This window comes from Acidithiobacillus sp. IBUN Pt1247-S3 (assembly GCF_041146875.1).
Classification (GTDB): Bacteria; Pseudomonadota; Gammaproteobacteria; order Acidithiobacillales; family Acidithiobacillaceae; genus Igneacidithiobacillus.
The window spans coordinates 1-56,230 of sequence record NZ_JBFRXP010000009.1; the positions used below are offsets into that span (position 1 = coordinate 1).

General features: G+C 57.3%; 57 protein-coding genes, 2 tRNA genes and 3 pseudogenes (1 of these 62 cut by a window edge). 33 read left to right on the plus strand and 29 right to left on the minus strand.

Annotated features, from left to right (window positions below):
* Positions 1-543: pseudogene (locus AB4090_RS07795) on the minus strand (IS1380 family transposase); the annotation flags it as partial.
* Positions 544-692: 149 nt separating this feature from the next.
* Entirely contained in the window at positions 693-1,487 is a 795-nt protein-coding gene (locus AB4090_RS07800; RefSeq protein ID WP_369573312.1) for a hypothetical protein, read from the minus strand.
* A 1,410-nt stretch (positions 1,488-2,897) separates the two neighbouring features.
* Here AB4090_RS07800 and AB4090_RS07805 point away from each other — a divergent pair.
* From AB4090_RS07805 to AB4090_RS07830, 6 genes are all read left to right on the plus strand, one after another.
* Positions 2,898-3,080, plus strand: a complete 183-nt coding sequence (locus AB4090_RS07805) for a hypothetical protein (RefSeq protein ID WP_369573313.1) — start codon at positions 2,898-2,900, stop codon at positions 3,078-3,080.
* A gap of 329 nt (positions 3,081-3,409) precedes the next feature.
* On the plus strand, positions 3,410-3,628 hold the full coding sequence (locus AB4090_RS07810) for a hypothetical protein (RefSeq protein WP_369573314.1): 219 nt from the start codon (positions 3,410-3,412) through the stop codon (positions 3,626-3,628).
* Positions 3,629-3,788: 160 nt separating this feature from the next.
* A complete protein-coding gene (locus AB4090_RS07815) occupies positions 3,789-6,575 on the plus strand; it encodes a class I SAM-dependent DNA methyltransferase (RefSeq protein ID WP_369573315.1) in 2,787 nt (928 codons plus the stop codon).
* Positions 6,572-7,405 carry a hypothetical protein gene (locus tag AB4090_RS07820; RefSeq protein ID WP_369573316.1) on the plus strand — a complete coding sequence of 278 codons (834 nt, stop codon included), beginning with the start codon at positions 6,572-6,574 and terminating at the stop codon, positions 7,403-7,405. The genes AB4090_RS07815 and AB4090_RS07820 overlap by 4 nt, the downstream gene beginning before the upstream one ends.
* Positions 7,402-9,459: a DEAD/DEAH box helicase gene (locus AB4090_RS07825; protein WP_369573431.1), complete on the plus strand. Its 2,058-nt coding sequence runs from the start codon at positions 7,402-7,404 to the stop codon at positions 9,457-9,459. The genes AB4090_RS07820 and AB4090_RS07825 overlap by 4 nt, the downstream gene beginning before the upstream one ends.
* A complete protein-coding gene (locus AB4090_RS07830) occupies positions 9,452-10,669 on the plus strand; it encodes a GIY-YIG nuclease family protein (protein WP_369573317.1) in 1,218 nt (405 codons plus the stop codon). The genes AB4090_RS07825 and AB4090_RS07830 overlap by 8 nt, the downstream gene beginning before the upstream one ends.
* A 114-nt stretch (positions 10,670-10,783) precedes the next feature.
* Here AB4090_RS07830 and AB4090_RS07835 read toward each other — a convergent pair whose 3' ends face one another.
* The 6 genes from AB4090_RS07835 to AB4090_RS07860 all read right to left on the minus strand — a co-directional run bounded on the left by AB4090_RS07835 (position 10,784) and on the right by AB4090_RS07860 (position 14,534).
* Positions 10,784-11,083: an addiction module antidote protein gene (locus AB4090_RS07835; protein ID WP_369573318.1), complete on the minus strand. Its 300-nt coding sequence runs from the start codon at positions 11,081-11,083 to the stop codon at positions 10,784-10,786.
* 3 nt (positions 11,084-11,086) lie between these two features.
* On the minus strand, positions 11,087-11,392 hold the full coding sequence (locus AB4090_RS07840; RefSeq protein ID WP_369573319.1) for a type II toxin-antitoxin system RelE/ParE family toxin: 306 nt from the start codon (positions 11,390-11,392) through the stop codon (positions 11,087-11,089).
* A 112-nt stretch (positions 11,393-11,504) separates the two neighbouring features.
* Positions 11,505-12,839: a type II toxin-antitoxin system HipA family toxin gene (locus tag AB4090_RS07845; RefSeq protein WP_369573320.1), complete on the minus strand. Its 1,335-nt coding sequence runs from the start codon at positions 12,837-12,839 to the stop codon at positions 11,505-11,507.
* Positions 12,833-13,096, minus strand: a complete 264-nt coding sequence (locus tag AB4090_RS07850) for a helix-turn-helix domain-containing protein (protein ID WP_369573321.1) — start codon at positions 13,094-13,096, stop codon at positions 12,833-12,835. Before AB4090_RS07850 ends, AB4090_RS07845 begins: the two co-directional genes overlap by 7 nt.
* A 402-nt stretch (positions 13,097-13,498) precedes the next feature.
* Complete coding sequence (locus AB4090_RS07855; RefSeq protein ID WP_369573322.1) at positions 13,499-13,678, minus strand: hypothetical protein; 180 nt, start codon at positions 13,676-13,678, stop codon at positions 13,499-13,501.
* Between the two features lie 109 nt (positions 13,679-13,787).
* Positions 13,788-14,534: a hypothetical protein gene (locus tag AB4090_RS07860; RefSeq protein WP_369573323.1), complete on the minus strand. Its 747-nt coding sequence runs from the start codon at positions 14,532-14,534 to the stop codon at positions 13,788-13,790.
* Between the two features lie 205 nt (positions 14,535-14,739).
* On the opposite strand from AB4090_RS07860, the pseudogene AB4090_RS07865 reads away from it, so the two are divergent.
* Positions 14,740-14,887: pseudogene (locus AB4090_RS07865) on the plus strand (IS5/IS1182 family transposase); the annotation flags it as partial.
* 269 nt (positions 14,888-15,156) lie between these two features.
* Positions 15,157-15,588: pseudogene (locus AB4090_RS07870) on the plus strand (transposase); the annotation flags it as partial.
* 158 nt (positions 15,589-15,746) lie between these two features.
* Here the strand turns inward: AB4090_RS07870 and AB4090_RS07875 are convergent.
* From AB4090_RS07875 to AB4090_RS07885, 3 genes are all read right to left on the minus strand, one after another.
* The gene (locus AB4090_RS07875) at positions 15,747-16,253 is read right to left on the minus strand and encodes a type II toxin-antitoxin system YhaV family toxin (protein ID WP_369573324.1); all 507 of its coding nucleotides are present in this window, start codon (positions 16,251-16,253) and stop codon (positions 15,747-15,749) included.
* Positions 16,250-16,579, minus strand: coding sequence for a type II toxin-antitoxin system PrlF family antitoxin (locus tag AB4090_RS07880; protein WP_369573325.1), 330 nt, complete (start codon positions 16,577-16,579; stop codon positions 16,250-16,252). Before AB4090_RS07880 ends, AB4090_RS07875 begins: the two co-directional genes overlap by 4 nt.
* A 357-nt stretch (positions 16,580-16,936) precedes the next feature.
* On the minus strand, positions 16,937-17,080 hold the full coding sequence (locus tag AB4090_RS07885) for a hypothetical protein (protein ID WP_369573326.1): 144 nt from the start codon (positions 17,078-17,080) through the stop codon (positions 16,937-16,939).
* 1,093 nt (positions 17,081-18,173) lie between these two features.
* Here AB4090_RS07885 and AB4090_RS07890 point away from each other — a divergent pair.
* The 4 genes from AB4090_RS07890 to cydC all read left to right on the plus strand — a co-directional run bounded on the left by AB4090_RS07890 (position 18,174) and on the right by cydC (position 23,402).
* Positions 18,174-18,623, plus strand: a complete 450-nt coding sequence (locus AB4090_RS07890) for a hypothetical protein (protein WP_369573327.1) — start codon at positions 18,174-18,176, stop codon at positions 18,621-18,623.
* Positions 18,624-18,713: 90 nt separating this feature from the next.
* Positions 18,714-19,829 carry an FIST C-terminal domain-containing protein gene (locus AB4090_RS07895; RefSeq protein WP_369573328.1) on the plus strand — a complete coding sequence of 372 codons (1,116 nt, stop codon included), beginning with the start codon at positions 18,714-18,716 and terminating at the stop codon, positions 19,827-19,829.
* 59 nt (positions 19,830-19,888) lie between these two features.
* Positions 19,889-21,646 carry a thiol reductant ABC exporter subunit CydD gene (cydD, locus tag AB4090_RS07900; RefSeq protein WP_369573329.1) on the plus strand — a complete coding sequence of 586 codons (1,758 nt, stop codon included), beginning with the start codon at positions 19,889-19,891 and terminating at the stop codon, positions 21,644-21,646.
* Positions 21,636-23,402, plus strand: coding sequence for a thiol reductant ABC exporter subunit CydC (gene cydC, locus AB4090_RS07905; protein WP_369573330.1), 1,767 nt, complete (start codon positions 21,636-21,638; stop codon positions 23,400-23,402). Before cydD ends, cydC begins: the two co-directional genes overlap by 11 nt.
* Position 23,403: 1 nt before the next feature.
* Here the strand turns inward: cydC and AB4090_RS07910 are convergent, their stop codons facing one another.
* The 3 genes from AB4090_RS07910 to nadB all read right to left on the minus strand — a co-directional run bounded on the left by AB4090_RS07910 (position 23,404) and on the right by nadB (position 26,708).
* Positions 23,404-23,751 (minus strand): hypothetical protein, encoded by a 348-nt coding sequence (locus AB4090_RS07910; protein WP_369573331.1) that lies wholly within the window; start codon positions 23,749-23,751, stop codon positions 23,404-23,406.
* 6 nt (positions 23,752-23,757) lie between these two features.
* A complete protein-coding gene (locus AB4090_RS07915; protein WP_369573332.1) occupies positions 23,758-24,672 on the minus strand; it encodes a folate-binding protein YgfZ in 915 nt (304 codons plus the stop codon).
* A gap of 410 nt (positions 24,673-25,082) precedes the next feature.
* The gene (gene nadB, locus AB4090_RS07920) at positions 25,083-26,708 is read right to left on the minus strand and encodes an L-aspartate oxidase (protein ID WP_369573333.1); all 1,626 of its coding nucleotides are present in this window, start codon (positions 26,706-26,708) and stop codon (positions 25,083-25,085) included.
* Between the two features lie 130 nt (positions 26,709-26,838).
* On the opposite strand from nadB, the gene rpoE reads away from it, so the two are divergent.
* The 13 genes from rpoE (at position 26,839) to AB4090_RS07985 (ending at position 36,727) form a co-directional block, all read left to right on the plus strand.
* Entirely contained in the window at positions 26,839-27,471 is a 633-nt protein-coding gene (gene rpoE / locus AB4090_RS07925; RefSeq protein ID WP_369573334.1) for an RNA polymerase sigma factor RpoE, read from the plus strand.
* A complete protein-coding gene (locus AB4090_RS07930) occupies positions 27,461-28,096 on the plus strand; it encodes a sigma-E factor negative regulatory protein (RefSeq protein ID WP_369573335.1) in 636 nt (211 codons plus the stop codon). Before rpoE ends, AB4090_RS07930 begins: the two co-directional genes overlap by 11 nt.
* A 139-nt stretch (positions 28,097-28,235) precedes the next feature.
* Positions 28,236-29,684, plus strand: coding sequence for a DegQ family serine endoprotease (locus tag AB4090_RS07935; RefSeq protein WP_369573336.1), 1,449 nt, complete (start codon positions 28,236-28,238; stop codon positions 29,682-29,684).
* A 63-nt stretch (positions 29,685-29,747) separates the two neighbouring features.
* A complete protein-coding gene (gene lepA / locus AB4090_RS07940) occupies positions 29,748-31,556 on the plus strand; it encodes a translation elongation factor 4 (protein WP_369573337.1) in 1,809 nt (602 codons plus the stop codon).
* 29 nt (positions 31,557-31,585) lie between these two features.
* Positions 31,586-32,380 (plus strand): signal peptidase I, encoded by a 795-nt coding sequence (lepB, locus tag AB4090_RS07945; RefSeq protein ID WP_369573338.1) that lies wholly within the window; start codon positions 31,586-31,588, stop codon positions 32,378-32,380.
* A gap of 76 nt (positions 32,381-32,456) precedes the next feature.
* Positions 32,457-32,816, plus strand: coding sequence for a DUF4845 domain-containing protein (locus AB4090_RS07950; RefSeq protein WP_369573339.1), 360 nt, complete (start codon positions 32,457-32,459; stop codon positions 32,814-32,816).
* Positions 32,817-32,881: 65 nt separating this feature from the next.
* Positions 32,882-32,956: transfer RNA gene (locus tag AB4090_RS07955), tRNA-Gly, on the plus strand.
* 36 nt (positions 32,957-32,992) lie between these two features.
* Positions 32,993-33,066, plus strand: a tRNA-Cys gene (locus AB4090_RS07960).
* Between the two features lie 78 nt (positions 33,067-33,144).
* The gene (thiS, locus tag AB4090_RS07965; RefSeq protein ID WP_369573340.1) at positions 33,145-33,357 is read left to right on the plus strand and encodes a sulfur carrier protein ThiS; all 213 of its coding nucleotides are present in this window, start codon (positions 33,145-33,147) and stop codon (positions 33,355-33,357) included.
* A gap of 41 nt (positions 33,358-33,398) precedes the next feature.
* The gene (locus tag AB4090_RS07970; protein WP_369573341.1) at positions 33,399-34,175 is read left to right on the plus strand and encodes a thiazole synthase; all 777 of its coding nucleotides are present in this window, start codon (positions 33,399-33,401) and stop codon (positions 34,173-34,175) included.
* Positions 34,172-34,750, plus strand: coding sequence for a hypothetical protein (locus tag AB4090_RS07975; RefSeq protein ID WP_369573342.1), 579 nt, complete (start codon positions 34,172-34,174; stop codon positions 34,748-34,750). Before AB4090_RS07970 ends, AB4090_RS07975 begins: the two co-directional genes overlap by 4 nt.
* 7 nt (positions 34,751-34,757) lie before the next feature.
* Positions 34,758-36,107, plus strand: coding sequence for a UDP-N-acetylmuramate:L-alanyl-gamma-D-glutamyl-meso-diaminopimelate ligase (gene mpl, locus AB4090_RS07980; protein ID WP_369573343.1), 1,350 nt, complete (start codon positions 34,758-34,760; stop codon positions 36,105-36,107).
* Positions 36,104-36,727, plus strand: coding sequence for a flavin prenyltransferase UbiX (locus AB4090_RS07985; RefSeq protein ID WP_369573344.1), 624 nt, complete (start codon positions 36,104-36,106; stop codon positions 36,725-36,727). The genes mpl and AB4090_RS07985 overlap by 4 nt, the downstream gene beginning before the upstream one ends.
* On the opposite strand, the gene AB4090_RS07990 is transcribed toward AB4090_RS07985, so the two are convergent.
* The 15 genes from AB4090_RS07990 to AB4090_RS08060 form a co-directional block, all read right to left on the minus strand.
* Entirely contained in the window at positions 36,724-37,515 is a 792-nt protein-coding gene (locus tag AB4090_RS07990) for an ABC transporter ATP-binding protein (RefSeq protein WP_369573345.1), read from the minus strand. The two genes, AB4090_RS07985 and AB4090_RS07990, sit on opposite strands and share 4 nt — an antisense overlap.
* Complete coding sequence (locus tag AB4090_RS07995) at positions 37,512-38,639, minus strand: MlaE family ABC transporter permease (protein WP_369573346.1); 1,128 nt, start codon at positions 38,637-38,639, stop codon at positions 37,512-37,514. Before AB4090_RS07995 ends, AB4090_RS07990 begins: the two co-directional genes overlap by 4 nt.
* Before the next feature lie 8 nt (positions 38,640-38,647).
* The gene (locus AB4090_RS08000) at positions 38,648-39,484 is read right to left on the minus strand and encodes an endonuclease/exonuclease/phosphatase family protein (protein WP_369573347.1); all 837 of its coding nucleotides are present in this window, start codon (positions 39,482-39,484) and stop codon (positions 38,648-38,650) included.
* Complete coding sequence (locus AB4090_RS08005; RefSeq protein WP_369573348.1) at positions 39,450-39,779, minus strand: hypothetical protein; 330 nt, start codon at positions 39,777-39,779, stop codon at positions 39,450-39,452. The genes AB4090_RS08000 and AB4090_RS08005 overlap by 35 nt, the downstream gene beginning before the upstream one ends.
* Positions 39,755-40,516, minus strand: a complete 762-nt coding sequence (locus tag AB4090_RS08010) for a ThiF family adenylyltransferase (RefSeq protein ID WP_369573349.1) — start codon at positions 40,514-40,516, stop codon at positions 39,755-39,757. The genes AB4090_RS08005 and AB4090_RS08010 overlap by 25 nt, the downstream gene beginning before the upstream one ends.
* Positions 40,506-40,946 (minus strand): hypothetical protein, encoded by a 441-nt coding sequence (locus tag AB4090_RS08015; protein WP_369573350.1) that lies wholly within the window; start codon positions 40,944-40,946, stop codon positions 40,506-40,508. Before AB4090_RS08015 ends, AB4090_RS08010 begins: the two co-directional genes overlap by 11 nt.
* Positions 40,947-41,319: 373 nt before the next feature.
* Positions 41,320-42,417, minus strand: coding sequence for a lipocalin-like domain-containing protein (locus AB4090_RS08020; protein WP_369573351.1), 1,098 nt, complete (start codon positions 42,415-42,417; stop codon positions 41,320-41,322).
* The gene (locus AB4090_RS08025; protein ID WP_369573352.1) at positions 42,410-44,905 is read right to left on the minus strand and encodes an FtsX-like permease family protein; all 2,496 of its coding nucleotides are present in this window, start codon (positions 44,903-44,905) and stop codon (positions 42,410-42,412) included. The genes AB4090_RS08020 and AB4090_RS08025 overlap by 8 nt, the downstream gene beginning before the upstream one ends.
* A 2-nt stretch (positions 44,906-44,907) precedes the next feature.
* The gene (locus AB4090_RS08030) at positions 44,908-45,570 is read right to left on the minus strand and encodes an ABC transporter ATP-binding protein (RefSeq protein WP_369573353.1); all 663 of its coding nucleotides are present in this window, start codon (positions 45,568-45,570) and stop codon (positions 44,908-44,910) included.
* Positions 45,571-45,644: 74 nt separating this feature from the next.
* Positions 45,645-45,941, minus strand: coding sequence for a type II toxin-antitoxin system PemK/MazF family toxin (locus tag AB4090_RS08035; protein ID WP_369573432.1), 297 nt, complete (start codon positions 45,939-45,941; stop codon positions 45,645-45,647).
* Between the two features lie 30 nt (positions 45,942-45,971).
* Positions 45,972-46,256 carry an AbrB/MazE/SpoVT family DNA-binding domain-containing protein gene (locus AB4090_RS08040; RefSeq protein ID WP_369573354.1) on the minus strand — a complete coding sequence of 95 codons (285 nt, stop codon included), beginning with the start codon at positions 46,254-46,256 and terminating at the stop codon, positions 45,972-45,974.
* An 81-nt stretch (positions 46,257-46,337) separates the two neighbouring features.
* The gene (gene groL / locus AB4090_RS08045) at positions 46,338-47,987 is read right to left on the minus strand and encodes a chaperonin GroEL (RefSeq protein WP_369573355.1); all 1,650 of its coding nucleotides are present in this window, start codon (positions 47,985-47,987) and stop codon (positions 46,338-46,340) included.
* Positions 47,988-48,037: 50 nt separating this feature from the next.
* Positions 48,038-48,328: a co-chaperone GroES gene (groES, locus tag AB4090_RS08050; protein WP_369573356.1), complete on the minus strand. Its 291-nt coding sequence runs from the start codon at positions 48,326-48,328 to the stop codon at positions 48,038-48,040.
* Between the two features lie 92 nt (positions 48,329-48,420).
* Positions 48,421-48,864 (minus strand): TA system VapC family ribonuclease toxin, encoded by a 444-nt coding sequence (locus AB4090_RS08055; protein ID WP_369573357.1) that lies wholly within the window; start codon positions 48,862-48,864, stop codon positions 48,421-48,423.
* Complete coding sequence (locus AB4090_RS08060) at positions 48,864-49,097, minus strand: CopG family transcriptional regulator (RefSeq protein ID WP_369573358.1); 234 nt, start codon at positions 49,095-49,097, stop codon at positions 48,864-48,866. The genes AB4090_RS08055 and AB4090_RS08060 overlap by 1 nt, the downstream gene beginning before the upstream one ends.
* A gap of 69 nt (positions 49,098-49,166) precedes the next feature.
* Between AB4090_RS08060 and AB4090_RS08065 the strand changes: the two genes are divergently transcribed.
* The 8 genes in view from AB4090_RS08065 to AB4090_RS08100 are tightly spaced (at most 33 nt apart) and all read left to right on the plus strand, a layout consistent with a single transcriptional unit that may run on beyond the window.
* Positions 49,167-49,469, plus strand: a complete 303-nt coding sequence (locus AB4090_RS08065; RefSeq protein ID WP_369573359.1) for a hypothetical protein — start codon at positions 49,167-49,169, stop codon at positions 49,467-49,469.
* Positions 49,469-50,245: a PilZ domain-containing protein gene (locus tag AB4090_RS08070; protein ID WP_369573360.1), complete on the plus strand. Its 777-nt coding sequence runs from the start codon at positions 49,469-49,471 to the stop codon at positions 50,243-50,245. Before AB4090_RS08065 ends, AB4090_RS08070 begins: the two co-directional genes overlap by 1 nt.
* A gap of 33 nt (positions 50,246-50,278) precedes the next feature.
* A complete protein-coding gene (locus AB4090_RS08075) occupies positions 50,279-51,532 on the plus strand; it encodes a type II secretion system F family protein (protein WP_369573361.1) in 1,254 nt (417 codons plus the stop codon).
* Positions 51,522-52,076 (plus strand): GspH/FimT family pseudopilin, encoded by a 555-nt coding sequence (locus AB4090_RS08080; RefSeq protein WP_369573362.1) that lies wholly within the window; start codon positions 51,522-51,524, stop codon positions 52,074-52,076. The genes AB4090_RS08075 and AB4090_RS08080 overlap by 11 nt, the downstream gene beginning before the upstream one ends.
* Entirely contained in the window at positions 52,073-52,489 is a 417-nt protein-coding gene (locus AB4090_RS08085; protein WP_369573363.1) for a prepilin-type N-terminal cleavage/methylation domain-containing protein, read from the plus strand. The genes AB4090_RS08080 and AB4090_RS08085 overlap by 4 nt, the downstream gene beginning before the upstream one ends.
* A gap of 1 nt (position 52,490) precedes the next feature.
* On the plus strand, positions 52,491-53,636 hold the full coding sequence (locus tag AB4090_RS08090; protein ID WP_369573364.1) for a PilW family protein: 1,146 nt from the start codon (positions 52,491-52,493) through the stop codon (positions 53,634-53,636).
* Between the two features lie 2 nt (positions 53,637-53,638).
* Positions 53,639-54,280, plus strand: coding sequence for a hypothetical protein (locus AB4090_RS08095; RefSeq protein ID WP_369573365.1), 642 nt, complete (start codon positions 53,639-53,641; stop codon positions 54,278-54,280).
* Positions 54,277-56,230, plus strand: the 5' portion of a protein-coding gene (locus tag AB4090_RS08100) for a type IV pilin biogenesis protein (protein WP_369573366.1). 1,451 nt of this gene lie beyond the right edge of the window; 1,954 of the gene's 3,405 nt are visible here — the first part of the coding sequence; it begins with the start codon at positions 54,277-54,279; its stop codon lies beyond the right edge, outside the window. The genes AB4090_RS08095 and AB4090_RS08100 overlap by 4 nt, the downstream gene beginning before the upstream one ends.

Genomic DNA, 56,230 nt, shown 5'->3' on the forward strand with positions numbered 1-56,230 from the left:
ATCGTCATGAATGACGACCCCGGCTTCCGCCAAATGACCGACCATGGGCATGTAGCCCCGCTCTCCCTTGTAGGTCCACTCGGCTGTGCGTTTTTCGGCAATGATTTGCGTGGCATCCATGTCCAGGGTGTGGGTGTGACGACCGAGTTTCCGTAATCGGCGCCCCACTACCCATTGGTTCACCCGGCCCAGACCATCAAGACCCGCTCCCGCCCCCGTCCGCCGCAACCAGTCCCCCGTCGCATCCGTACTGGGCAGATGTTCCAAGGAGAGCAGGCGCCGCAATACCGGGTCAGAGTGAATCATCCGCAAATCTTCCAGAGAGCGGCCGCCGCCGGTCAGCATCAAGACCAGGGGCAATGCCTGCTGGACTGCCGCGTAGGCATGACCACTGCCCGGCCGAGGCATCTCCCGCTCCACCCAGCGGGGAAACTGGATACCGTACAGATACTCCCCAAAGAGCGTCAGCCCTGCCTGCGCGGTCAGCGCCTCGTCAGTTGCCCCCAACTGGAACGGAAGCACGCTTTGTGCCATCTTTCTCATCGGCCCCTCCTGCAAGTTCACCTTCTGGGTGATGCTCTTCGACAAGCCTATTCTACCAGAAATGCTTGCAGATCGGGGCCTTATCTATCCATCCCCTCACCCTAATCGCGGAAATTGGGTGCCCTTCAGCCTGCCCTTCAGGCTGCCCTTCAGGGCAGTCCAGGGATTTCCTGTTTCTTCCGTTCCTGCACTCTCACCAGCACATCCAGGCGCAAGGGCTCTGGTCTATGGTAGACGAGTAGACGTTTATCGACGTAAGGGATCTCCTGGGGCCATCCTGTCCAGACCGTTTTGTGGGTGCGATTCCAGCAACTTCGTCCCAAGGTGTATAGCGCCCATTGTTGCCTTCGGATACCGTGGAATCCAGGCATCCGGCGGATGGCGGATACGAGCCGTTCCAGATCATCCGTGCGCTCTTTGCCGGTATTGGAGCCATGCGCACTGCTGTACTGGCGCATGGCCGCTTCCAACTTCTCGTAGTGGTCTTCCTGGATACACCAGGTCCAGTGTCGGCCGCCGCCGTGTTTCTTCTCTCGCTGCAGATGAACCAGCACATACTGTTCTCCCCAGGTGAGACGCTGACGGCGGTTACCCGTGTCCAGAAGTGTCTCTTCTTCCCAAACACGGCCGGTTCCGGGAGTGACCAGCAGCCACCAGCGTAACGGTGTCAGCGCCTGTTCATTTTCCGGATAGAAAATGAGCGTGGCGTTGGCCATTCCCCGTGCCTTGTTGCGCGAGCGGGTTGCAGCACTGGCCGTGATGGCGTAGCACCCGGTAAATTTCTCCGCCAGCCGCAGGGCCTTGTGGGTCGGTAGGGTGCCACCGGTCCAGTAACGGCTGCCGCGCTGGACGGTTTCCAGGAGCAAACGCATGGTCGCGGATTTGCTGCGCGGGATGCGCAGAGGAGAGGTACCGGCAGGGAGGGGCGTGGGTAGATCCAGCATGGACATCTTCCTATCTAAATGGCGACAGGAAATATAGGCACCCTTTTCGCAAGATCCGGGATGCCGGATGGTCCGCAGGGCGTGTGTACAGCGGAAGGCCAGGCCGCGGGCAAGCCCCGAAAGCACAATGTGCTTCCGGGGAACCTCCCCAGGTGCGCAGCACACTACTAGAGATTCCATAGCAAGGAAGGAAAGAAAGGCCGGAACTGCGGATAGCGTGCCTATACTTGGCAGGTCCCAACGGAAACGCTATCGAGACCCGGATGCCGCCACATCCTCTACTGCCGCCAGATTCAGGAGGGCAGGGGTGTGCGCCGACGCATCCTGAACTCCGATAACCATCCTTCAGGTGCCGGCCGCCAACCGTCACCTGCCGCATTGCCCGTAGCCGGATGCCCGTAATGGGGCTCGTCCGGTTGCAACGGGCGCTTCCAGGGCTCACCCCCCTGGATTCGACCCAATCCGAGGCTGCAAGGGCCTGAGATTGGGCGACACGGAAACGGGTCTCCGGGCAACCGGAATCACCCTGACCGCAGACGAAAGCGGGTAGCCAGTCCCGCTCCGGGGCGGCCCGTAAGGGTCGAACCGGTACCACAGCCGAAGGCGTCAGTACCACCCGTGAGGGGGTAAGCCATCCAGGAGAAATCTGGGGATGGCGGCACTCTGGGGCGCAAGCTTTGGAGGTCGGCGAATAGCTCAAGCGGCAAAAGCACCCAGGTCCCAAAAGGACAGGGCGGGTGCGAAGTGGAGATCAGGCAAGCCATTGCCAGGACCTGCAGTGTCCTGGTGGTCAAATCTGGAAACCATTACATGAGTACGCCCAGGGACTTTGGAATCTCTCCCGGGCGGAAACCGGAAGCGGGAGTCGTACGGCTAGTGTAATAGGTGAGGAGATGGCGTGTGTGATCGCAGTAGTCGCGGTCTAACGTGGGAACCAGTGCACGGCTCCGGGGTGGCACCTGGAGGGAGACCGGAACGCCGATAAAAGCGTTTGGCACTGGGGGAGCGTGGTTGAGTAGCTGGCCCTGCATGACAGGGATAACGGTCCGGGGATTTGACCGAAACCGGATTGGAAAGGAAGGAGACCCCTTCCCCAACGAAAGACGACAGGTAATGCACAGGATGGAAAAACCCGCCTGGCGGCGGGTATCGGAGACGGATCGGCTCCCTTGGCGGGGGGTGGATTCGCGGACAGCAACGACGGGTTGGCGCCCGTCCAGAGCAAGGAGGTAATTATTATTATTCGTCCGGGGTGGCTTCGACCACCCCGGATGTTTTGCGTTTTGAGGGTAAAAAATAGGGATAAATAAATTCTGTGATGGGTCCGCCCTTACAGCAGTCAATCCTCATCAAGCTTCAGCAAAGTGGAAATGTCCACATACTCGCGGAGGTTCACCGAATTCCTCACACATGAGTCAAGATTCTGAAACGAGAGCTGGATGGCCGCCCGTCAAGATTGAGCTATTTGGCGGCCCGAGAAGAGCCTGGACGCTCCGGACGCAAGAAGTGGTTCGCGACAAACTGCAAGCGGGGGCCGTCGAGGGACCGGCGTCGATGGTGTTGCAGCTCATCAAGGCCCCAGTGTTCCAATGACGCCTAATCGCAGCAGTTGCCGCCCAGGCTGCCGATCGCAAATGTCCGGGCTCAGCCTTGACCGGACATCCACTTCAGACCGGCCAATGATCGCTCTTGGCCGACAGCCCGCATATATTATCCTTCTCCATAGCAGCCATTCCCGCACTATCCAAACAATATGACTCCGATCAACAACCAAGGAGTCTGTAATGGAAACCATCAACAAGCGCAAAACCTTGGTATTGCGGGGTACTCGTGGAGTTTGAGTTCTTGTCAAGAACTTGGATTGTATCGGATTTTACTGTACATTGCAGTACATGCTCAACATACCTACTTAGAAGGGAGCAATGGCTACCGCCAAGACCACCACACTGACCTTTCGCATCGAGCCCGGCCTGAAAGAGGCTCTGCGCGCGGCGGCCGTTCGCGAGCACCGTTCCATCGCCAATATGGTGGAGGTGTTGATTCGGGATTATTGCGGGCGGAACGACATTTCCATCCCCGAGCAGGGTGCGCCAGCCGTCACAAGCAAGTCGGTAGCCGCCCGCCGTACCCGGAGCCGGTAACAGCAGGGCTGCCCATGACCGACGACAACAAGTCCCTCGCCGTCTCGCCCAGGCTCGCAAGTGCTTCAGCAGTTCATGCGGGAGTACGTAGCCGAGAACAGCGGCAGTGCCGAGCGTCCACACCGAAAGACCCCCGATGCGCCAGAGGGGGTAAATAGCGTTGAACGCCGTAGAAATCGAACAAGCCATCACAGACCTTGCGGAGCAGCCCTTTGACCCCGCGAACTTCCCCTATGCCTTCCTTGAAGCCTTCGGCAACAAGGAGGCGACGATCAAGCGCCTTCGCGCCGGGGCGTCGAACAAGTCCGACCTCGGCGGCGTTCTCCAGACCAGCAACATCCACATCCTGACCTGCGACGCGGGGCAGGTGCCGACGGCGCTCAAGGCGCTCAAGGACAGTCCCGCCACCGCCAGGGCCAAGGCGAAGTTCATCCTCGCCACGGACGGTGCGGACATCAAGGCGGAAGACCTGGCTAGCGGCGATCCGGTCGCCTGCGCCTTCAAGGACTTCCCCGATCACTTCGGCTTTTCCCTGCCGCTGGCGGGCATCAGTACCGTCCGGCAGATCAGCGAGAACGCCTTCGACATCCGGGCGACCAGCCGCCTCAATCGCCTCTATGTCGAACTGCTGAAGGACAACCCCGAATGGGGCACGGCCGAACGCCGCCACGACATGAACCACTTCATGGCGCGGCTGATTTTCTGCTTCTTCGCCGAGGACACCGACATCTTCATCGGCAAGGGCAAGTTCACCGAAACCGTCGCGCAGATGAGCGCAAAAGACTCGTCCAACATGCATGAAGTGATTAGCACGCTGTTCCTGGCGATGAACACGGAGAAGAAGGATCGGCCCAATGCGAAAATTCCACGTTGGGCAAACGACTTTCCCTATGTCAATGGCGGCTTGTTCTCCGGCAGCATGGACGTGCCGAAATTCAGCAAGATCGCCCGGTCCTACCTCCTGCACGTCGGCGGCCTCGACTGGACCAGGATCAACCCCGACATCTTCGGGTCAATGATCCAGGCCGTCGCCGAGGACGAGGAGCGCGGCGAGCTGGGGATGCACTACACGAGCGTCCCCAACATCCTCAAGGTGCTGAACCCGCTTTTTCTCGACGACCTGCGAGCAAAGCTGGAGGAAGCGGGCGACAACGCACGCATGCTGCTCAATCTGCGCAAGCGCATCGCTAGGATCCGGGTCTTTGACCCGGCCTGCGGTTCGGGCAATTTTCTGGTCATCGCTTATAAGGAAATGCGTGCCATCGAGGCCGAGATCAACCAGCGGCGCAGCGAACCGGATCGCGCATCAGAAATCCCGCTCACCAACTTTCGCGGCATCGAACTGCGCGACTTCCCGGCGGAGATTGCCCGCCTCGCGCTGGTCATTGCCGAGTATCAGAGTGATGTGCTGTATCGCGGGCAGCGGCTCGCGTTGGCCGAGTTTCTGCCCCTGCGCAATGAAAACTGGATCACCTGCGGAAACGCTCTTCGGCTGGACTGGTTGAGCATCTGCCCGTCGACCGGAACGGGCGTGAAGGTGCAGGCCGATGACTTGTTCGGCTCGCCGCTCGACCAAGCAGAGATCGACTTCGAGAATGAAGGCGGCGAGACGTACATTTGCGGTAATCCGCCTTACGTTGGAACCAAGCGACAGACTGAACTTCAGAAAGCCGATTTAGAGAGCGTGTTCAGCCCACTTACCTCGGGCTGGAAGGTCTTAGATTATGTTGCTGGTTGGTTTGTAAAGGCAGCGAACTATGGCAAACACACGCCCGCGGCCGTTGCATTTGTGTCGACGAACTCAGTGTGCCAAGGCCAACAAGCACCAGTACTCTGGCCGCTCATCTTTTCGACAGGGCACGAAATTCATTTCGCGCACGGGTCATTTAAGTGGGCCAATCTTGCAGCAAGTAACGCTGGCGTTACTGTCGTCATCATTGGAATATCGAAACTACCAGGGAAGTTCCGCCGATTGTTTGACGTAACGGAATCTGGAGTCGTGACGGAAAGGCAAATGGAGAACATCAATGCCTACCTTGCGCCCGCTTCAAATGTACTAATCGAGCCGCAAGCACGACCGCTTTCCGATATTCCCGAATTCGCTCGGGGCAACTCACCCACAGATGGCGGAAACTTACTGCTCAAGTCGGAGGCAGTGCGCGCGTTGGTTGCTGAGGATGGGCGTGCGAAGACCTATATCAAAACATTCTATGGTTCCGACGAGGTAATTGCGGGAGTGAGTCGCTTCTGTATATGGATTGAAGATTCCGAAGCGGGCGCCGCGCTTGGAATACCCGCAATTAGGCAGCGTGTTGCTGCTGTTCGATCGTTTCGCGAGAAGAGTCCGAAAGCATCGACGCGAAAGGCAGCAGCGTGGCCGCATCGATTTGATGAAAGAAAGCCGCTACCGGCCGCTCGGGTAATCATCGTTCCCGTTCGTAGCTCCGAGAACCGCCCCTATCTTCCGGTCGATGTTCTTCCTCACGGCACCGTGGTCGCTAATACTGCCTTTTCGATGGTTGATGGGCCACTGTGGGTGGTGGCAGTCGTTGCCTCGCGACTGCACCTTTCGTGGATCGCTTCCGTTTGCGGACGTTTGGAACTGCGGTTTTCGTATACCAACACGGTCGGCTGGAACACGTTCCCCGTCCCGAAGCTTACAGAGAAGAACAAGGAAGACCTGACGAGCTGCGCCGAGAGCATTCTGCTGGCGCGAGAGCATCACTTCCCAGCCACCATCGCGGACCTCTACGATCCCGACGCCATGCCCGCCGACCTGCGCGCGGCGCATGAGCGCAACGACGAAGTGCTGGAGCGCATCTACATCGGTCGGCGCTTCAAGAACGATACCGAACGGCTGGAAAAGCTGTTTGACCTCTATACCAAGATGACTGCTTCGGCTGCACCAGCCAAGGGCAAGAAGCGCAAAGCGGGAGCCCGCGCATGAGCACCCTTACCGAAGTCGACAAGCGCTATCTTGAGAAAATCCTCGGGATGGAAGGTGGCTACCTTCTCGATTACAACGATATGACTTTCGGCCAGTTCTTCAATGGCCATGGGGTCGATATTCACGGCACGAATTACCGGACCTATGGGACCTCCAAGGCCAGGAAAATGCGCGCGTTCTGGGAGAGCGAACCTGATGCCTTGGTTGGTAAGGTCTTGTCTGAAATGCTTGATGTGTACGAGGCTAACTGCAAGCTGAACAACAAAGAAATTGATACGGCTGTTCTTCAAGAATCACGGAAAAGCGCGGCCCGGCTTTTGGGAAGGTCGCAGCCCGCGCCATCTTCAAAAACCGGCGATGATTTCTTGAACCGTGAGTTCACGATACCCAACATTCAAAATCTTCCGATTAAAGCTTCGGCTGTACCAATTATTGAAAGCCGCCTTGCCGAAGCGCGGAAAGCACTAGGGGTAGGTGCACATCTTTCGGTGATCTTTCTTTGCGGAAGCGTGCTTGAGGCAGTTCTGCTTGGGGCCGCGCAGAAAGAGCCCGCCCGCTTCAATCAGGCAGCCGCCAGCCCAAAGGCCAATGATGGCAAGGTAAAGCATTTTCCAGATTGGAGCCTTGCCCAATTCATTGATGTCGCCTGCGAGCTTGACTTGCTCAAACCAGATGTGAAGAAATTCAGCCACGGTCTACGGGATTTTCGCAACTATATTCACCCCCATGAGCAGATGGTGTCACGCTTCACGCCGGACGAACATACGGCGAAGCTCTGCTTTCAGGTTCTAAAAGCAGCACTTGCAAGTGTTGCAGGGGAGCGAAAATAATGATCGAAACAAAATCCATCCCCTCCATCTCTGTCACCTACGCCCGCAACGGTGCATCGACCAAGGCCAATGTCCTTGGCATGCGGCCCATGCAGGAGCGGGCCTACGAGAAGCGCGGTGAGCAATACCTGCTGATCAAGTCACCCCCGGCGTCCGGCAAGAGCCGCGCCCTCATGTTCGTTGCGCTCGATAAGCTCAAGAACCAGGGCTTGAAACAGGCGATCATCGTCGTGCCGGAGAAGTCCATTGGGGCCAGCTTCAACGATGAGCCGCTATCCAACTTCGGTTTCTGGTCCGACTGGCATGTCGAGCCGAAGTGGAACCTCTGCAACGCGCCCGGTAATGACAACGGTGGCAAGGTCAAGTCGCTCGGTGCGTTCCTTGAAAGCGACGACCAGGTGCTGGTCTGCACGCACGCAACCTTCCGCTTCGCGGTCGATGCCTACGGCGTGGAGGCATTCGACGACCGGCTGATCGCGGTCGATGAGTTCCACCACGTTTCGGCCAGCCCCGATAACAAGCTCGGTCTGCACCTGGGGCAGTTCATCGCGCGGGGGCGGACGCACATCGTCGCCATGACCGGCTCTTACTTCCGGGGCGACGCCGAGGCCGTGCTGGCACCGTCGGACGAAGCCAAGTTCGAGACCGTCACCTACACCTACTACGAACAGCTCAACGGCTACGAGTACCTGAAGCAACTCGACATCGGCTACTTCTTCTACAGCGGGTCTTATGTTGATGACATGCTCAACGTCCTCGACCCCGGCGAGAAGACGATCATCCATATCCCCAACGTCAATTCACGCGAGAGCACGAAGGACAAGATGCGGGAGGTGGAACACATCATCGAGGCGCTGGGTGTGTGGGACGGCGTTGATCCCGCAACCGGCTTCCAGCTCGTCAAGCGGCCCGATGGCCGCGTGCTGCGAATCGCCGATCTTGTCGATGATGACGCTACCAAGCGCGACCGCGTGTCCGCCGCCCTCAAGGACCCGGCGCAGAAGAACAACCGCGACTACGTGGACATCATCATCGCGCTGGGCATGGCGAAGGAAGGCTTCGACTGGATATGGTGCGAGCACGCCCTAACCGTCGGCTATCGCGCCAGCTTGACCGAGATCGTGCAGATTATCGGTCGCGCTACCCGCGACGCGCCCGGCAAGACTTGCGCGAGGTTCACCAACCTGATCGCCGAGCCGGATGCCTCCGAGGAAGCCGTGACCGAGGCCGTCAACGACACCTTGAAGGCCATTGCCGCAAGCCTCCTGATGGAACAGGTCCTCGCCCCGCGCTTCGAATTCAAGCCCAAGAACGCGGACAGCGGCCCCACGCCGGGCTTCGATTACGGCGAGGGCGGCTATGACCCCGACAAATCCAACGTCGGCGTCAACCACCAGACCGGACAGGTGCAGATCGAGATCAGGGGCCTCGCCGAACCTAAGAGCAAGGAAGCGACGCGCATCTGCCAGGAAGACTTGAACGAGGTGATCGCCACCTTCATTCAGGACAAGACTGCCATTGAGCGCGGCTTGTTCGATGAAGAACTAGTGCCGGAGGAACTGACGCAGGTTCGTATGGGCAAGATCATCAAGGACAAGTACCCCGACCTTGACGCGGAAGATCAGGAAGCCGTGCGCCAGCACGCCATCGCCGCCCTCACGCTGACCCAGCAGGCGAAGCAGCTTGCGACGGGTGGCGAAACCGACGAGGCACCCCCCAACACCGCCCTGATCGACGGCGTGCGCCGCTTTGCGATGGACGTGCGCGAGTTGGATATCGACCTGATCGACCGCATCAACCCCTTCGGGGAAGCCTACGCCATCCTCGCCAAGACCATGAGCGAGGACAGCTTGAAGCAGGTTGCGGCGGCGATCTCCGCCAAACGCGCGAACCTGACGCCGGACGAAGCGAAGGAGCTTGCCGTCCGCGCCGTCCAGTTCAAGAAGGAGCGCGGACGTGTGCCCGCGCTCAATTCGCAGGATGCGTGGGAGCGACGCATGGCCGAAGGTGCCGCCGCGTTCATGCGCTATAGGAAGGAGGGTCGGTATGAGTGACCCCGACCTCGACGAACTGGCGGCGGAACTTTCCGAGTTCGCCGCGCCGGAAGCCAAGGGTGGACGCCCGCCGCGCGAGGAGCGCGTCATCGCCGGGTTCGAGGAAATCCAGCGGTTTGTCGAGAAGCACGGTCGCGCTCCGCAGCACAGGGAAGACCGCGATATTTTCGAGCGGCTGTACGCCGTGCGTCTTGACCGCCTGCGCGCGCTTCCCGACTGCCGCGCCGTGATTGAACCGCTGGACCATCAGGGCTTGCTTGCGGGTGCAACGAGAGTCGCCGAGCCCTCGCCCGACTACGACGTGGACCAACTGGCTGCCGAGCTGACGGGCGTGGGCGGCGCAGACGATATAACCGTCCTGCGCCATGTCCGCACTAGCGCCGACAAACGCGCCGCCGATGAGATTGCCGACCGCAAGCCATGTGAGGACTTCGAGAAGTTCAAGCCGCTGTTTGAGCGCGTACAGGCCGACCTCAAAACGGGCCTGCGCCAGGCACAGCCTATCCAGGCTGGCCGCCGCGCGATTGAGGCCGGAGACTTTTTTGTTCTCGATGGCATCACGCTCTACGTCGCCGAGGTTGGAGAGCCGCTGAAAACCACCGCCGGGGAAGTGGACCGCCGCTTGCGCCTCATCTTCTCCAACGGCACCGAGAGCAATCTGCTGCTGCGCTCGCTCCAGCGCGCGTTCTACAACGATCCAGCCGCGCGGCGGCTGGCCTCGCCCGAGAGCGGGCAACTCTCCTTCGGCGGCGAGCTTGAGGCCGATGATGTGAAAAGCGGCACGATCTACGTGCTGCGCTCCCTGTCCGATTATCCCTATGTCGCGCAGCACCGTGACATCATCCACAAGGTCGGTGTGACCGGCGGCAAGGTGGAGACACGTATCGCCAACGCCGAGAACGAAGCGACCTACCTACTGGCAAAAGTCGAGGTCGTCGCGACCTACCAGCTCGCGGGGATCAATCGCACTCGTATGGAGAACTTGTTCCACAGGCTTTTCGCGTCCGCGCGGTTGAACATCACCATTAACGACCGCTTCGGTCATCCCGTGCAGCCCGAGGAATGGTTTCTCGTTCCCTTATTCGTCATTGACGAGGCCGTAGAGCACATCAAGGACGGGACGATAACCAAGTATGTCTACGACCCCAAGGCGGCGCGGCTGGTTAAGACGGTTTCCGCGTCGCGCGCGGAGGATGAGAAGGCGGGCTAAATGCGCGTGGATTGAAACACTCTATAAATCGGGGGTGAACCCTCCGATAAGCCGTCTCTTTTTTTATCAAAACCAACCATCCTCGGACGAGGATGGACCGATTCCCGCAACTGTTCAGGCATGCCTCACATCGACATGCAGACGCATACCCAGGGCGCGGGCCACCTTGAGAATCGTGGCGAAGCTCGGATTCCCTTCGCCAGACAGGGCCTTGTACAGACTCTCCCGCCCCATGCCTGTGTCATGAGCCAGACGGGTCATACCGCGGGCGCGGGCGGTGGTGCCCAGCGCGCGGGCGAGAAAGGCCGCGTCATCGCCAGCTTCCTCAAAGCAGGCGTTGATGTAAGCGGCGATGTCCGCTTCGGTTTTCAGGTGTTCGGCGCTATCCCATGTGCGCAATTCCAGTTTTTCCATGGCTCACTCCTTCAATTGTCGGGCCAAATCCAATGCCAGGGCGATATCCGTTGCTTGGGTGGATTTATCGCCACCTGCCAGCAGTACGACGATTTCCATGCCGCAGCGCCTGAAATACACCCGGTACCCGGGTCCGTAATGAATGCGCATTTCCGAGACGCCGTTTCCTACCGGCTCACAGTCCCCAAAATTGTTCATCTCGGCGCGATCGATCCGCATCTGGATTCGCGCTTTGGCTTGGCAATCTCGCAGTCCGTCAAAGCATCGGTCGAATATCCGCGTGGTCTGGATGCTGTCCCTAGGTGCCACTGTATCCTAAATTATACGATCGTCCAAGCATCGAATGGCATCACTAATAGATCAGTAGTTCAATCCCCGTCCCCCCTGAAGGGGATGGGGATTACCACCCTGTAAGGATGTTTCAGCTTTTGGGCATCTTCTCAAGCCGATCGGCCTGGCGGCGCATACCGATGAAAATCGGATCGGACACAGATTTTGGAAAGTCTGAGGGCAAAAGCTTAGGCAGGTTTTCCAACACTGCTGGCACCTTGTCCAAAACATCCTGGATGACGTCCTCGAAGTCGAGGCCCAAAGCCTTGCGCTTTGCCGTGATATTCCAGTGCTGACGCCGGATTTCCGTCAACCGATAATGCAGACTCTTCTCGCCGCGCACACCCATGGCGAGCTTGAGTTTCCTCTCGTCGAACAATCTAGGGCCAGCGCCCGTATGGGGCCATGCCGACAAGATATCGTACAGAGGTGCGAGATCGAAAAGCCCGCCCTGCCTGAGAAGAATACTGAAGTTTTTCGCATGTCCATCCGGGGCGCCCAGGAGCCAAAAGATCAGTTGCGCCTTTAGGAAGTCGCGGCGATCTATTTCCGCACGGGAACTCCCGCGAAGAATATCCAGAATGGCGTCGATTCCGGGACCTCCATCGCTCTGGTACTTCTTCGACGCCGGAACACCCAGGGCCTGGCAAAAGTCTTCCTGTGGGATGCGTGCCAACCAAGTTCCTTGCCACAGTCGGTCAAAGCGAGTGACTACAAGCACCGTGTGCCGACCGAAATGTTCAATGTGCGAAGCGGCAACCGGGATACCAAACGCCTGGACGATGCGAGCGCAGAGCCATTCGTTCTCGACGGAGGTCGTCAGGTCAATACCGGCCGGAACTCTCCCCATGGGTAATTTGAGGATATGCGTGGTCGGTGTACTGCCACGCGGAAGGCACCACTGCCCCTCGTGTACCAGTAGCGCGATCTTGTCCTGGGCTCCCGCCAGCGAGATGCGAAAGTCCCCCTCCACTATGCGGTAAGGTACGCGGGCCACGGCTTGGTCCAGTAAGCGCTCGACGGCCTGCTCGTCCAGCGGATCGGCCAGTATTCTATGGATGTCCGTCGGGGCGTATCCGGCGGGAACCAGTTGGATGGCGCCGGCGCAATCACGGCCGATTTGCTCCAGCAGGTCAAAAGCGCGGTCGGCCCTTGCCCCGAACTGCTCCGCTATTCGCTGCCGGGTATTCGGGTTTTCCGGGAGAAGGTTGTCGAAGAACGATTCCACGATACCTCCCAGAAACGGAGTCGTCCCTTGTGCCAAGGGCAAGGACAGCGATATCGGGCGTGCTTGATCGTGTCGCAGCCAAGTCTGTGCATAAGAAAAAAGATGACTGGCCCGTGTCACCGACCATGTGCCTACCAGCACTCCGTTCATCCACAGGTCAAGGGCTTTGGTTTGGGAGGGGCGGCCCGGATTCACCATGGCGCCTTCTTCCTCGTATCCGCGATGGTGTCGCTCCCAGCGTTTAAGGTGCGCACCTGAAGCTGGGCTCCCAACGCCATGAGCACGGTCAAAAGCTGATCAAGAGAGACCCGGTCCGGATGCGCCTCGATGGAGGAAATGCGTTTTTGGGACAGGCCCATTTTCTCTCCCAGCCTTTTTTGCGTGAGGCCGCGCTCTAGCCGTAAGCGCTTCAACACAACAGAGAGATCAGTGATCGTCGTGATAGGTGTATCCATGCGCTTCGGAACTCGCGATCAAGAGTATAAAACGTATACTCGTAATAAGGAGTATATAGTATAAACTCGCAATTCGGAGTGTGCAAGCCCAACACGAGGACAGTGCCGGGATACTCGACGGGATGTCTGGGGCACACTTTTTACTCAGCTTCTCCAGATTTCTCTCAGTAAGCTAGGTTGGTGCAAGAAAATGTTCAGTCCGTTCTCGCTTCGCGGTATACCGGCACAACGAGACGGCACCCTGTGCAAGGCAGAACCATCCTCAAGGCGCGATTATACACATCTTACCCCAGGTTATCGTCGATGGATAATATCGGATAAGATTCCCATAACTCAGGGAGCCTGCCTGGCTGCGGGGCCTCGAAGTGGTTTTCCATGCCGCTATGGCGGGCCGTGCCTTTGTTAATGCAGGAACTTGAAAAGTGTCATGAGCGCTGCGAGAACGGCGGTCATGGTGCCCATCGCGCCTATCGTCCATTTGATCAGGCGCGTCTCCAGAGCGGCCAGGTCCGCCTTGGTGGCCATGGTGGCTTCTACCACCGTCAGCCTTTTGTCGATGTCTTCCATCACGCCTGTGTCCATCGGTGCTCCCGTTGTTTTTTTCAGACTATGGATCTTACAGGAAAACCGGCAAGCGCCCAAGGCGGCAAGTACCCCGACGCTTAATCACCTTGTTTATGCCATAAATTGGCTAACAGATAACTATAGGCGGACTATTTACCCGCGCCCAGGCTTCGTCCTGTTCTTCCTCTTCAGGGGTCCGATCCCGGATCAAGGGGCCTTCATCCCCCACGAGTTTCCACCAGTGACGCGGTTTCCAAATTCCCATCTGAAACAGAATAAGGCGCCCCATCTGGAACAAAACTGTCCAGGTGAAGAAACCCAACAGATAGGATGCAGCCCCCTGCCGGCCCATTTCTTCCATGACTACGGACTGATGAGTCCAGGCATAACCAAAAGCCGTGAACAGATTCACTGGAAAACCGGCCGGCGCACTGCCGTAGATCCCGAGCAACAGATCCCAGCCGGCGCTGACCAGTACGACCATAGTCAACACGTAGCACGCCCGTGCCCCCACGGCCAAGGTTCTCCAGCGGGGATGCCGGAAAATACTGAAAGGAACGGCCTCCCGGTACTCCTGACCATCTTTGGTCTTGAAACGAGGTCCGAACAGGGGCGGGGTCAGGAAAAAGATCACGAAAAATGTGAAGAAGACGAACGTAACCAAGCCGGCACCACCCATAACGGTGAGCGTAAGGTGCGTATCTGGGGAGAATATACCTAGCAGGAGGTGTACCGGCCCCGACGTTATCAACGGTAACTTACTGCGGCCAGCCATGTAAACCAGAAAAAACAGCCAGGCATACAGCAGCAGGAAACTACCCAGCATTCCCCAGAGGTACATGGCCCGGTCGCGGGGAGTTAGTTTATAGCTCATAAAACAAATTCTATTTCTATTCTGGCCAACTTTAGTTATTATACCACGTATGGGTAATTAACGCAATTAACTTGCCAGACTTTTCTGCTCCCGCTGCTGGAAATAGTTGCCGAATTCTACAACATTATTGGGCGCCTCGAAAAACCTTCCCATTTTGGCTATATATGATAAAATATAACCAGTTGAATATTATGGGGTATGCCGGATGAAACCACGAAAGAGCGCAATCAAAACCGACCTGTTTGCCGCGGATTTCCACCAGCAGAAACTGGATCAGTTGGGTGATCCATTGCTGCGCATCGCTTTCTGCATCGACTTTCCTGCCGGCGGCAGAGGTCGATCGTGTGGCCCCCGCTGCGAGCCTGGAGAGCGAAGCGGGGGCGAGTAGTCCCCAGTAGGCAACGCGGCGAACTGCATCCGCCGAAACGACCGCGAAGCTGGGAGTGCAGGCGCGTGCTGTGCCGCATGGTTGCCGACAAGTCATTCGGGAGACGAGTGCGCCGTCTGCGCCCCAACGAGGGCGTGACGGTGCGCCGGTGACCGGGACGGCTGGGGCCTATTATCTGGTCGGCAGCGCAAGGCCGATCGCGCAACGACGCGCGAAAAGGCCTGCTGAGCACGCCGACTCTCCTGTCGTCCGGCGAGTCCCCAGGGCGGTCGCCCTCCTTATCCCACGGAAACCATGGTGCGAATATTGGTGTTAAAGCGCCTCTACAATCTTTCAGACGAACAGATGGAGTACCAGCTTCTGGATCGCCGTAGCTATCAGCGTTTTTGCGGTCTGGTGGATGCTGCGCGTCTTCCGGATCGCACGACCATCTGGCATTTTGAGAACCGTATCGGTGTGGCCGGTGCCGAAGCGCTGTTCACCGCGGTGGAGCAGCAAATCCTGCAGCACGGCTATGTGGCACGGGGTGACCAGATCATTGATGCCACGCTGGTACCGGCACCCAAGCAACATTTTTCCAGAGACGACAAGGAACAGATCAAAGAAAATGCCACGCCTGCCGACTGGAGCCCAGCGAAACGCCGTCAGAAAGATCTGGATGCGACCTTCAGGGACAAATGGCCGAAATAGTGCCATTTTATCCGAAAGCACGGACATTTGTTCGGACACGGGGCGGAATCGAACCGTTCTCCGTCCATCTCCCTCACCTTCTTCTCCAAGACTGATGACCTCATGACAACTCTGTTCGCCACGGAAGCCAAGCCTTACGGTGCAATGCCAGCGGCAAATTGCTGCAAGCGTTGGCCCTCGGCCCGTGCTTCGGCGAGCAACCGGTTCCAGTCGTCTGGCGGATGGCCGCTTTCCAGCATCTTGCGGAACACCTTGTAGGCGTCGTCGCTGCTCTCGTAGGCACGCTTCGTGTCCTCATCGTTGACCCAAGCGAACACGATCACCTTGGTTTGAGCGTGGTAGCGGAAGAACAGTCGGTACTGCTGGAAGAACTTGGCCCGGAACCAGTGCTTGTGATCCTCGCCGAGGGTGTTGCCCTGCCGGTATTCCGGCCGCGCCGGGTCTTGCGGGATGACGTCGAACGCCAGCGCGGTCACCGCCGCCAATCGCTTGCTGGCGTTCTTCTTCACGTAGCCGACGTGGTCCTTTTGCTTGAACGCTTCGACCTGCTGGGCCAAAGCTTCAATCTGGGCAAGGAACAGCGGGTGAGCGAAAACCGTCCAGCCGTGAATGACCAAGGGCGCGGGCTTGTCCGCGCTCATTCATCGTCTGCCGACAGGGCGGCATCGAGATCGACATCGACGCCGCCGACCAGCGATTGGAGTCGCTGGACGAAGTCAGCATCCACGGCCTGCAGGCGTTCCGGGTGACTGGCGATGTCGCGGGCCAGGAAGCCCAGGAACTGGCCGAGCACCGGGTCGCCGCCTTCGGAGACTTCAGCACGGGTCAGCACCACCTCACCGCTGGGGCGGATGGTGTAGTGGATTTTGTCGCGCTTGCCGAGCCGAAGGGCGCGGCGCACGGTTTCCGGCACCGTGGTCTGGTAGCGGTCAGTCAGCGTGGATTCGACTTCGAGGGTGGCAGGCATGGTACTCTCCGGTCTAAGAGGGGAGGATGTGCTGCATGATAATGCATTTGCATTGCCATGTCAATGCAAATGCATTGTCTATGATTGTTGCCATCCTGTCCGGTGTTTCGGATGGGCGACTGGCTACCACTTTCCATATCGAATGCCGCGAGCCGGGGGTGTCCATACGATCAGGCGAATGTCTGTGAAAACGGCCGAATATGACAAAATTGGGACCGTGGCCTGAAGGACGGACTCTTGTTCAGGAATTGGTTGTGGGTTCGCTTCCGCAGTCCGCCACCACCAGGATGTCTCAGCCGTCCACGGCCTTCAGGGTTTTCTCCGAAAGTTCCATGGTATGCTATATCCTGTCGTCTTTTAGACCGACGTTGGCGATACTCCGGGTTCGGGCAGGCCCTCATGATGGGTGCGGGCTTCGGGATCGGAGGCGATCTCATCAACAGCATCTTCTGAGCGTGGTTTGACCATGGCGGCAGCGGTGTGGTGTGCATTGCTGCCCATCGCAGCCACCTTTGCGACACCGGAAGAGAATCAGACAACGGCATTATCGGACAAGAAGGGGTAATGATATGGATCCAGTTACGCTATTTGCCATAGTTCTGGTATCTGTGGCCGCTATTCTGGCGGGTGGTATCCGTTTCTCCCACTGGTGGTACGAGCAGGAGAAAAAGCCAAAAAAAAGAGCCGACCCCCCACACGGTCATTGATTACATCTGTCCCACGCATTGCGGGGGCTTTGTTAGTGCGTACTCAGCCGCAGACCGGTATGGTTTTCTCCGGAGAAAACCCCGGCTTGGACATACCCCACCTTCTGGGCGAGGGGAATGTCAAAGCACACTCATCCAACGGGAATGAGGCACGCTTACGCTGATGCGGTTCTTCTTGGGTAGGCTCAATTTTCAGATGCCTGGAGATGACCTAAATTGATTCCGAGGGCAATCATCAATAGCTCGGTAAGTCAGGTAAGCTGATTTATCGATGTTGAGCCTCTGTTCAGTTTAGGTTCACCATTATGGTGATTGATCGCATCGGCCAGATCTGATAGAGTTTGCCGAGTAATGAATGTTGTAACTAGGCATTGTAACTATCCCGGCTAAATGGTTTATCTCAACTCATTGATAGTTCAATAAAAGTATGCACGGAAGGCAGAATCCCACCCTCTCCGCCAATTTCTACTAATATCCTGAATACCAACAGCAGCATGGGGTTCAGGCGGTTGTATGGTACAAAAAGCCGGTACAAAACGGAGCGTGCGGGACGAGGAGAAGGTGATGCCCGCCCTGCCCAGAAACCGCTATAAGTCCACCCCCCACGGATTTCAATTCGGCATTGTGGTTTCTAATCTCTGTCCCCGTTGGTGGTCTCCTGACCGGAAAAGTTTGCCATCTGGCGATTACCCTCCAAGAAGAAGCCCGATCGGCCGTGGACGTTCTTGATGACTGATCCTATATACACAATTAGTGGACTTCACGCAGTCGCAGGTCGATGGGCAAAGGAACTACCCGGCAAAAGTAGACCACTCGATTCCGTGTATGATACGCTGCTTTGAAAGTTAATTAATAAAGAGTTTTTTATTATAAATGTGCGGGGCTATATGGTAAATAAACATGGGTTGCTGGTTCTGGATCTGCAAACCGGATTTTCCCATCATCCGGATTGTATTGAATCTATCAGAGATTTGGCACAAGAATACGAAGTTGTTGTGGCTACTCGTTTTTCCCCTCCTGCGGATAGTAAACATCGGCAGGCGAATAACTATGCCGCTGTGGATGGTGGTTCCGTTATTGATGTCGGGCATGACATTGTCATAGAAAAGACCGGTTACGGCCTGTCACCCTCGGATCTTTCTGTTTTGCGAGGATTTTCTGAAGTTACAGAATGGGGTCTCGCCGGAAGCCGAAGTGGGGCTTGCATATTGGCTTGCGCCTTTTCGTTGTGGGATGCGGGAATTCCATTCCATGTCGTGAGATCTCTATGCAACACGCAAAATAGCCATATGCGAGAAGCTATGAGCATCATACTACAGCAACAATTTGGTGTCTGATAACCTACCCCGTTTTGTGTCTGCAAGCTAGGCTTCGTACAATGCAGGGCATTCGGCAAATGACGCCGGCAAACGATCAGGACGCAACCGATGAGTACCCCTTTCCCTTTTGGCCATGCCGCAGCGGACCACTGGCGAGATGCACTGGAGCAAGCCCTGGCTGCTTGTGCCTGGGAGGGTTTCCCTAGCACTCTTGGCTTCCTCTATCTGAACGAAGCTTATGAGCCTGCGCTTGCGGAGATGATGGCGGCGCTGCAGGAGGCCACGGGGGTGCAGGATTGGGTGGGGTCGGTGGGTATTGGCGTTGCGGCTACCAATCACGAATATCTCGATACGCCCGCCCTGGCACTGCTGTTTACCGATCTACCAAAGAGCGAATATCGTCTTTTTGCCGGCATGGATGCCTACGAAAGTGAAGAGTTGCGTTTGGATGATGGACGTCAGGCGGCCTTGGCCATTGTCCACGCGGACGCCCACAGTCAGGATCTACCCGAGCAGGTGCGGCATTTGGCGGCGCGTTGTAGCAGCGGTTTTCTTATGGGGGGTGTGACCAGTAGCCGGGGGCAGGGAGCCCAGCTTGCCGGGCGTGTGTTACATGGTGGATTAAGCGGCGTGGCGTTTTCCGATCAAGTCATGATCCGCACGCGCCTGAGTCAGGGCTGCACGCCCATTGGGCCGGTGCACCGAATTCAGGAGGCGGAACGCAACATCGTCGCCACCCTGGATCGTCGTTCCGCCTTGGAAGTCCTCTATGATGAGGTGGGAGAGGTACTGGCACGGGATATCCGTCGTGCTGCAGGCTTCATCTTCGCCGCACTCCCGTTGGCCGGTTCGGATCAGGGGGATTACTTGGTGCGTAATCTCGTGGGGGTAGATGAGCAAAATGGTCTGGTAGCTATTGGCGATTATGTCGAGTCGGGCGCCGAACTGATGTTCTGCAAACGAGATGGGGACAGTGCGCACGCGGATCTGCAGCGGATGCTTGCCGATCTACAAAAATTAGCGGCTGGTCGCGCCATACGCGGTGCGATTTATGTCTCCTGCCTTGGACGGGGCGAGAGCCTCTTCGGTGCCAACTCCATAGAGCTGCGGCTGATCAGCAAGATCCTGGGCGACGTACCATTAGTGGGTTTCTTTGCCAATGGCGAGATCTATCATGATCGCATCTACGGCTATACCGGTGTCCTGACCCTGTTTTTGGAATAGTCCATCAGAAAATCCTCACACATGCTATACTGTGGGCCTTACGAACAAAGGCGGAGACCGTGGCAAAAGCGGAGCGCATTGATCAACGACTGATGAAGACTGGCAAGGGCGCGCGTGGTGCGCTCTATTTTGCCATTGGCTTGGGGTTACTGGCGGGTCTTTTAATTATCCTCCAGGCCTGGATATTGGCGCACATCGTCAACGACGTCTCTTTTCATGGCCTGGGTCTGGCGGCAGTTTCCGGGTTCCTGGGAGCATTGTTGGGGCTTTTCGTACTGCGCGCGGCCCTTTCCTGGGCGGCGGAGATTGTTGCCTTTCGCGCTAGCGCCAGTATCAAGACGCAACTGCGGCAAGAGTTGTTACAGCACCTGTTCCGCCGTGGCCCGGTGGCGCTAGCGGGTGAGCGGGCGGGGGACATCGCCAGCACCCTGATTGAAGGTATCGAGGCGCTTGAACCCTATTTCTCGCGCTACCTGCCGCAGATGGCCTTGGTGAGTTTAGTGCCCTTTGCCATCCTGGTTTTCGTCTTCCCCGTAGACTGGATTAGCGGCTTGATTCTGCTGATCAGTGGTCCCCTGATTCCTTTCTTTATGGTTTTGGTTGGCTATGCCGCAGAGGCCATAAACCAACGCCAGTGGCGCCAGATGCTACTGATGAGCGCCCATTTTCTGGATACCTTGCAGGGGCTTACCACCCTCAAAATCTTTGGGCGCGCCAAGGATGAGATCGAGATTGTCGCCCACATTTCCGAAAACTATCGCCGCAGCACCATGGCTGGTTTACGCGTGGCATTTTTGACTTCTGCGGTACTGGAATTTTTCGCAAGCCTCTCCATCGCGCTGGTCGCCGTCTCTCTAGGCGCGCGACTGTTACAGGTGCATGCCTCGGTAGATTTTTACGCGGCTTTCTTCGTATTGCTCCTGGCACCGGAGTTCTTCGCGCCGCTGCGTGGTCTTTCTACCCATTATCATGCGCGCATGAGTGCCATTGCCGCAGCCAAGCGCATTTTTGAAATTCTGGATGCCCCCATAGCGGCGCAGGCAGAGGGCGGACAAGCGCTGCCGGCGTCCTCTAGTGCGCTTGCTATCGAGATGAAAGAGCTGCATTTTCGCTATGGTCCGGAGGACGCGGAAGCCCTGGCGGGGTTCAACGCCAGCTTTCCTGCCGGTAGCTACACCGCCATTGTCGGCGCGAGTGGGGCCGGGAAGAGCACGGTGGCGAACGCCATTCTGGGCTTCATCCAGGCGGATAGCGGCGCGATACTGGTGGATGGACAGGATCTGCAAGGCATTAGTCGTAACGCCTGGCATGCCCAATTGGCATGGATTCCACAAAGCCCGCGCCTCTTTTACGGCAGCATTGCCGACAATCTACGCTTGGTGAAACCAGATGCGAGCGATCCCGAGCTACAGCAGGCCGCGCAAGACGCCCATGCCCTGGAGTTTATTGAGCGCCTGCCGCAATCCTGGGATACCCGTATTGGTGATCTGGGGCAAGGACTATCAGGAGGGCAAATCCAGCGCATTGCTCTGGCCCGCGCCTTTCTCAAGAATCCCCGCTTGTTGTTGATGGATGAGGCGACCGCCAACCTCGATATGGAGAGCGAGTCGCTCTTTCTCGATTCGTTAGAGAAACTTCGGCAAGGGCGGACGGTGATTGTCATTGCCCACCGCCTGGCCACGGCGCAGCGCGCCGAGCGCATCCTCGTCATTGATGCTGGACGGGTAGTGGAAACCGGCAATCATCAAGAACTGCTGGCATTGAATGGGGCCTATGCGCGTCTGGTGCAGGCCTATCGGGGGCAGCATGGCAAATAATCGCGATCTTTGGCGCCTGCTGCGTCTTTTTCTGCCCTACCGCTGGTGGATGCTGGGTGGTGCCCTGCTGAGTCTGCTGACCATCCTCGCCAACTTTGGTTTGATGACTCTTTCCGGCTGGTTTCTTGCCAGTGCTGCCTTGGCCGGTTTGGGTGGCTGGGCCACCCTCAACCAGTACAATTTCTTTCTGCCCGCAGCGGGGGTGCGCGCCTTTGCTACCACCCGGGTCATTTCGCGTTGGCTAGAACGCATCGTTACCCATGAGGCCACCTTTCGCCTTCTGTCCAAGCTGCGAGTCTGGTTCTACACCCGTATCGAGCCCCTGGCCCCGGCCGGGCTGCAGGGTTACCGGTCTGGCGATATCCTCTCGCGCCTTGTCGCCGACATCGACACCCTCAACAACTTCTATTTGCGGGTTTTTACGCCTTTTTTGGTGGCGGGGCTGGCGACCCTGCTCATGGCCGGATTTTTTGCCCTTTACACTTGGTCGGTTGGTCTAGCCCTATTGATTTTGCTGGCACTCACCGGCTTGTTATTGCCCCTCCTGAGTGAGCGCCTCGGTGCGCGAAGTAGCCAAGAGGTGACGCAGATTCAGGCGGAGATGCGCACCCAGGTAGTGGATGCCCTGCAGGGTATGGGCGAGATTCTTGCGGGTAACGCGGCGGAACGCGTGCAACAACGCTTCCTGCAGGAAAACGCCGCGCTCCTCGAGCGTCAGCGGCGGCTGGCTGGGGTAGCTGGTATTGGCACGGCCGGGATGAGCTTTATGGCCAACCTGACCCTCTGGATCATTTTGCTGCTGGCCATTCCCCTGGTAGCCGGGCACTCTCTGCCGCCCGCCGAATTGCCCATGTTTGCGCTGGGTACGCTTGCGGCCTTTGAGGCGGTATTAGCCTTGCCTCTCGCCTTTCAGGTATTGGGGCAGACCCGTGAGGCGGCGCGGCGCATCTTTGAAATTGCCGATCAGCAGCCGCTATTCGCGGATGCCCCAAACCCGCTGCCTGAACCAAGCAACTTCGATATGGAAATCAGTGGCCTGCATTTGCGCTATCCAGCGGCGCGGGACGAGGCGCTACGTGGCCTAGATTTGCAGGTACGCCAGGGTGAGCGCATCGCGATTCTCGGTTCTACGGGCGCGGGCAAAAGCAGTATCGCCAATCTGCTTTTGCGTTTTTATGATTACCAGGGCGGTTCGGCGCGCCTGGGAGGCAGAGAACTACGGGACTACCCCGGCGATCAATTGCGCCAATACTTTGCCTTGCTCTCGCAACGTAGCCATCTCTTTCACAGCACCATTCGCGATAACCTCCTCTTAGCCAAAGGCGACGCGGAGGAAGAGGAGCTCTGGGCGGCGTTGCGTCAGGCCCAGCTTGCGGACTTTGTCGAAGCGTTACCGCAGGGCCTGGACAATATTGTGGGCGAGGGTGGGGTTAATCTTTCCGGTGGGCAGGCGCGGCGCATTGCCATTGCCCGTACTGTGCTCAAGGATAGTCCGATCCTGATCCTGGATGAACCCAGCGAGGGTCTCGACGCGCTTACGGAAGCGAAATTTTTGCAGGATCTACGCAGTCTGATGAGTGGGCGCACGGTGATTTATATCACGCATCGCCTGCTCGGTTTGGAAGATATGGACTGCATCTACGTCATGGCCGACGGCCTGGTACAAGAGAGCGGTACCTATGCGGAGTTGGTCGCTAAGCCGCAGAGCCTCTTGCACCGTTTCGCGCAGTTTGGCGGTACGCTATTCGACTCGTAAACTAACCCCGCTGTCCGCCCAGTTCCGTACCCAGCATCTGGTGCAGAAGCTGATGCGCCGCCGCGGCATTCTGCTGACATTTGGGATTGCTCGGGTCGTTCACACAATGCAGGGTACTGCCAAGTAGTTGCATCGTTTTCTTCTGCATCTGCGTTTGTGCCTGCAGGTGTTGGGGGCTACTGGTCAGGCGCGACACGCCGTAGCCCAGGCCGGATGAGAGCACGCTGGCAACGATAAAGACCAGCAGCTTACGACTAAAGCCCGGTGGCATGCCATGATCATCGAGATAACGATGGCTATACCAGGCGAAGGGAAAGTAGCTGACAATGCCGGTAACGAGTCCCCACATCTCGAATTATTTCTCCTCTCGGGAGAGAGGAAGTGGATAGGGCAGGGTGCCAATTTGCAGCACTGGCCCCTCCTGCGCACCCAAATGCAGAGGCTCATGGTCATTGGCGGCGCGCAAAACCACCAAAGCGCTTGCCGTATTTCCTTCGCTTGCCGCATTGATGACCAAACCTACAGCTTGCTCACCCATGCTCGGCGCGAAGATTCCCAGTCCCGCCGCGAGCTCCTGGGCGCCCTGTAGTAAATAGCATTGGCGTTTTAGGACGCCGAGATAGTGGGAGCGAGCGACAATTTCCTGTCCGGGATAACAACCTTTCTTGAAATTGATGCCGCCGAGCACCTCCTGGTTCAATTCCTGGGGGATGATCTGCTCGCTTGTCGCGCGGGTGATGAAAGCCGTTCCGGCACGGATGGCCGCTGCCCACCAGTCATTGGCAGCACCTTTGCTGGCGCCTATCTGTGAAGCAACACGCGCCAAAGTGTCATTGTCTCGTACTAGGAGCAAAGCCGCTGGCTGCGGCCACGGGAGGCGCGCAACAATACCAGTGCTGGCGCTTTCTGCTCCTATGCGTGTCTGTAGTCCGTCAACATCCAGGTCCGTGCCCCAAATGCCCCAGAGTTGCTGCGTGCTGATCGCAATTTCCGCCTTCGCCATCAAACGAAATTTGCGTAGCCGTTGGCTGACCTCTTCCGCGAGATCGGCAGCCAAAAACAGGAAAAAGCCCGATTCTTCACGCTGCAAAAAGAAATTCGCAATCATTCGGCCCTTGGCGGTACTGTAGCTACTCCATTGCCCCTCACCCCTTGGCAATCGCACGACGTCGTTGGAGAATTGTCCCTGCAAAAATTTTTCCGCGTCGGGGCCATGGATGTGAATGGTCCCCATATTGTCGGTTAAGGGAGCGTAGTGGATGTCGGCCATGGGTATGGTCTCCAGAAAAAAGCTAGTGAAGGGCTGTCATGATAGCGCGGCTATGGCATTGGACCAATCTTTACCGGCTTTACGCCTTGGCTCGCGAAACTGGCAATGGTTGCTATACCTCATCCCCTGCCTGTTCGTGCTTCTTTGTAGCTTTCTGACCCTGTTGGTGGATTGGCGAGCCGCACTCCTGCTCTTTGCCGTTGCTGCTGCATGGGGATTGTGGCGTTGCCCCTGGTCGCGCAAGCGGCGAGCTTTCTTGCCACGTCTGCTATTGCATCATGGTGACGACCAGGTAGCCGTACGACTGCAAAACGGTGAACGCCGGGAAGGTATCGTCCTCGCCGGCGGGGTTTATGCGTACCGTCTTTTGCTGTTACGTCTAGCTCTGGGTACTGGCCAGGAAATGACGATCATGGCCGTTTTTCGCCCTGGGGAGCCGAATTGGCGGCACTGGCGTCTAACTGCCCGACGGCACTGGCTTGCGGCTGCGACCAGTCGCGCCTCTGCCGGAGATGCTGGGCTGGCTCCAGAAGATCGGGGAAGTCACGGTCATCATGGCAACCGCGCGACTCGTGACGCAGCAGAGCCCCTCGGGTAATGAGCAGCGCGCTGCGTAGCAGGCTTTGCCATTCCAGCTCCTGTCTGCTGCTAGGTAGATGTCCCACGGGCCGGGATGTTTCTTTTTCCCATGCCTGCAATTGTGCCAGCGCATCCGCCATGCCACCCTGATTGCGCAGGATGCCAACTTTTTCCCACATAAGACCTTGCAAGGCAGTGCGCCGTGCCGCGATCGTTTCGGCGGGAAAATTCAGTGTTGAACCCGGAACATCTGTCTCCGTCTGCGTGATCGGTGGCAGATTGACGCCGGCAAGATCTTGATAAACGGCATGGGCACTGACAATACACTCCAGCAGGGAATTGCTGGCCAAGCGATTGGCGCCGTGCAACCCGGTGCTAGCGACTTCGCCAATGGCATACAGTCCAGGCAGGCCAGTTTTCCCGGTCGCATCGACGGTAACTCCGCCACAACTGTAGTGCGCCGCTGGCACCACGGGTAAGGCTACTTTGCCTGGGTCGTAGCCGCGTGCGCGACAGTGCTGGGCGATGGTAGGAAAGTGCGCTTCGATAAGTTGCGCAGGCGCGTGACTGATATCCAGTTCTACGAAATCCAGATGATGTTCTTGCATTTCGTGAATAATGGCGCGGCTGACCACATCGCGTGGTGCCAGTTCGCCGCGCGTATCGTGCCGGCTCATAAACCGTTCCCCGTTGGGAAGGCGAAGTATGGCACCCTCGCCACGCAGGGCTTCAGTCAGCAAAAAGGCCGACTCGCCGGGGCTATACAGTGTCGTGGGATGGAACTGTACGAACTCGAGGTCGCAGATTGCGACGCCGGCTCGCCAGGCCAGGTCGATGCCGTCGCCGCTGGCGACATCCGGGTTGCTGGTATGGCGATAGACCTGTCCTAAGCCCCCAGTCGCCAGAATGACCGCGCGTGCCCGCAGGCTTTGCCATTGTCCGTCGGCGTGACGCAGCCAAGCGCCAGTCACCCGTGTATCGTCCTGCTGCAGGGCGCCGACCAGGGTGTTTGGCTGGAGTTGAATTCTGGCATCCGCCGCGGCGCGACGGAGCAAGGCGCGGGTGATGCTGCGTCCGGTGTGATCGGCGCGATGGAGGACGCGCCGCGCCTGGTGTCCGCCCTCGCGGGTGAGCTGCCAACGATCTCCTTGGCGATCGAAAATTACCCCCCAGTCCAGCAAGCGTTGGATAGCCCGAGGGGCTGCGCCAAGAATTTCCGTTACCTGATTCGGTTCGCAGAGGCCGGCCCCAGCACGCACGGTGTCGGCAACGTGCTGTGCCACGCTGTCATCGCTATCGGGCAGCACCGCAGCAATGCCGCCTTGCGCCCAATCACTTGCAGACAGTTCCAAGGAGCCCTTGCTGAGAACGGTAACCCGGCCAAGCTCGGCGAGTTCCAGGGCACAGGCAAGGCCTGCGCTACCTGCGCCGATAATGAGAAAATCTGTACTGAGCATGCTCGCGGGATGATAGTCTTCTTGCGCAAAGATTGGCCGCTCATGATACGATGACGGCTGCGCTGGTGAAAGGTGGCCTGCCTTTTACCGTGGCAAAGGCCAGCAGAATCATGAAAAAAGGAAACGCTGAATGAGCAAAACGTCAGGGCAGGCCGCCGATGCCAGTAAGGATGGTGGGGCCCAGGCAGATCTCCTCCTTGTACAACGCGTTCAAAAGGGTGAACGGCAAGCATTCGATTTGCTGGTGCGTAAATACCAACACAAAGTGGTGGCCCTGATTGGACGTTTTGTGCGCCAGCCCGAGGAGGCCGAAGACGTGGCGCAAGAGGCTTTTGTAAAGGCCTATCGCGCCCTGCACAATTTTCGTGGCGACAGTGCCTTTTACACGTGGCTCTATCGAATTGCCGTCAACACGGCGAAAAATCATCTGGTCGCCCAAGGGCGCAAAGTCAGTATTGCCGATGTGGATACCGAGGAAGCGGAACAATTTGATAGTGCCGACGGACTAAGAGAATACGATACCCCTGAAGGGTTGCTGCTGAGCAAGGAAATTGCGCAACACATCGATGCGGCGTTGAAGGCATTGCCGGCAGATTTGCGTGAGGCAGTGACCCTGCGGGAGTTGGAAGGTCTGAGCTACGATGAGATCGCTCAGGTGATGGATTGCCCGGTAGGAACGGTGCGTTCCCGAATTTTTCGGGCGCGTGAGGCGATTGCCAAAGTATTGGCGCCTTTGTTGGAGCAGAGTAGTCATGAACGATGAAACGAAATCGGCCTTGATGGCGTTCATGGATGGTGAACTGAGCACCTTTTCAGCACGGCGCATGGCAACTCGTCTGGAGCAGGAACCTGCCTTGCGCGATGCCTGGGAAACACAGTACCGCGTGTCTTTTCTGTTGCAGCAAGGGCGGATGGGCGCGGCATTGGCCAGTCCCGACTTTGCCGCACGCGTACAACAGGCCATTGCTGCCGAAACCCCCCAAGCCCCGCGCGTACGACGCAATGCAGCGCATAGGTGGGGTTGGTCCTCGGTGGCCGCAGTCAGTCTACTTACGGCTTCGCTCTTCGTCTTAACCCCCCCCTGGCAAGAGGATAGTCAGTCAAGTTCCGCGCCAACGGCTGCTGCGCCCGCAGCGGTAGCTAGCATCGCGGGCGAGCACTTCACCTTGCGCCCGGTGCGCTTTGCGGTACCCACAGGTCCGCTGGTGCGCGCCGACGTTACCATTCAGCGCGATATTCAGCGGATCTGGCGTCCTACGCCGGAGCGTTACCTCGGCTGGAGCCAAGAAGGAAATGTCAGTTTTTCACAATATCCGGCAACGGGCTTGCTTCCCGTAGCGTTTCGCTCCCAGGAAGGGATCTATCCTGGCGACGCTTATCAACGTTGACAAAACACCGGCTAGACAAGCCCTGCGCTCCTCGCTACCCTCTGTAGCACGTTGATCAATGGTGAGAAAATTGCCGTGGATCGCGCGCCAATCAATTTGTGATAAAAATCGGTCTGAGTGCCGAGCTACTGGAGGTTTTGTGCAAGGGAATCATCGGCGTTTACGGCGTTCAGTCAGTGCACTGTGTGTGGCCTTGGCCCTCACTGGGTTGGCGGTGACACCAACAGTGGCCTGGGCGGACTCGGCCAATCTTGTGGCGTTGCCAGATTTTACCCCCATCGTGAAGCACTTTGGCCCCGCCGTGGTGAATATCAGTACCACGGAAACCAAAGAAGCACAGCAGCCACAATCTCCTTTTCCGCCCAATTCTCCGCTCAATCAATTTTTTGCCCCTTTTGCCGGGCCGAGTGGGCCGGCACATAAGTATCAGGTGCAATCTCTGGGCTCTGGCTTTATCGTCAGTTCTGATGGCTACATCGTCACTGCTGCACACGTAGTACGTGGGGCACAGAAAATCATTGTCAGCCTTACTAATCATCAGCAGTACCAAGCGAAGCTGGTCGGTCTCTCCAATCGCATCGACGTAGCCTTGTTGAAAATCGATGCCAAAAACCTACCCACGGTGCAGATTGGTGATTCTGGTCGCCTGCAAGTGGGACAATGGGTACTCGCAGTGGGCGCGCCTTTCGGCTTTGAAAACAGCGTAACGCAGGGAGTGGTAAGCGCCACCTCGCGCCCATTGCCAGACGATCCCTACATTCCTTTCATCCAGACCGACGTACCCATTAACCCCGGCAACTCGGGTGGCCCTTTATTTAACATGAAGGGTCAGGTTGTCGGTATCAACGACCAGATCTATACCAATAGTGGCGGTTACATGGGGCTGTCTTTTTCCATTCCCATTACTGTTGCTATGGATGCCGTAAAGCAGCTCAAGATCCATCAGAAGGTGCATTTTGGCTGGCTGGGCGTAATGGTGCAGGACGTGAGTATGGACCTTGCCAAGTCTTTCCACATGAAAGAGCCCATGGGTGCCTTGGTTTCGCAAGTAGAGCCTGACGGGCCTGCCGCCAAGGCGGGCCTGAAGCCGGGCGATGTCATTGTCTCCTTCGATGGACAGCCGATATACAACTCGGCGCAACTGCCCCCTCTGGTTGGTGGGCTACCAGCAGGCTTCCAGGCCAAGGTCGGTATTATTCGTGATGGCAAGGCGATGACCCTGCCGGTGACGGTGGAAAGTCTGCCCAGCAATATGGAGGAGCAAGCGGGTGAGCCGCATGCTGCCCAAGCACCGGAACAAAAGGGTAGCGTCGCCCGCATGAAGATCCAGGTGGGGCCGCTAAGTGCTGCCGCCCGGCAGCAGCTGGATGTGTCCTCTGGCGTCTTGGTCTTGGGGGTAGCCAACGGGCCGGCGGCGCTGGCTGGGATTCGGCCCGGTGATGTTATCCTGCAAGTGGCGCAACAGCCGGTGAGCAGCGTCGGTCAATTGCAAAAGATGGTGGCGGGTCTGCCTGTCGGACAGCCGATCCCTGTGCTCATCCATCGTCGCGAGGGAAATTTTTACGTCGTCCTGTCCTTGCCCCGCTAAGTTGCGGGGCGTTCCAGGGGGTTGGCGATAAGCCTCCCCCTTTGTCTTTTGAGATATGGACGCATGAGCACAGAGCAAGAAAGAATTCGTAATTTTTCCATCATCGCCCATGTCGATCATGGCAAATCCACTCTGGCAGATCAGTTCATCCGTCTTTGCGGCGCCCTCAGCGAGCGCGAGATGGAGAGCCAAGTGTTGGATACTATGGATATCGAGCGTGAGCGCGGTATTACCATCAAGGCGCAGAGCGTGCGCCTACAGTACCGTGCCGATGACGGGCAGGACTACACCTTCCACCTGATCGACACCCCCGGCCACGTCGATTTTTCCTATGAAGTCAGTCGCTCTCTCGCTGCTTGTGAAGGGGCCTTGTTGGTAGTCGATGCCTCGCAGGGCGTGGAGGCGCAGAGCGTCGCCAATTGTTATACGGCCATGGAACATGATCTCGAGATTGTTCCGGTGCTCAACAAGATTGACCTGCCGGCCGCAGATCCTGACCGGGTACGGCGCGAGATCGAGGAAATTGTTGGTTTGCCTGCTGGCCAAGCGATCCTGGCGAGCGCCAAAGACGGGCGTGGCATTCGCGAAATCCTCGAGCAGGTGGTGCACGACATTCCCGCGCCCCGGGGCGATCCTGCTGCGCCGTTGCAGGCCCTGATCATTGATTCGTGGTTCGATAACTACGTCGGTACTGTGGTCTTGGTGCGGGTCATGAACGGTAGTCTGCGCAGTGGGCAACGGATTCGCACCATGGTGGGCGGCAAGGAATATCTCGTAGAAAAAACGGGAGTGTTTACGCCCAAATCTGTGCATGTGCCCTCCCTGGATACGGGTACCGTCGGTTTTGTCATCGCCGGTATTCGCAGCATCGAGGGCGCGCGGGTTGGCGACACCCTGACCGATGCCGCGCGGCCCGCCGCGGCGCCACTGCCGGGCTTCCGAGAAGTGCAGCCCCAGGTCTTTACCGGTCTGTATCCTATCGACTCGGCAGATTATGAGCGCTTTCGCGAGGCACTACAGAAGCTGCGTCTGAACGATGCTGCCTTGCAGTTTGAGCCGGAAACATCGCAGGCATTGGGCTTTGGCTTTCGCTGTGGCTTCCTGGGCCTGCTGCACATGGAGATCATTCAGGAGCGTCTGGAGCGGGAATACCAGCTCGATCTTTTGAGTACTGCCCCCACCGTTGTCTACGAAATCGAGACCACCGACGGCGAAGTAGTGCACCTGTCCAATCCTGCCGAATTGCCAGCGGTAAATCGCATTCGCGAGATTCGCGAGCCAATGATCCGTGCGAATATTTTGGTGCCGGAAACATACCTCGGCCAGGTCATTACCCTCTGTGAGGAACGGCGCGGCCGCCAAGCGAACCTGCAGTTTACCGGTGGGCAGGTGATGGTGACCTATGAGCTGCCCTTGAATGAGGTGGTGCTGGACTTTTTTGATCGACTGAAATCCGTTAGTCGCGGCTATGCCTCCATGGACTATGAATTTTCGCGTTTTCAGGTGGGTCCCTTGGTAAAGATGGATATTCTCATCAACGGGGAAAAGCTCGATGCCCTTTCTTGGATTGTGCATCGCGATTTTGCCGAGCGCCGCGGGCGGGAACTGGCAGGGCGTTTGAAGGATCTCATTCCCCGACAGATGTTTGAAGTGGCAATACAGGCGGCGATTGGTGCCAAGATCATTGCGCGCGAGACGGTCAAAGCCATGCGCAAGGATGTTTTGGCCAAATGCTATGGCGGTGATATCTCCCGTAAGCGCAAACTCCTCGAGAAACAAAAAGAGGGGAAAAAGCGTATGAAGCAAGTGGGACGGGTGGAAATCCCGCAAGAGGCCTTTTTGGCCATTTTACAGAGCGACAAGAGAAACTGAGCGCGTAACGACGGAACGAGGACAGCGGCATGGATTTTACTCTCGGATTATTTTTGGCGGTGCTGGCAACAGGCCTGATCTGGTTTATCGATCGCCTCCTACTGCGCCGTCGTCGTGCTGCTGACGAACGGGTGCCGGTGCTGGTGGATTATGCCCGCAGCTTTTTCCCGGTCTTATTGGTAGTGTTCCTGGTGCGCGCGTTTTTGGTCGAGCCTTTTCAGGTACCTTCTGGTTCCATGCTCCCAACCATTCGGGTGGGTGATTTTCTTTTGGTCAACAAATTTACCTGGGGTTTGCGCTTACCGCTGATTCACTCGGATTTGACGCAAGGAAATCCGGTGCAGGCGGGTGATATCATGGTCTTTCGTTACCCCAAAAACCCCCGTATCGATTACATCAAACGCGTGATCGGTTTGCCAGGTGACACGATCGAAGTCAAGGGGAACGACCTCTACATCAACGGTAAGCTGATTCCGCAAAAGTACATTGGTACCTTCAATTATCGCCCGGAAGGACAGGGCGAGAATGGCATGGTTATCCCCACCAAGGAATATGCACAGACCATTGGTGGCCACACCTTCCACATCATCGAGTTTGATACGCCAGAAGCACATATGGATTTCGGCCCCTACAAGGTGCCGCCGAATTGCTATTTCATGATGGGCGACGATCGCGATAATAGTGACGATAGCCGTTTTTGGGGCTGTGCTCCGCGCCGCAATATCGTTGGTAAGGCGATGTTCATCTGGTTTTCCTGGGACTCCGAAAACTGGTCGATTCGCTGGCACCAGATTGGCCGTGCCCTAGATGGTCCGAGCAATTGAGTCTTTTTCTTCTCGAGCTTGCAAAGTAAGCACTTCCGTCTAAGTATCTGCCGAGATGCACTTGAGAGAGATGGCGATGTCGCGCATACAGAGTCGAGAAGCCGGTTTAGGCTTGGTTGGGGTAATTTTCTGGATTGTGGTGTTGGCTATTGCCGTTGCTTTGGTAGTCAAGATCGGCCCCATTTACTACGATAACCTGTCGTTGCAAAACATTTTGCAGGACCAGGCACGGCATGCCAGTCCTTCGGAATCTGCAGGAGAGATCCTTTACAACCTGCAAGATCGCCTTAATGTCGCAATGATCAAGGTCAATCAGCAGGATATCCAAATTATCAAAAATGGCGATGCCCCGGTGAAGATTGTTGCCAACTACGATCGGGTTGTGCCGCTGGTCGGCAACATCAGCCTATTGATCCATTTCCGTACCCGCAGCTAGGGGTTCTGATCCCCAATCCGGTTGTTGACAGCGACACAAGCGGCAACGTAAGATGCGCCCACGTTGCGGGAATAGCTCAGTGGTAGAGCACAACCTTGCCAAGGTTGGGGTCGCGAGTTCGAGCCTCGTTTCCCGCTCCAAATCACAGGGGAAGGTTCCTTTCCCTTTTTCTTTATGGCTGGGTGGCAGAGTGGTTATGCAGCGGCCTGCAAAGCCGTGTACCTCGGTTCGATTCCGGGCCTAGCCTCCATAATTTCCCTCCTCTTGCGGACAAAAACCCTAGCTACGGGCATAATCGGGAGCTTGGCTGGTGCGGGAGGATATCGGAATGACGCAGAAAATCACGGTTCAGCTCAATGGCTCAGAATACACCCTGAACGCGGGAAGTAGCATCCTCACCGTACTCGAAATACTGGATTTGACCGGGCAGCGTGTAGCGGTGGAGCGCAATGGCAGCGTGGTGCCGCGTAGTCAGCATGGCGATACGCAGTTGGCCACAGGCGACCAACTCGAGGTCATCCGTGCCGTAGGCGGCGGATAGGGGTATAGTAGCTGCTGGTTTTCGTTCTGGGTTGAGATGTCATGGCAGACCTATTGCAAATCGGTAATCGCAGTTTTCACTCGCGCTTGCTGGTGGGTACTGGAAAATACAAGGATTTTCAGGAAACCCGCGCGGCCCTCGATGCTGCTGGCGTCGAGATTGTTACCGTCGCACTGCGGCGCGTGAATCTGGGCCAGCATGCCGGCGAGGAAAACCTGTTAGACCACCTTCCGGCCGATCATTTCACCATCCTGCCCAATACCGCTGGCTGTTATACCGCAGAAGATGCCGTGCGTACCTGCCGTCTGGCACGCGAGCTGGGCGACTGGACCCTGGTGAAGCTGGAGGTGTTGGGTGATCCGCAAACCCTTTTCCCCGACATGCGCCAGACCTTTCAGGCGGCCGAGACCCTGATCGCCGAAGGTTTTGAGGTGATGGTCTACAGCAATGACGACCCCGTCGCCTGCAAGGCCTTTGCCGAGATGGGTTGCGTTGCCGTAATGCCGCTGGCGGCGCCCATTGGCTCCGGCCTCGGCATTCGTAACCCCTACAATCTGCGCATTATTCTCGAACAAGCAACGGTACCAATTTTGGTCGATGCTGGCGTGGGTACCGCCTCGGATGTGGCGGTTGCCATGGAGCTAGGCTGCGATGGCGTGTTGCTCAACACCGCCATCGCCGGCGCCAAGGATCCCATCCTCATGGCCGAGGCCATGCGCCTTGGGGTGGAAGCGGGGCGCAAGGCGTTTCTTGCTGGACGGATGCCCCGCCGCCTCTACGCCAATGCCAGCAGCCCCTTGGAAGGAACCTTCTTTTGAGCCCGGAGGATGGCCTCGATTATGCGCGTCAGGCGCCCTTGGATCGCGAGTTTCTAGAGTCCATCGAGCGTCTGGTGATGGATCAGGTGCCGTTGGGTACGCCGCCGGCCTACGCTGATGACTGGGAAGAAACCGAACGTCTGATTGCGCGCCTGGCTGATCGCGGTGTTGCTACCCGTCTGGAGCATGTCTTCGATGAGCAGGGCATGCGCTGGCGGGTCTATCTGGATTGGCAGGACCCCATCAGCTTCGAATGGCAGATGGTGGAGGTCGACGAGAGCAACGCCGCCAGCGCCGTCACGCGTGCGGCCCTGGTCTGGTACTACCAGCAAGAAGTGAGTGCGGCCACTGCCCAGCCGCCAGACCCTTGGTCCTATTTTGAAGTGGTGGAACGCCTGAGCATGATCCGCGAGCTCTTCAATCGCTCCCTGGAGGAACACCCGGTGCTAGGCGCCGAGGTGGAACTGCAAAAGCGCTTTCGCGAAGCGCAGGAAAAAATCAACGCCCTCTATGAATTGGCTGGGCAGATCTTCGACCAGCGTCTCGACAGCCCCAAACCTGGCATGATGCATTAAGTCTTTCATGCGCATCCATATCCTTGGCATTTGTGGCACCTTCATGGCCAGCTTGGCCTTGCTCGCCCGAGCCGCTGGGCATGAGGTCTCGGGTGTCGACGCGCAGGCCTATCCACCCATGTCGGATCTGCTGGCGCGCGAAGGCATCGCGGTAGAGGAGGGCTATGATCGCGGTCTGCCCGATCCGCTGCCCGACTTGGTGGTCATCGGCAATGCCCTGTCGCGCGGAAATCCTCAAGTAGAATTGGTGCTACGTTTGGGGCTGCCGTATCACTCCGGCGCCGAGTGGCTGGCGCAGGAGATTCTGAGCGGGCGCTGGGTCTTGGCCGTGGCGGGTACCCATGGCAAAAGCAGCACCAGTGCCATGCTTACCTGGATTTTGGAGTATGCCGGACTAGAACCGGGCTTTCTCGTGGGTGCAGAGCTCAACAACTTCGCCAATTCGGCGCGCCTTACCGATAGCCCCTTTTTTGTCATCGAAGCGGATGAGTACGATACGGCCTTCTTTGATAAGCGTGCCAAGTTTGTCCACTACCATCCACGCACGCTCATTCTCAACAACCTCGAATACGATCATGCCGATATTTACCCTGATTTGGCGGCCATCGAAACCCAGTTTCATTATCTCATTCGTACTGTCCCCGATAACGGGCTGATATTGCGCCCGGCTTCGGACGCAGCTCTGGAACGCGTCTGGCAACGGGGGCACTGGACGCCGGAACTTCTTTTCGGCGATGAGGCCGGCTGGCATGTCCGCTTGGAGTCTGCAGATGCCAGTCAATTTAGCATCTGGAATGGGCAAGAACGCCAAGGCGAAGTCCAATGGCAGGCGATGGGCGAATTCAACGCACAAAATGCCCTCGCCGCCATTCTGGCTGCGCGTCATGCCGGCGTGCCGATGGCTAGCAGTTGTGCCGCACTCGCCGAATACCGTGGATTGCGGCGCCGACTGGAGCTGCGCGGAACCGTCCGTGATATCGCCGTCTATGATGATTTTGCCCACCATCCCACTGCCATTGCGAAAACGATTGCGGCCCTGCACAGCCGGGTTGGAGCGCAGACCCGCATCCTCGCGGTATTGGAACCGCGCTCCAACACCATGAAACTGGGTATCCACGAAAAAACCCTAGGGCCGAGCTTGGCCGAAGCGGACACGGCTTTTCTCTATGTGCCAGCGGACTTGGGCTGGAACCCGGAAAATGCCCTACCTGATGCGCAGGTATATCGGGATTTCGACGCGCTGATTGCCGCCGTGGTAGCGGAGGCGCGCCCCGGCGACCAAATTCTGGTGATGAGTAATGGCGGCTTTGGCGGTATTCATGGTCGCTTGCTGCAAGCCTTGGAGAAACGTGCATGAGTAATCGACGTCGTCTGGGCCTGGCCATTACTGGCGCTTCGGGAGCCGTATACGGCCTGCGCCTGCTACGCCACCTGCTGGCCAACGATGCAGAAATTCATTTGGTAGTTTCGGCGGCAGCACGGGTGGTATTTCGGGAAGAATTGGGTCTGCAGTTGCCCGGCCGTCCCGAAGATCTTGCCACTAGCCTGCGCGCGGAGGCTGGCGTGAGTAGTGGCGAGTTACACGTCTACGCGCAAGAAGACTGGTTTTCGCCTTTGGCGTCTGGCTCGCATGCGCCGGAGGCACTGGTAATTTGCCCCTGCTCCGGTGGAAGTCTGGCGGCGATTGCCCAGGGCATCTCCAACAATCTCATCGAGCGCGCCGCTGATGTCATGCTGAAAGAGGGAAAAAAGCTCATCCTCGTGCCGCGCGAGAGCCCGGTCTCTGCCATTCATCTGGAGAACATGCTCAAGCTGGCGCGCCTTGGGGTGTGCATCCTGCCCGCCAGCCCGGGCTTCTACCATCGCCCGCAAAGCATCGATGATTTGGTAGATTTTGTGGTTGCGCGCATTCTCGATCAACTCGCCATCGAGCGCAGTATTGGGCCGCGTTGGGGCAGTCCTGCGCCGGGTTCTTAGCGCGACGACAATTGAGCGTTTGGTAAATTCTGCAATAAACGCTCGCCGCGACTGCCGTGGAAGAAGTTGCGCACGTAAGGATCATCCACTTGCGCCACTTCCTGCAGGGGACCAATACTCAGTACCTTGCCACCAGACAGAACGCCGACGCGGTCGGCGGTAGCAGCAATGCTCTCCAGGTCGTGGCTGATCATGACCACGGTTAGGCCGATATCTGCCTGAATCTGTCGCAACAAGCGGTCAAAATCGGCAGCGGCGATGGGGTCGAGTCCGGAAGTGGGCTCATCCAGGAACAAAATCTCGGCGTCCAGGGCGAGGGCGCGGGCCAGGGCCACCCGTTTCACCATGCCGCCGGAGAGTTCGGCAGGTAACTTGTCTGCATCTTCCGGCTGCAAACCCACCATTTGCAACTTGAGTGCCACTAAGGCGCAAATATCTTCCTTGCGAAAACCGCCCCATTCGCGCAAGGGGAAGGCGATGTTTTCAAATACGGTCAGGGCACTGAACAACGCGCCTAGCTGAAACAATACCCCCCAGCGCTGCCGCAAAATACGCCCAGCCTTGCTATCTAGCCGGGCAAGAGACTGCCCAAAAATCTCAATTGTCCCCTCGGCTATAGGGTTGAGGCCAATGATGCTGCGCAAGAGAGTGGTCTTGCCGCTACCACTGCCGCCGACGATGGCGAGGATCTCCCCAGTATTCACTTCGAGATCTAAGTGGCGATGTATCCAGCGGCTGCCAAAGCGGGTACCGAGGTCCTGACAGCGGATGATCACTTCTCCGCTCATGATGGCGTTAATCCCACATTGGCGAAGATGACGGCGAGGATGGCGTCAATGACGATGACCAGAGTGATGGACAGAACCACGGAATTGGTAGTCTCGCGACTAAGGCTATTGGTGTCGGCCTTGACCCGCAGGCCGTGATAGCCGCTCACCCAAGCAATCAGGATGCCATAGAGTACACCTTTGATAATGCCTAGCCAGAAATTGAAGGGGGGCACCATGACGGGGAGCTCGCGCAGAAAAAAATCTGGGCCGATGTTGAGACTAAAATCAGAGATCAGCAACGCGCCAAAAAGTCCCATCAAGTCGGTCCAGATGACCAACAGCGGCATGACGATGGCCAGCGCAATGACCTTGGGCAGTACCAGCCGCTGCACTGGCGATACGCCAAAGGTTTGCAAGGCATCCAGCTCTTGGGTCACGCGCATCGCACCAATCTGTGCGGTAAATGCTGAGCCCGAGCGACCGGCAATGATGATGGCGGCAAGCATTGGGCCAAATTCGCGCAGGATGCTGATGCCGGCGATGCTGATGACATAGATATTGGCGCCGTAGCTGGCGAGGGTGGGTGCCGACTGATACGTGATAACGATGCCGATCAGAAAGCCGATCAGGGAGAGGATGGGTAGCGAGTCAGGCCCGGTTTTGACGATGGTTGCGGAAATTTCTTTCCAGGGAAAATGCGCCGGACGACCCAGGGCGTAGAAAAATTCCTGTAACAGATTGCCCCAAAGCAGAAAAAGTCCCCAAAGATCGTTAAGAATAGAAACGATGTACGCCCCGAGCCGATCGAGGAGGGCAAAGATGCCGAGCACGCGATGTTTGGGGTGTAGGGGTTGGGTCTGCGCCAGTCGTTCGAATAATGGGCGGTGCTGCTCGCGAATTTGTAGGTGTTCGGGAAAGCGACGCCCCCAACTGCGCCAAATCAGCAAGGCGCCGAGATTGTCGAGTTTTTCGATCTCGTCCAGATTCCAAGACTTTCCTGCACCCAGCCGGGCCAATTCGTGTTCGATTTTGGCGAGCCGTCGAGACATCTGCGTCAGGGTCCATAACCCCTGCAGATGCAGGGTATCACCCTCAACGCGCCAGCTCGCAGTAGTGGAGTTTTCTAGGCTGGCGCTACTCATGTCCTGGGCTATACTCGCAAATCATTGGGCTTTGGACAGTATGCCTGTTGCACCGCATTTTCCCAAGCATCATCCCGCCACTGCAAGCGCGCCATGAGGGGAAGGTGGTCGGAGCGTTGCTCGGCACAAGTCCAGACTTCGGCAAAGCGGAGTTCGTCACTGATCAGGATATGATCAAACCGCCACTGTGGTGACCAACTCGGGAAGGTGGCGGGTTGCGCGCTGGGGGACTGCAATCCGCCCGTATCACGTAAGCAGCGCAGCTCGTTGGAGTCCTGCCCGCAGTTCAGATCACCCAGCAGAATCGTCGGCATTTCGCTACGCAAAAAGGGCAGAAGCTGGCGCACTTGTCGCATTCGACCAGGCTTGGCCAGGGCCAGATGGGTGATCAACACCTGCACGGGACGCCCCTGGACTTCGATGGCCGCCCGTAGCAGCCCGCGCCCCTTCAGTGTGCCCTGAAAGGCATGGCGCTCCACCTCGATAATCGGCCAGCGCGAGAGCAGACTGTTGCTGTGTTGCGCGATGTCGCCCCAATCGCGCGTGCGTTGCTGGGTCCAGTAGGGCGTACCGATATGTTCGGCCAAAAATGCCGCCTGATTAAGATACTGACTACGAAAGGAGCCAGCATCAACCTCATTTAGGCCAACGATATCCATGCCACGCAGGCGCGCAGCAATCTCTTCCAAGTTACGCAGACTTTGTTGATGCGGCAAAAGATATCGCCAGCTATGGGAGAGAACATGATGTTGACGATGGGAACCGATACCCACTTGGGCGTTCTGTGTGGCAACGAGAAAACTGGATGCCTCAGTCGCCATCAATAGCCAACTCGCGCGGGGCACCATCCTGATCCTCTACAGCCAGGGTCAGCACCCCTTTTTCCGCCTCTGCCATACGAAAATACCAAAGCGCTATCTCTTTCGGTTCTGTTACGCCACCGAAACGCGCAAAGGGGGTTTCCTGCTGCTTTTGCATGGTCTGCACCAGCGCTGACCAGTCGCGATCGGTACCCAGATAGAGAAAGTATTCATCCAGGTTCTTGCTTACCCAGCCATTCCCGGCACCAGTTTGCAGCGCCGAGAGTAAATTCTGGGCCAAGGTGCGAGGGATTTTCAGGCTTTGGCGCAGCTCCGGCATTGCGGGTCCTTTTGTAGCGAAATGGTGCGAAAGCTGAGGTCGCCAGCATCCAGCAAGAGTAGCTTGCCAGCAATGGGCGAGGGCTGGCCAAGCAACAAGCGCATGGCCTCCAGCGCCTGTAGCGTGCCCAAGGTGCCAGTCAGGGCGCCAATTACCCCCAGGGTGGCGCAGCGATCCTCGTCGTCTTCCGCACCCTCGGGGTAGAGGCAGGCGTAACAGGGTGCCCCAGCCGAGCGAAAATCGAAGACCGCCAGTTGCCCACTCCAACGAATGGCAGCGGCACTGACCAGGGGCTTCCCTGCCTGATAGCAGGCGCGATTCACCGCGTGGCGGGTGGCGAAATTATCGCTGCAATCCAGCACCAGATCGTAGCTTGGCAGTACGCTGGCGAGGAACTCCAGCGTCGCAGCTTGGTGGTACCTAAGAAACTCGACACCCGAGTTGCGCGCGCGCAGGTGCTGCGCTGCCGCTTCTACCTTGGGCCGATCTATGTCGGCTTCGGTATACAGAACCTGGCGCGGTAGATTGCTGAGCGAGACGATATCGGGGTCGCAGAGCCCGAGCGTCCCAATTCCGGCACCCGCCAGATACAAGCCAGCCGGGCAGCCCAGGCCACCCATGCCAATCAGCAGAACGCGCGCTTGTGCAAGGCGTTGTTGGCCGGTGAGGTCGATCTCGGAAAGGAGTATCTGCCGGGCATAGCGCAGCAGGCCCGCATCGTCGAGTTCAGGATTCATTGTAGAAATCGTAGTCGATGCGATTGTCACTCGTATCCATGCCGCGCTCCACCAGCAGAGAAGCACCGGAACGCAGCAAACGGGCATGATAGCGCTCGCGAATGGCATCCATCATCCACAGGATCTCGCTCGGGTGCCCGGTGCTTTTCCCCTGCACCAGATGGCGAATGTACAGGCAATCCTCATCCACCTGAATCAGCAAGGGAACGGGCAGCTCCAAAGGCAGGACTTGTTTGTGCACAACCCAGTCCATGGGGGAGGGGGGGGTGCTGGCAGCAATACGCAGATCTACGCGAAAGTGACCACCACCCCCCGGCTGCTCTAGCAGCTCGCCGAAGTAGCCCTCGGCGAATCCCGCATGAACGATGATGCTGCGCCGAGCAAAGCGTGTAAAGAAACGATCGAGCAAGGAATCAGAACTTTCTAGCATAGCGAAATAGTAGTCTAGCCCAGCCAAAAGTGCATCCTTGCACCTGCCTACGATATGCTGCCGATGGGCTTTGCTCCGCAGAGCGGTGGACACTTGCCCTGCGCCCTGCCTGAACCATTCATTAGTTCTTCCGTGGATAACCTGACATGATCAAGGGCTTTGCCGGCAGCGAAGGACTATCTGCATAGACTGCAAGCAAACGAGGATTTCAGTAATGGCTTTGATGCTTGTCTGTCCGCTCTGGAACGGCACGTCGATATGGCGGCAGATAGGATTGCGCGGCTAGGCTGACGATGGTGATCGCTTTCATCTCGAACATCGACGGCAAATTTTGCAATTTTTGCAGCTTGTGCGGAATACCGCGGCAGACTCCTCAAAATCGCAAATTGCCGCCGTAGCCGGTCAGCTCCAGGTAGCCGCTGCCGATTTTTTCGTGATTCTTCGTCACGGCCTGCACTGCGCCCTCCCAATACACATTGCCGGTACTCTGTGTTGCGACAAACTCCTGGTTGTTCATCAGTGGCTGCAGGGTGAACTGTAGGCCGGGAATCGCCACGCGCCAGGCCACGGGATAGCGATTGCCGGTTTTGGGCGAGTGCCAAAAGCGCAGTGGCTGCAAGTGGATTTGCTGGCGGTGCAGGTATTGGACCTTGCCATCGGCGTGTCGCCAAGTGCCCTCCAACCACAGTGCTTCACCATCCGCCTTGCGCATTTGAAAGAGCATCAGCGCGCCGCCGTGGACCAGATTGATGCCCATCCAATCCCAGCCCACGGCTTGCTTGGGCAGATAAGCCACCGACCATTCATGGTCGAGCCAGGCACTGCCGCGCACGTTTTCGTTCTGGTCACCAAGGCGCAGAGTGCCGCGTACCTGTAACTGCGGGATGCTGTAATAGTAACTGGCATTTTGCGGGTTTGGCCCTTTCTGGCTTACCCCGTGTGGTCCTTCCAGCAGGGGCGGCTGGGTGGCGTGAAAGCGCAGATCGTAGGCAATTTCTTTGCCGTCGACCTTGGCTACATAGTCCGAGCCATTCTGGCGCAACGACCAATGATCGATCCAGACATCGGTAGAATTCTCTTTCGCCCCCGCCAGTCCCATTCCCCCCCTGGCGATGCGTTGCGCGGTCAGCAGATGACCGATCTTGGGGTCACTGATGGCCGCCTGTGCAAAATAGATCTGGCGGGGATTGAAGGCGCTGGGATTGTCCCAGACCTTGGGCGGGCGCAGACGAAAAAAAGTGACTTGAAAACCTAGCTCCTGGCCGGATGAATTGTGCAGGTGCCCGGTGATGTACCACCACTCCAAAGGAAATTTGGGGTGGCTACCAAAGGCATTGGGAAAATGCAGAGGCTGTAAAGTACTGACGCTGACTTGGGGTGTCGCCAGCTCGGGTAAGTTAGCTGGTGGCAGCGCGGCAATGGCGCGCACGGGTAGCCACAGGGCAAGGGCGGCAAGCGCTAGCCTATTCATCGTGCAGCAACTCCGTTTGTTGGCCCATTACCTTGCGCGCCGACCAGAGCATGGTTAGCGTGCTGGCGAGCAGAAGTGCGCCCGCCATGATCACCAACTGTGCCCAGGGCAAGTGAAAGCCCATCTGCCAGTGGAAGGACAAGGGATTGACGCGCTCGATCAAAATGAGGCTGATCAGGAGGCCCAGGCCAGCCCCCAGGAGCACGCCAAAAAGCGAAAGCACGATGCCTTCTCCCAAAATCAGGTGTAAGACGTCGCGGCGGCGCAGCCCAAGAGACCGAAGCAGCGCAAATTCCTGGCGCCGCAACAGCGTCTGTGCACCAAAGCCATTACTCACCCCCAGCAGGCCAATGACGATGGCCACGGCCTCCAAGGCGTAGGTGGCGGCGAAGCTCTGATCAAATATCTGCAAACTCCGCTGCAAAATCTCGCCAGGGGTCGCAATTTGCCAATGATGGCTCTCGGGAAAGCGCTTGTGTAGCGCGCGCAACACTTCCTCCGCACTGGCATGGGGTGCCAGCCACAGGGCGACGCCATTGATGCGCGTATCCCCCGTCCAGCGCCGATATTCGTCGATGGGTATGGAGATGGCACCTTCCTGGTAGGCGTAGTCGCGATAGATGCCGGCAATACGCACCCGCTCGCCCTTCTTGCCGATGGGCAGGTCGATGATCTGACCCGCGCGCCAGTGGCTGAGCCCTGCAAGGATTTCGGAGATCCAGATAGGTGGTGGGCCGCGCGGGTCGTTTGGTGCTTCCTGCAAAATTTGCAGTGTGCGGCCAGGGTGCTGCGGGTCCATGCCGCGCGCCAGAAGGGCCACCGGCGGGCGTTGCGGCAGGACCGCCAACTCCGTATGCCGCAGCCGGGAGCAGCGTTCCACCCCCGGTAGATGACAGAGCTGCTTACCGCTGCCCGCGGGCAACAATTCCTGATTGCCCGAGCCCGCCTGCACATAAATATCGGCATTCAGAATGTCGCGCAGCCAGTCGCTTACGGAATCACGGAACGAACCCACCATCACCGCCATCGCCACCACCAGGCTGAAGGCCACGACAATGGCCGCTAGACTGCGGCTGGCGCGCCCCGGATTACCGCGCAGTTGTGCCGCAACCAGGCGTTGCAGGGCCTGCTCCGGCAGGGGAAGAAATCGAGCCAGAAGAGCGAGCAGGCCCGGCAGCAAGAACAGCGTGGCAATCAGCAGGATGGCAATGGCCGCGTAGGCCGCGTACGGAATGCCGCCCCAGGCAGGGAGGAGGGCGGCAATGCCGGCAAGGAGCAGCAATAGCAAGCCAATGCCGAGATGGCCTCCGGGTAGTTCCTCTTCGCTGCCGTTACCGAGAATGCGCACGATGGGCAGACGTCGCCCCGACCAGGCCGGCCAAAAGGCGCCAAAGAGGGCGGCACCCAGTCCCGCCAGGGCAAAGATCGTCCACAGCCAAGGATGCGCATCCAGTGCGGCTCCGGCACCGGAAAAATAACCGGCACCAAGATTGCCGCCCATGCGCGCCAAAGCCAGTTGCGCTACCAAAATCCCGAGCGGCACACCCAGAAGCGCACCGGGCAGCCCTAATACCAGCCCCTGCAACTGGCTGGCCAGCAAAACCTCGCGTTCGCGCAGGCCCAAAACCCGCAAAATGGCAAGGCTGCGGCGTTGACGAATCGCGGTAAAAGCGAGGGTGGTGTAGACCAGAAAAGCGCCCGTAAAGAGCGCCACGAGTGACAGTACCAACAGATTGACGCGATAAGCGAGGGAGGCGCGCGCCGTTACCGAGCCAGCATCTTTCGGGGTACGCAAGATGGCCCCAGGCGGCAGTTGTTTCGCCCACACAGCCGCAAATTGCGCGATGTTCGCGTCGGGTCGCAGGCGCAGGGCAATTTGCGAGACTTTCCCCTCGTCACCCCAAAGCCACTGCGCGCTGGCAATGTCGGTAATGGCAACGGCCTGCCCTGGGACGGGATCGGGAATACTGCCAATGACCACGAAACTGCGCGGCACTCCTGCCGCCTGCAACACGAGCGCTTGGCCTACCTGCACGTGCAGCTCGCTGATCGCGCTTTGGTCGAGCACCAGATGCAGCGGATTGAACAGAGTGAAGGGGTCTTTTAGACCCAGGGGGACCAAGGGCTGCCCAAGCGCCAGACTGCGAAACGCATCAATGCCCCAAACGGGCAGCGCCTTTCCGTCAGGGGTGGTTGCCAGCACGCGCAGTTCGGGAGCCGCCACTGCCACGCCGGGAGCCATCGCCAAGCGCGGATACCAGCCTTGTGCCAAGCTGCCGCCGGGATGGGTGAGCAGCAGGTCGGCCTGACCAGACAAACGGCGCAAGCCCGAGGAAACATTATCGACGGCTTGTACGTTGATCAGGGCAATGGCGAGGCCCAAGGCCACCCCCAGCGCCACCCCCAGCACCGCCAGTACCGATGCTCCGGGATGGGCACGCAGAGGGAGCCAGACGGCGGCTCGCCAAGGGATGCGCCAAGAGTTCACTGCTAGTGCAGGCCGTCCCGGCGCATTTCCAGGCGGCGCTGCGCGATGGCTGCCGCCGCCTCGGAGTGGGTAACCATCAACACCGCTGCCCCCGCTGCCGTGCCTAGCTGGCCGAGCAAGGCCAGCACGTCGCCAGCGCGTTCCGGATCGAGACTGCCGGTTGGCTCGTCGGCCAGCACCAGGGCCGGGCCGTGAATCAGCGCGCGGGCCACGGCCACCCGCTGTTGTTCACCGCCAGAGAGCTCCCGCGGCAAGGCATCCAAGCGCTGGGTGATGCCTAATTGCTCGGCCAGCGCCTCGAGCCGGTCGCGCAACTCCCGCCGCGGCAGGGCGTTCAGGCGCCAGGGCAGGGCGATGTTCTCCCGCGCCGAGAGCTGTGGCAACAGATGAAACGACTGAAAAACAAAGCCAATCTGGCGTCGGCGCAGCAGCGTTCGGGCATCATCGTTGAGCGCGTCTACATCTTGTCCGCAGAGCTGCACACTGCCGGCATCCTTGCGTTCCAGGCCGGCGATCAGATGCAGCAGGGTACTCTTGCCGAGTCCACTCTCGCCGCGAATGGCGACGAAATCACCGGCCTCCAGTTGCAGGTCAATATGTTCAAACAGCCAACATTCCGGCGCATCTGGCTGGCGTTTGCCGACCCCATGCAGGCGCAGACTCATTAACAACGCTCAAAGGAAATCATGATACCCCTCACCCTATCGGCTTTTGCTGAAATACGCAAAACGGGGGTCCGTTACAGAGAAAACAGTTGTCGGAGTTGCTCGCTGATTGCGTCTGCATCAGTGTTTGCAAGGAAACCCACTTCACCTTGCACCAGACGATGATCCAGGGTAAACAACTTGCAGCAAACCACGGACGGCACTGGCAGGCCGGCACTGAGCAAATCTGTAATTTGGCAGTCCAGCGGCCAAGCTGCGTTTTTGGCCGAGGTAATCATCGCCATCACCGAATGCCCGGCGGGTCCATTGAAGTTCTCGGCGTTGGAAAGAACCAGGGCTGGCCGTTTTTTGTCGCAGTCTGATCGGTGAATGGGAACGGGACGCGTACTACCTGAAAGCGCTCATAGGTCACGGTAGGCCTCTTCATCGGCCTCGCCAGCCCACTCAGACAGCGTTCCTTCGAGAGCGCGCAAGTATTCGATATCCAGAGCCTGCACCCGTTTTACAACCGCGCTACCGTCGGCCTTGAGTTCCCAGGCGAGCAGATCCCCAGGCGCAACATGCAGTGCTGCACGCACGCTAGAGGGAATTGTGGTTTGCCCCTTCGCAGTAATTTTGGCAATCGCCACCATGTTGTCCTCCTGTAAGGAATGCATTGCCTCATTACCCGAGTGTAGCAGCATCATCTCCGTGAGGCAGCGCTACAACGCAAAAACGGGCCAGCCCCGAAGGGCCAGCCCGTTTTGCGACAGCTAGGGTAGGGAGACTTAGAAGCCGCCCATACCACCCATGCCGCCCATATCACCCATGTCGGGCGCGCCACCAGCCTTATCGTCTTTCTTCGGCAATTCGGTGATCATCGCCTCGGTGGTGATCATCAGACCGCCCACGCTAGAGGCCTTCTGCAACGCCGTACGGGTAACCTTGGTGGGGTCGATGACGCCCATCTCAAACATGTCACCGTACTCGCCACTGGCGGCGTTGTAGCCGTAGCCGTCCTTGCCCTCGAGCACCTTGTTCAGCACCACGCTGCCTTCGCCACCGGCGTTGGCAACGATCTGGCGCAAAGGCTCTTCCACGGCACGGCGGATGATAGCCACACCCATTTCTTGATCGTGGTTGTCGGTCTTGACCTTGTCCAGCACCTTACGGGCACGGACCAGGGCCACACCGCCGCCGGGCACGATGCCTTCTTCCACCGCCGCACGGGTAGCGTGCAGGGCGTCTTCCACGCGGGCCTTCTTCTCCTTCATTTCGATTTCGGAGCCAGCACCCACCTTGATCACGGCCACGCCACCGGCAAGCTTCGCAACGCGCTCCTGCAGCTTCTCGCGGTCGTAGTCGGAGCTTGCTTCTTCCATCTGGCGACGGATCTGCTCAACGCGGGCCTTGATTTCCTTCTGCTGACCAGCGCCGTCGATGATGGTGGTGTTTTCCTTGCTGATCACCACCTTCTTCGCCTGGCCCAGATCGGTAATGGCAGCGCCTTCCAGCTTCATGCCCACTTCTTCGCTAATGACGCGGCCGCCGGTGAGGATGGCCATGTCTTCCAGCATCGCCTTGCGCCGATCGCCAAAGCCGGGGGCCTTGACTGCCGCCACCTTGATGATGCCGCGCATAGAGTTGACCACCAGGGTCGCCAGGGCTTCGCCTTCCACGTCTTCGGAGATGATCAGCAGGGGACGGCCACCCTTGGCCACGCCTTCCAGCACCGGCAGCATGTCGCGGATGTTGGAGATCTTCTTGTCGTGCAAGAGAATGTAGGGATTCTCCAGTTCGGCAACCATCTTGTCCTGGTTGTTGACGAAGTAGGGGGACACGTAGCCACGGTCAAACTGCATACCCTCGACCACGTCCAGCTCGTTCTCGAAGCCAGAGCCCTCTTCTACAGTAATCACGCCTTCGTTACCGACTTTCTCCATGGCCTCGGCAATGATATTGCCGATGGAGTCGTCGGAGTTGGCGGAGATGGTGCCCACCTGGGCCACTTCCTTCTGGGTTTTGCAGGGCTTGGACTGCTTCTTCAAGTCCTCGACCACAGCGATGACCGCCTTGTCGATGCCGCGCTTGAGGTCCATGGGGTTCATGCCGGCGATGACCGCCTTCACGCCCTCGCGGATGATGGCCTGGGCCAGCACGGTAGCGGTGGTGGTGCCGTCACCGGCCTCGTCGGAGGCCTGGGAAGCGACTTCTTTCACCATCTGCGCGCCCATATTCTCGAACTTATCGGCCAGCTCGATTTCCTTGGCGACGGAAACACCATCCTTGGTGATGGTAGGGGCGCCGAAGGACTTGTCCAGCACCACGTTGCGACCCTTGGGGCCGAGGGTGACCTTGACCGAATCGGCCAGGATATTCACGCCGCGCAGCATCTTCTCGCGGGCGACTTCAGCAAAAGCTACTTGTTTAGCAGGCATGGAAGCACCTCTTCAAGTGAAAATAGGAAAAATCGGGAATAATGGGTGGCTTACTTGTCGACCACTGCCATGATGTCGTCTTCACGCATCACCAGCAGTTCTTCGCCTTCGACCTTGATTTCCGTACCGGCGTACTTGGCAAACAGAACGCGATCACCCTTCTTGACATCCAGGCCGCGTACTTTGCCATCTTCCAGGATCTTGCCATTGCCCACGGCAACGACTTCACCCTGCACAGGCTTTTCCTTGGCGGTATCGGGAATGATGATGCCACCGGCGGTCTTCTGCTCTTCCTCCAGGCGACGGATGACAACGCGATCGTGCAACGGACGCAGTTTCATAGAAGCTTTCCTCATCGAAATTGGACCAAAAACCAAAACCCGCGAAGGTGTGTTAGCACTCACCTTCGTCGAGTGCTAATCATAGGCATCCGCTAGAGGGTGTCAAGGGGGCACAAGTGAATACATTGCAAACCGTTGCGCACGGCATGAGTCACTAAGCGATGATCGAAGGTTGCCAGTTGGCCCTTATGGGAGCAGGCCAGCGCCAACAGGTAACTATCGGTAATCTGACCAGAAGTAAGCAGGCGCGATGCGTCGATAGAATCGACATCCAGCATGCTGATGTCATCTGCCCAAAAAACATGGCCAGGTAACGCGCGCAACGCCTGGATCAATGGCGCCACGGCCGCCGGTGTGCCTGGTGAGTTTGGATAACGCGGATGTCCGACAATGCGGAGCACAGCATTCTCCGTAAGGGGGCAAGTAGCCCAGGCGGGTTGCCCGTGGGCTGCAAACCAATCATGGGCCGTATCATGCTGAATATGCATCGGATCAATGAGCGCAATCAGCACGTTTACATCGAGCAAGAAGGTCATTATGGCAATTCGTCGCGCAACTGATTCACGATTTCCGGAGTTGTCGGAAGTGCGCCCGGGCGCACCGGCAGCAAAGGAATGCCATTACGGCAACGGCCAGCAGAGGTGTTTTGTGCTTGCAGAGCCTGTCGTAAAAGTGCTGAAACTACGGTACCTACAGGCTTATGCTGTACGTTCGCCAGCCCTTTCGCCGCTGCCAGTACGTCATCATCAATCGCGAGTGTGGTGCGCATAGTTCGTTCACCTCATATGTCATCAAACATCTAGCATCATACATCCATAATCATTGCTCCGACCATCGAGTGAATAATCTCCCAAAGCTCGCCAGTATGGGCGCGGGCCAGCTACGCGGCGATATGGCAACGACTCCGATGGGTGCGTTAAAAGGTTCAGAAAGCAAAGAACGCGGCCCAGGGCGGTTTCAGGTGCCGGAAGACGGCGTGCAAGATCTGGCAAATCTGCTACGCTACGCGGACCAGGCCCTCTACCGTGCCAAGGCGTTACGTGGTGAGCGCGCGAAGTATTGGGTGTTTCATCAAGATTCGCGCTTCGGTTTGCGGCTCGAACAGCGGACGGGCCTGCTCACCGAACGAGAGGAAGAATGATGAACGCCGAAAGCACCGATGTAACCTTGGATCGCACGCCATTGGTTTCGCTCTTGCCTTTGCGTAAAGGCATGAACATTGCCGACTACCATTTATTGTTGGTGGGAGAATTTGACCGCAGCATGGTCGACTTCGTACCCGATAATCTGTGTCAAACTACCATTGGCAACGCGGTGCTCTTTGCTGCCGACCCCCAAGACCCAGGGCACAGCTTTTCGTTTTTGGGTTGTGATCAAAGTGGCCTGCTGTTTCGCGCACAAAATAGCGCGGTATGGGGTGCGTATCGTAAGGTCTTGGTCTTTGTGGAGACAGCGGGCGGCATTTATTCCTTTTTTAGCGACCTGGACGGCATTGACTCGCAAGGGGTCTATCACTTTCGCCGACCTGCCTTGCTTTACCAGCGCAAAACGCGCCTGCGCCGGCGGCTGCATCTGGATGGCGAAATCGTGCTCCGGCGCCGTAGTGGTGAGTCTATTCCAGGGTCTTTGCACGACCTGAGTTTGGATGGCGCCAGTTTTTTTCTCGCCAATTGCCCGCTCGATGCCGGCGAGGCGGCACTGGTGGAGTTTGACGTGGTGGACTGCGGACACTGCGAAACGGTGGTAACAACGGTGCGGCGCGAGGCGCGCTCGGCCACCCTGGGGGATTTGGTAGGGGTGCGTTTGCTGCTCACCAAAGAGCAGAAGAAACAGGTAGAGCACCTGTATTTGTGCCTGGAATACCCACAGTTACGCCACTGGAATCAGCACCTGGACAATTCGGGCGATGCGTACTAATTGTGTGACATGACGTAACGGGGGAGATAGAGGATGGCAACCGCCCTGAGGGACAAACGGCAAACGAAAGCGATCAAGCTGGTCGACTTCGTTTGGGAAGCCAAGACCGCAGATGGACACACGCGGCAGAAGGGCGAGATGACGGCGGCCTCGGCCAATGTGGTCAAGGCCAGCTTGCGCCGGGCAGGGCTAACGCCCATCGTTGTCAAAAAAGTGCCGCAACCACTCTTCGGTGGGGAGGGCATCAAGGAAACCAGCCTGGTCGTCATGGTGCGGCAGCTCTCCACCATGATCAACGCCGGTGTGCCTATGGTGCAGTGTTTTGAACTGCTGATTTCGGCTACCTCCCAGCCCGGTATGCGCAAAATGCTCAAGGGCATCCTGCGCCACCTCAACGAAGGCGAGTCGCTATCGCAGTCCTTGGCCCATTACCCCAAATATTTCGACCGCCTCTTCGTCTCTCTGGTGGCGGCGGGCGAGCAGGGCGGTATCCTCGATACCATTTTGCTGCGCTTGGCAGACTACCGCGAAAAGACCCTGGCACTGACCAAAAAGGTCAAATCGGCTATGTTTTATCCGGCGGCAATTATTACCGTCATGATCGTCGTGGTCGTCATTTTGATGATCTTCGTGATTCCGGTCTTTGCCCACTTATTCAGCAGTTTCGGTGCTACGTTGCCGCTGCTCACACAGGTGGTGATCAATATCTCCAACTGGATGAAGGGCCACTGGTACATCGTGGTTTTGGCCCCCATTGCTGCCGTGTTTCTGTTTCGCTATGCCTACCGCAAGAGCGATAAATTTAAGGTGGTGGTGGATCGCTACGCCCTAAAGATTCCAGTGCTCGGCGATATTCTGTTGAAAGGTGCAGTGGCACGCTTCAACCGTACCCTCTCGACCATGCAATCGGCGGGTGTGCCCATCCTCGAAGCCCTTGATACCCTGTCGCGTGTATCCAACAACGCCATCATCGAAAAGAGCGTCCTCAACGCCCGCGCCGACGTAGCCGCTGGTGGGCGCATTTCCACCAAGCTCAAGGAAGACGGCGTCTTCCCGCTGATGGCCACGCAAATGCTCGCCATTGGCGAAGAAACCGGCGCCGTCGAAGTCATGTCCGGCAAGGTTGCCGACTTTTATGAGAATGAAGTCACGGAGTCGGTCAACCGCCTCTCCACCCTCATGGAACCGATGATCATGGTCGTACTCGGCATCATCGTCGGCACCCTGGTGGTCGCCATGTACATGCCTATCTTCAAGATGGGCGCGGTGGTGACGCATGGGGGGTGAGGCGCTCGCGCCCCGCCCCGCCAGCGGCTTTACGCTGGTGGAGTTGATGGTGATTATTGCCGTGATGGGGATTATCGCGGCGGTGGCGATACCGCAGTTCAACATCTGGATGGTACGCGCACGGATTCAGGGGGCCTCCAGTCGCCTGCAACAAGACCTTACCTGGGCCGAGGGCTATGCGATCCGTAGTGGCTATCCGGTGCAGGTGCAGGTACAGAGCGTGGGAACGGTGGGCTGCTCGTGGACGGTGACGCCTGCGGCTCCCAACGTGTCGCAGCAAGTGCCGCAAATGCCGGCGAGCCGCTTTTCCAGTCAGTTTCCGAACACGGTATGCAGTGTGGTTAGCGGGGGCACATTCAGTATTACACCCACGGGAATGGTGTACGGCACAAACGGCACGGTAAGCAGTTCGGCAATTACCTTTGGCAATGCGAGTACAGGTGCCGCTACCTTTGGCTACTGGCTGGTTGCCTTGAGTGGTGCGGGTAATGTCAGAAATTGTGCCACTACTGCGCTTACCAGCAGCGTGTGTAACCTGCAATGAAAAATCGGGAAAAAGGTTTGACACTGATCGAGGCGATGGTCGCCCTAGCGGTTTTTGCCATTGGTTCGCTGGGCATTTTGAGCATTTATTTGGGAACATTTTCTAGCGCACAGCAAAACCAGAATCTTACGTCTGGGTATGAAATTGCGCAGAGCGCAATGGGTGTGTTGCGAGCCAACGGTGCGAATGCTCTCAGTTTGAATGGCGCCTCCATTACGCAGAGCTCGGCAAGCAATACGCTGTTGGATCCCGTATCTCAGGCTATGAGTGCCTACGGCATGCCAACACAAAGTCAGGTGTCGCTTACTCTCAGTTCTTTGAACGGCAATGGACTATGCCCCTGTTCGGCCACGGTTTCGGTGAGCTGGGCTGGCGGTAACCAGTACAGTACACAAAGCATTGTGGGATATTGATATGCGCAACAGGGAAAGTGGCCTCAGCCTGGTGGAATTGCTGGTAAGTCTGGTAGTGGTGGGTCTGCTGGCAACAGCGATTTTCAGTTTCTTTTTGCAAACCAGCCAAAGTGTAGGGCAGCAATCCGCTACTGGTGAGATGTGGCAGCGCGGGCGAAATGCGCTTGCGCTGATGCGTCAAGCTATAGAATCTGCGGGGTATGGACTCCCTGCTTTTGGGCAATGCCCCAACGGAGTGGTGGGCATTAGTAATCTAAGCAGTAATTCTAGTCAGACGTTGACGGCCATCACTGCGTCACCCGCGACTGTTTCGGGTGTTAGCACTTGGCAAATCAGTACGGTAATCGGTGGTGGCAGTTTTGGCGGAGCACCAGCAACCACCGTGCAAAGTCAGCAGGGAAGCAATCTCTCGGTAGCCAACACCGCTCTGCTCAATCCTGGGGATATGGCGATGGTTGCCTTGCCGGGCGTGGGGGTCTGTGTAGTCGGTCAGATCACCAATGTGGCCGGCAAAGGAACTCTCAACCCCAGTTGTACGGTCACCGGTGGTGGTAATAGCCAAGGAAATGGTACGGTGGGGTTTAATTCTGGAAAAGGAAATTCCGCCTGTTTCCAAGCTAATCCTAACCAGTTATTCAGCCTAGTCAATGCTACTAGTGCCGGGAATATTGGCAGCAGTGCTTTTCAGGGCGCCAATCTGTACGACTTGGGTTCTCAAGATTTTCTTTTCCAGACCTTTCAGATTACGGAAAATCCAGCGGGTAGTACCCCAACACTATATATGACGCAATACACTGCTAACCAATCTGTTGCGCCTACCCCGCAAGCGTTAGCCAGTGGTGTAGTTGACCTGCAATTACAATATGGTCTAGGGACGAATGGAGCCGTGCAAAGCTGGGTTTCGCCTACAGCTTATACTGCTTCCGCGAACCAGCAGATTGTAGCGGTGCAACTGGCTATGCTGATCCGCAGTACTCAATACCTGCCTAATAGCCTTAGTCCTGCTAGTTTCAATCTTATGGGTACGACGTATACGGTACCAGCCAGCAACGGGCCCGGCTGCTTGCAGGGCAACTGCCGCCATTATGAGTACCATTTGTTTCAGAGCATCATTCCTGTGCGTAATGGCATCTGGCAGGGGGAATGAATATGCGTAAAATGCCCGTTGCAAATACAGCAGCTAAAAACACTGAGCGGGGCGCTATCTTGGTCGTTGTGCTTGTCTTAGTGTTTGCCGTGACTTTGGCTTTGCTTGCCTATCTATATTTGAACAAAAATAACACATTGATCGCCTCTAACCTGGCGGTGCAGAACGCAGCACAGGAAGCCTCGGATCAAGGTCTGCAAAATGCGTCCGGTTGGCTGAATGGTCTGACAAACTGGCCAGAGATTCTGGCGACGCAAAGTTCTACGGCATTGTCGCCAAAGTTCTTTTTGACTATGCCTTCATCGGGATATTTGAATTCTGGTGTGACTGCCAGTACCGCCAGTACCGCACCAGTTCAGGCTCCTACCAACCCGAGTTTCTGGACGAATTGTGTAGCAAATGACACTTGCTACTCTATCGGCACGGTAGCGTATGGTCCCTTCAATTTTCAGGTAGAATATGTGATTTTCCCCACCGGTGGCCTCGCTACGCAACAAAATGGGAGTGAGCAAACCCAAACCGGTAATACGAATGGCGCAATGCAGGCTCGCTATTATGCAGTATTTGTGCATGTGATGAGAAGTAATGGTGGTGGCTTGGGTGTTACCGTCCAGTCAGTTATTCGAAAGGTGATGGCATCATGAAACAGCGCAAAATAAAAGGGGGAATACGTAGGGGATTGGCGTTGTGGCTGGCCCTAGGTATTAACCTCTTGCCGTTACAGGGCCTGATGCCCATTGCTCACGCCACTGGCGGATTGAACATACCGGCCTCGGAGCAACCGCAGGTGTTGATTGTCTTGGATAATTCCCAGGGAATGGCGGGGGTATTACAGGCTACACAAGGATACGCGAGCTCTAGCGGCGCTACGCCAGTCTGGTCAACCAACCTATCCGGCGCGATCATGACTGGGTCCGGGCGGCCATCAGCTAAACAAGACTGGAACTCAAGCTCACCACCATATTACACAACAAGTGGATTTATCCCTCCGGCATTGGGTTCTGCGGGCACGGTCAATCCTTTTACAGTTGCTTGTGGTAGCAGTGGTTTGACTGCGGCTGCTGTGTCGGCCTGCGCAACCATTGGAAATAATGGCTACGTTGATAATTCCCCTTCCATGCTAAATGGTGTAGAAATACCATTGGCTAGTATTTTGTCTACGCCACTGTACGCCAACAATATTCAGTTTGGGTTAGAAACATATGCGACAAGCACCCCAGGATTGTCAAGTACCTGGGTATATTATATGAGCACTAGTACCGGGTTTCATTTTTCTCAAAATAGTGCATCTACACGCGTGCCTGTAAATAATCCCTGTTATAATAATTATAGTAATTCATGTTATGACATTCAATACAGCTTTAATGGGGCTCTGGGTAGCAATAACTTATTTACTAGCCCGCTACTCTACATCAGTGATACAAGTGATAATCCTATTATCAACGACGTTCTTTATTCGGGATATCCAGGGCAGGGATATGGGGCCACTAATGCGGTCGGTGGCACACCATCGGCTACGGCCTCTGATTTCACGTTGAGTCAATATGAACAACAACAAATATATGTAAATTTTTACAACTATTCCAACGGGATTGCTAGTGGGTACGGTCCCACCAGTGCTGGATATATCTCTTCCAGTCCTAACGTTTGGTATTCTCTTCGTGGGTATGGTTATAATGCCAATGTGAGTCCAACGTCTGGGAATTTGTTGGTCAAGATTGCTACTGCCAGCAGTGCAAATGTAGAATCTATTCTATCATATTTGGGCCCTGAAACGTTCCCTGCGGGTAACACGGTTACCGCATCGGCTGGATATTCACCGGTGGCGGGGGCATTCGACCATGCATTTAAATATTTCCAAAAGACACCATCAAAAGGTGGCCCACCGCAGACTTGTGGCAAAAAGTATGTCATATTTATTACCGACGGTCAGCCTACCATGGGTACGCAGGGTAATGTGTATCCGCCTTTGGGCAGTGCCTCTGCAAATATCTTTTATCAGCAACCTTCGAGCATCACAGCTAGCACTTGGTCTAATTCTCAAAATAATGCAGTAGTGGAGGCAGTGCAAGAAGTTCAGAATCTCGCCACCAATGGCATTGAAACCTATGTTTTGGGGGTAGGCTCCGCCGTCAATCCGAATATAGCCGGTACAACCTCAACACAACAGGCCGAAGCTCTGCAAGGACAAGCGGTTCTTACGGCTCTGGCTCAGGCTGGTGGTACTTCGAGCTATTATTCCGCAAATACGCAGGCGGGCGTGCAAGCTGCTTTGAATAGTATTGTGGCCAATATTCTTGGGAAAAGCGTAGTTTCTTCGTATGCCGCACCACCCTCGGTGACTGTCGGTTCTTTGGAATTCCTTTTGAAAAACGTCAACCCGGTGACAGGCCAGGGAGATCTATACGCCTATCCAGTCACCAGTAACGGCTCTATAAGTAGTACGGCAAGCTGGACGGCCAGCCAGATTATGACTACGAGCTTGAGGTCGGCCAACGTCTACACCACTCCCTTGGGCCAGGGCACCAATAACAGTGGGGCGCCGCAGACATTTGCTACTGTGGCAGCCACAAACTCCGCGGCCTTCGGGGCTC

Excerpts from the sequence above, each read along its gene's own strand:
- thiS (WP_369573340.1), top strand. The coding sequence starts at position 33,145 with ATGACGCAGAAAATCACGGTTCAGCTCAATGGCTCAGAATACACCCTG.
- AB4090_RS08070 (WP_369573360.1), top strand. The coding sequence starts at position 49,469 with ATGAACGCCGAAAGCACCGATGTAACCTTGGATCGCACGCCATTGGTT.
- AB4090_RS07915 (WP_369573332.1), bottom strand. The coding sequence starts at position 24,672 with ATGGCCGACATCCACTACGCTCCCTTAACCGACAATATGGGGACCATT.
- AB4090_RS08055 (WP_369573357.1), bottom strand. The coding sequence starts at position 48,864 with ATGACCTTCTTGCTCGATGTAAACGTGCTGATTGCGCTCATTGATCCG.
- AB4090_RS08095 (WP_369573365.1), top strand. The coding sequence starts at position 53,639 with ATGCGTAAAATGCCCGTTGCAAATACAGCAGCTAAAAACACTGAGCGG.
- AB4090_RS07850 (WP_369573321.1), bottom strand. The coding sequence starts at position 13,096 with ATGGATACACCTATCACGACGATCACTGATCTCTCTGTTGTGTTGAAG.
- AB4090_RS07805 (WP_369573313.1), top strand. The coding sequence starts at position 2,898 with ATGAGTCAAGATTCTGAAACGAGAGCTGGATGGCCGCCCGTCAAGATT.
- AB4090_RS08085 (WP_369573363.1), top strand. The coding sequence starts at position 52,073 with ATGAAAAATCGGGAAAAAGGTTTGACACTGATCGAGGCGATGGTCGCC.
- AB4090_RS07990 (WP_369573345.1), bottom strand. The coding sequence starts at position 37,515 with ATGAGCGGAGAAGTGATCATCCGCTGTCAGGACCTCGGTACCCGCTTT.
- AB4090_RS08005 (WP_369573348.1), bottom strand. The coding sequence starts at position 39,779 with ATGCCGGAGCTGCGCCAAAGCCTGAAAATCCCTCGCACCTTGGCCCAG.
- AB4090_RS08075 (WP_369573361.1), top strand. The coding sequence starts at position 50,279 with ATGGCAACCGCCCTGAGGGACAAACGGCAAACGAAAGCGATCAAGCTG.
- cydC (WP_369573330.1), top strand. The coding sequence starts at position 21,636 with ATGGCAAATAATCGCGATCTTTGGCGCCTGCTGCGTCTTTTTCTGCCC.
- AB4090_RS07855 (WP_369573322.1), bottom strand. The coding sequence starts at position 13,678 with ATGGACACAGGCGTGATGGAAGACATCGACAAAAGGCTGACGGTGGTA.
- AB4090_RS07830 (WP_369573317.1), top strand. The coding sequence starts at position 9,452 with ATGAGTGACCCCGACCTCGACGAACTGGCGGCGGAACTTTCCGAGTTC.
- AB4090_RS08090 (WP_369573364.1), top strand. The coding sequence starts at position 52,491 with ATGCGCAACAGGGAAAGTGGCCTCAGCCTGGTGGAATTGCTGGTAAGT.
- AB4090_RS07880 (WP_369573325.1), bottom strand. The coding sequence starts at position 16,579 with ATGCCTGCCACCCTCGAAGTCGAATCCACGCTGACTGACCGCTACCAG.
- AB4090_RS08010 (WP_369573349.1), bottom strand. The coding sequence starts at position 40,516 with ATGAATCCTGAACTCGACGATGCGGGCCTGCTGCGCTATGCCCGGCAG.
- AB4090_RS08080 (WP_369573362.1), top strand. The coding sequence starts at position 51,522 with ATGGGGGGTGAGGCGCTCGCGCCCCGCCCCGCCAGCGGCTTTACGCTG.
- AB4090_RS07950 (WP_369573339.1), top strand. The coding sequence starts at position 32,457 with ATGTCGCGCATACAGAGTCGAGAAGCCGGTTTAGGCTTGGTTGGGGTA.
- AB4090_RS07930 (WP_369573335.1), top strand. The coding sequence starts at position 27,461 with ATGAACGATGAAACGAAATCGGCCTTGATGGCGTTCATGGATGGTGAA.
- AB4090_RS08040 (WP_369573354.1), bottom strand. The coding sequence starts at position 46,256 with ATGATGCTGCTACACTCGGGTAATGAGGCAATGCATTCCTTACAGGAG.
- AB4090_RS07890 (WP_369573327.1), top strand. The coding sequence starts at position 18,174 with ATGGTAAATAAACATGGGTTGCTGGTTCTGGATCTGCAAACCGGATTT.
- AB4090_RS08060 (WP_369573358.1), bottom strand. The coding sequence starts at position 49,097 with ATGCGCACCACACTCGCGATTGATGATGACGTACTGGCAGCGGCGAAA.
- rpoE (WP_369573334.1), top strand. The coding sequence starts at position 26,839 with ATGAGCAAAACGTCAGGGCAGGCCGCCGATGCCAGTAAGGATGGTGGG.
- lepA (WP_369573337.1), top strand. The coding sequence starts at position 29,748 with ATGAGCACAGAGCAAGAAAGAATTCGTAATTTTTCCATCATCGCCCAT.
- AB4090_RS07985 (WP_369573344.1), top strand. The coding sequence starts at position 36,104 with ATGAGTAATCGACGTCGTCTGGGCCTGGCCATTACTGGCGCTTCGGGA.
- AB4090_RS07820 (WP_369573316.1), top strand. The coding sequence starts at position 6,572 with ATGAGCACCCTTACCGAAGTCGACAAGCGCTATCTTGAGAAAATCCTC.
- AB4090_RS07910 (WP_369573331.1), bottom strand. The coding sequence starts at position 23,751 with ATGTGGGGACTCGTTACCGGCATTGTCAGCTACTTTCCCTTCGCCTGG.
- AB4090_RS07995 (WP_369573346.1), bottom strand. The coding sequence starts at position 38,639 with ATGAGTAGCGCCAGCCTAGAAAACTCCACTACTGCGAGCTGGCGCGTT.
- groL (WP_369573355.1), bottom strand. The coding sequence starts at position 47,987 with ATGCCTGCTAAACAAGTAGCTTTTGCTGAAGTCGCCCGCGAGAAGATG.
- AB4090_RS08015 (WP_369573350.1), bottom strand. The coding sequence starts at position 40,946 with ATGCTAGAAAGTTCTGATTCCTTGCTCGATCGTTTCTTTACACGCTTT.
- AB4090_RS07895 (WP_369573328.1), top strand. The coding sequence starts at position 18,714 with ATGAGTACCCCTTTCCCTTTTGGCCATGCCGCAGCGGACCACTGGCGA.
- AB4090_RS07800 (WP_369573312.1), bottom strand. The coding sequence starts at position 1,487 with ATGCTGGATCTACCCACGCCCCTCCCTGCCGGTACCTCTCCTCTGCGC.
- AB4090_RS07810 (WP_369573314.1), top strand. The coding sequence starts at position 3,410 with ATGGCTACCGCCAAGACCACCACACTGACCTTTCGCATCGAGCCCGGC.
- AB4090_RS08030 (WP_369573353.1), bottom strand. The coding sequence starts at position 45,570 with ATGAGTCTGCGCCTGCATGGGGTCGGCAAACGCCAGCCAGATGCGCCG.
- nadB (WP_369573333.1), bottom strand. The coding sequence starts at position 26,708 with ATGCTCAGTACAGATTTTCTCATTATCGGCGCAGGTAGCGCAGGCCTT.
- AB4090_RS07970 (WP_369573341.1), top strand. The coding sequence starts at position 33,399 with ATGGCAGACCTATTGCAAATCGGTAATCGCAGTTTTCACTCGCGCTTG.
- AB4090_RS07860 (WP_369573323.1), bottom strand. The coding sequence starts at position 14,534 with ATGAGCTATAAACTAACTCCCCGCGACCGGGCCATGTACCTCTGGGGA.
- groES (WP_369573356.1), bottom strand. The coding sequence starts at position 48,328 with ATGAAACTGCGTCCGTTGCACGATCGCGTTGTCATCCGTCGCCTGGAG.
- AB4090_RS07885 (WP_369573326.1), bottom strand. The coding sequence starts at position 17,080 with ATGGGCAGCAATGCACACCACACCGCTGCCGCCATGGTCAAACCACGC.
- AB4090_RS07845 (WP_369573320.1), bottom strand. The coding sequence starts at position 12,839 with ATGGTGAATCCGGGCCGCCCCTCCCAAACCAAAGCCCTTGACCTGTGG.
- AB4090_RS07875 (WP_369573324.1), bottom strand. The coding sequence starts at position 16,253 with ATGAGCGCGGACAAGCCCGCGCCCTTGGTCATTCACGGCTGGACGGTT.
- AB4090_RS07835 (WP_369573318.1), bottom strand. The coding sequence starts at position 11,083 with ATGGAAAAACTGGAATTGCGCACATGGGATAGCGCCGAACACCTGAAA.
- lepB (WP_369573338.1), top strand. The coding sequence starts at position 31,586 with ATGGATTTTACTCTCGGATTATTTTTGGCGGTGCTGGCAACAGGCCTG.
- AB4090_RS08020 (WP_369573351.1), bottom strand. The coding sequence starts at position 42,417 with ATGAATAGGCTAGCGCTTGCCGCCCTTGCCCTGTGGCTACCCGTGCGC.
- mpl (WP_369573343.1), top strand. The coding sequence starts at position 34,758 with ATGCGCATCCATATCCTTGGCATTTGTGGCACCTTCATGGCCAGCTTG.